The sequence below is a fragment of the Bradyrhizobium sp. MI1.4 genome (genome assembly GCF_055811315.1).
This window is the reverse complement of sequence record NZ_JBVVPP010000039.1, coordinates 1-55,332: the sequence shown is the minus strand read 5'-3', so window position 1 is coordinate 55,332 and position 55,332 is coordinate 1. Positions and strand designations below refer to the sequence as shown.

The following is a 55,332-nucleotide window of genomic DNA, read 5'->3' as shown; positions in this document are numbered from 1 at the left end:
CCCCCTCACCCACACGCCCGCCCCCCCCACCTAGTCCTCCCCGGGCCCGCGCCGGGCGGGGCCTGGCCGCCCCTCAATCGGTGCCGGGCGTGCTCGGCCCGGGGCCCGGGGGGTGACTGCTTGTGCTAGCCGGCGGCGACGGTATCGAGGTCCTTGAGCATCGTAGCGATATGACCAAGCGGCGGTGAGTGTATGCCCTGGACCATCCGCGGCACAAACAGCTGCAACGGAATGGAGTCCGCGAAGCCGCCGGCGAGGGCTTCGGGTAACCGGTTGGCATCGATTCCGGCGTTCACGGCAAGGCGTGTTGCCTCCGCAAGAACGGCCATCGCGCATCCGACGATCACCTGGTTGCACAGCTTTGTGGTCTGGCCGGCGCCGGTCGGGCCCATGTGGGTAAACCTGCGTGCCATGGCGAGCACGTAGGGGCGGACCCGCTCGATATCGCTGGCTTTTCCGCCGGCCATGATGGCAAGCGTGCCTTCCTCGGCGCCCTTGGTACCACCTGACACCGGCGCATCGATCCAGCCCGCGCCATTCGCAGCTAACAATCGCGTTGCAAGGTCTCGTGCGGCGTCAGGATGGATCGACGAGAAGTCGACCACGAGCTTGCCCGCGCCGGGCGCAGTTGAGATACTCTCGGGCCCGAAGATCACCTCTTCCACGGCAGCCGCATCCGTCACGCACATGAAGACGATGTCGGAGCTCTCCATCAAGTCACGGGGCGTGGCTGCGCGCCTGGCACCGGCTTCGACGAGCGCGGCCATCTTCCCTTCCGACCGGTTCCAGACAGTGATCTGATGGCCGGTGTTGAGCAGGCGCCGGCTCATCGGTGTCCCCATCAGTCCAAGGCCGAGATAGCCGAGCCGCTCGACGCCTTGCGGGTTTGTCTTGCTCGCTTCAGCCATAGGTTGCCTCCATCTGCCGCCGCGCGACGCTGCACTACCATACATGGCGTAACTCACGACGAAACCGCCCCGCCTGCATGGCTTGCTTGATTGTTTGAACCATGAAACATTTGCCGCGGTCGGGTTGGATGGCGCCGGTCGGCGCCTGGGCAGCGGAGTGGGCACGATGCGAACCGTTTCGAAGTGGATCCTGGCTTTGGGGGCGGCAGCGGCCGTGAGCGCGAGCGCAGGCTCGTCATCGGCACAGCAGACAATTCGAGTCGGCTGGACGATTCCGGCCGAGGAATCCAAATACTGGATGATGCGCCGCCCGGCTGAGTTTCCCAACATCGGCAAGGCCTACAACATCGAATGGACCCAGTTTCAGGGCACCGCTCCGATGACGCAGGCGTTGGCGGCGGGCGCGCTGGATTGCGCGACCCAGGCGCCGCTGTCGCTCGCCAACGGCGTGGTTGGCGGCAACCTCAAGGCCTACATCGTGGCGCAGCATGTCTTCGAGAAGGCCGGTGGTTTCTCGGTCTACTGGGCTGTCATGGAAGACTCGCCGATCAAGACGATCGCCGATCTCAAAGGCAAGACGGTCGGTATCTCCGTGATCGGCGGCGGCACCCAAGGCCCGTTCAATCTGTTGCTGAAGCAGAATGGCATCGATCCGGCCAAGGACATCAAGCTGGTCGAGGTCGGCTTTGCCGTCTCCGAAGATGCGTTGCGGCAGGGCCGCGTCGATGCGGTCAACATGAACCAGCCATTTGCCGCGCGCGCGGAGGCAAAGGGCGGCACGCGCAAACTGTTCTCGCTGTCGCAGGCGATGCCGAACATCGTGCACATTCTGGAAGCCTGCCGTGCCGATTTCGTCGACAAGAACCCGGAACTCGTCAAGGCTTACGTGCGTGACATTACCTCCGGCATGAAGAAAGCGCTGGCGAACCGGGAAGAGACGTTGAAGGTCGTCAACGAAGTTCTGAAGGCACCTATTCCGGTTCTCGAGACCTATCTGCTTAAGGACAACGATTTCGGCCGCGATCCGGGCGCGGCACCGAATTTTCCCGCGATCCAGAAGATGCTGGACATCTACGCGGAGACAGGGATGCTGCCAAAATTGGATGTCGCGCAATTCAAGCATTCGACGATTGTCGCTCCGCTGCAATAGGCGATCGGGCGAATGAACCGAGCGAGAACGTCGCCGCGTCCAGGATGATCCGGGACGTTGCATGAAGAAGATGCACGTATGAAGAAGCTCCGATCTCGGATCACGACGGATGGCCTCGACCGGGCTCCGCACCGCGCGTTCATGCGCGCCATGGGGCTCGACGACGCTGCGATTGCCAAGCCGATGGTCGGCGTCGTCAGCATGAAGGGCGAACAGACGCCCTGCAACATGACGCACGACTTTCAGGTCGCAGCGGCCAAGACCGGTATCGAAGAGGCCGGCGGCACGCCGCGCGAGTTTTCGACCGTGTCGGTTTCCGACGGTATCAGCATGAATCACGAAGGGATGAAGTTCTCCCTTTTTTCGCGGGAGCTGATCGCCGACTCGATCGAAGCCGTGGTCCATGGTCTCGCCTACGATGCACTGATCGGATACGGCGGATGCGACAAGACGCTTCCCGGCGTGATGATGGGCATGGTCCGTTGCAACGTCCCGTCCATTTTCATCTATGGCGGCAGCGCGCTGCCGGGCCGCATGGACGGGCAGACCCTCACCGTGCTCGACTCCTACGAGGCTGTCGGCAGCTTCATGACTGGAGAGATCGACGGCGCCACGCTCGAGCGGATCGAGCGGGCCTGCCTGCCGACCATCGGCGCGTGCGCCGGCCAATTCACTGCCAACACCATGGGGATGGTGTCGGAGGCGATGGGCCTCACCATTCCCAATGTGTCGATGGTGCCGGGTGTCTATGCCGAGCGCGCGCAGATATCCAGGCGGGCCGGCCGCCTCATCATGGAGATGCTGGAGCGCGGCGGGCCGTTGCCGCGCGACGTCGTGACGCGGAGATCCCTGCAAAACGGTGCGGCGATCGTGGCTGCCACGGGCGGTTCGACCAATGCTGCGCTGCATCTGCCGGCGATCGCGAACGAGGCCGGGATCGCATTCACGATCGACGATGTCGGCGAGGTTTTTGCCAGGACGCCGCTGATCGGAAACCTGCGGCCTGGAGGCAAATATACGGCGAAGGATGTCTACGACGTCGGCGGCGCTGCCGTGGTGATCCGGGAGCTGATCCAGAGCGGGCATATTGATGGCAGTTGCCTGTCGATCACGGGCCGTACACTTGCCGAAGAGTATGGCGCCGCCAACCCTCCTGACGGAGAGGTCGTTTACGCGGCTCGCGCGCCGATCATGCCAGATGGCGGTGTGGCAGTGCTGAAGGGAAACCTCTGCCCTGATGGTGCGGTGATCAAGGTCGCGGGGCTGAAGAGCCAGTTGTTCGAAGGCGTGGCGCGCATCTTCGAAGACGAAGAAGCTTGTGTCGCAGCGGTTCGCGACCGCAGCTACAAGGCGGGCGATGTGCTTGTGATCCGCAATGAAGGGCCGGTGGGTGGCCCCGGCATGCGCGAAATGCTCGGCGTCACCGCGCTGATCTATGGCCAGGGCATGGGCGAGAAGGTGGCCCTGATCACGGATGGACGGTTCTCCGGCGCCACGCGCGGAATGTGCATCGGCTATGTGTCTCCCGAGGCCTTCGTCGGCGGTCCGCTGGCGCTGGTACGCGATGGCGACAGGATTCGGATTGATGCCGCGAACCGGCGGATGGACATGCTGATCGACGAGCAGGAACTCGCTGCTCGCCGACACGATTGGAAGCCGCGTCCGCCTCGTCACCGTGCCGGTGCCCTCGCCAAATATGCGCGATTGGTTGGCCAGGCACCGGGCGGAGCCGTCACGCATGAGGGCCCGGCAGAATGGCCCTGGTTCGGATGACGCCGCGAAGCTGGCCCCAAAAAGCCGTTGGTCTGGCAAGTTTCTTGCTAAGCTCGCGTCGCTGACGGAGGATGTTCAGCAAGCCTGTTGCGCAGGGTTCGCGCGAATGAAGTGAGACGGGATGAAGGTAGTGCCTTCGAGATCGAGCGAATGGGTGAGACCGGTGACGCCGCAAAAACCGGCTTCTGCAATCATCGAGATCGAGAGCGTCTCGCAGGTATTTCAGACCTCGGCGCGCAAGGACCATGTGGCGCTATCGGACATCTCGCTGGCGATCGAGGAGGGAGCCTTCGTCTCGATCCTTGGTCCGTCCGGCTGCGGCAAGTCGACATTGCTTTACGTCGTCGGCGGCTTCGTCAGCCCGACCAGCGGCTCAGCGAAGATCAGGGGACGGACGATCACGGGACCAGGGCCGGATCGCGGTCCGGTATTCCAGGAGTTCGCGTTGTTTCCGTGGAAGACCGTGCTGGGCAATGTGATCTATGGCCCTCGCCAGCAGGGCGTGCGCACCACCGAGGCGGAAGCACAGAGCCGAGCCTTGATCGAAATGGTCGGGCTCAAGGGCTATGAGAACTTCTATCCCAAGGAGCTGTCCGGCGGCATGAAGCAGCGCGTGGCGCTGGCTCGGACGCTGGCTTACCATCCTGAGGTTCTGTTGATGGACGAGCCGTTCGGCGCGCTCGATGCTCACACGCGAACGCGGCTGCAGAACGATCTGTTGAACATCTGGGAGCGTGATCGCAAGACGGTGCTGTTCGTCACGCATTCTGTGGACGAAGCAGTTTTCCTGTCGGACAAAGTCGTGATGATGTCGAAATCGCCCGGCCGCATCCGCGAGGTGATCGACATCGATCTGCCGCGGCCGCGCCGCCGAAGCGAGCTGCTGCTGGACCCTCGCTACCAGAAATACGTCGTCGATATCGAGCGCATGTTCGACGAGGTCGAAGATACGGGATCGGCGTCATGACATCGCTGACGGCCCTGGCCAAGCGTGCCGCGCCGGTGTTTGCCTGCATCGGGCTTCTTGCGGCATGGCAGGTTGCGTCACTCGCGCTGAAGAACGACAGCTTCCCGACGGCGATCGAGGCAATCCGTGCAATCCCGGACATCCTCGGAGACAAGGAAGCGCTAATCAACATCCTGGCCTCGCTCCGCCGCATGGCGGTCGGGTTTGGCATAGCGGTGTCGGTTTCGATCCCACTCGGCCTGTTGATGGGCCGCAGCCGGGCCGTCGCGGCTTTCTTCAATCCGCTCCTGATGGTGATTTACCCGGTGCCGAAGGCAGCGCTGATGCCGATCATCATGCTGTGGCTCGGCGTCGGTGACATCACGAAGACGCTGGTGATCTTCCTCGGCGTCAGCCTGCCCGTGATCTATCACAGCTTCGAGGGCGCCAGGGCGGTGGAAGAGAAGATGCTGTGGTCGGGCGCAGCGATGGGACTTTCGCCTGCGCAACGGCTGGTCCGGATCGTACTGCCGGCGGCGCTGCCGGAAATCTTGGCCGGTTGCCGCACCGGACTCGTGCTGGCGCTGATCACGATGATTACCAGCGAGATGATCGCGCGTCAGTCCGGCGCCGGCAACATCTTGTTCAACGCGCTCGACATGGGCCAATACGACACCGTCTTTGCGATGATCATCATCGTCGGCGCGATGGGAATCTGCCTGGATGCAATCTTCGAGCGGGTCCGCGCAAGGCTGGTGCGCTGGTCCGAACCGCAGTTCGACTTGCCCTTGAGCTTCTCATGATGCCGCAGCTTCGCTCCACCAGCATCATCCTTGGGCTCGCGCCGATCGTGCTGGTGATCGCGCTGTGGCAGGGCCTCGTATCATTTGGCTTCGCGCCTGCGGTTTTGCTGCCGCCGCCGGGATACGTCTTCGGCAGGCTGTTCCAGCAACTCGTGACATGGACGTTTCAGCAGGAGATCGCGGCGACCCTGATCCGGTTGTTTGCCGGCTTCGCGATTGCGGTCGTGCTCGGTGTCAGCATCGGCATCGCCGCCGCCGCCAGTCCGACTATCAACGCCATGGTCCGGCCGATCGTGCGCGTGCTGGCGCCGTTGCCCAAGGTCGCGCTCTATCCAGCATTGCTGCTGCTGCTCGGCTTCGGTCATGGATCGAAGATCACCCTGGTGGCGGCGGATGCACTCTTTCCCATTTTGTTGTCTACCTATTACGGCGCTTCAACGGTGGAGCAGAAGCTGATCTGGTCGGCCATGGCGGCGGGAACGCCGCGCTATCAGATCCTGTTCAAAGTGGTGCTGCCGGCGGCGATGCCGTCAATCCTGACCGGTTGCCGGATCGGCCTTGTCATTTCCTGCATCGTGGTGTTTCTGGCGGAGATGATCACGTCGAGCGACGGGCTCGGACATGTCCTCGTCACGGCGGCTCGGACCTTTCAGGCCGTGGATATGTTCGTGCCGCTGATCACGATCTCGCTGCTGGGCCTGATCCTCAATGGCCTGCTGGGGGCCGTGCGCGCGTATCTGCTGCGGGGCTTCCCCGAAGCATGAACTGACGAAGAAGAAACAGGAAGACCGGGAGTAGACCATGCTGGCTGATCGCATCGAGGCAAAATGGATCGACGCATTTTGCGAGATTTTTGTGCGATGCGCCGTCAAGGCCGGCGATACCGCGGCGATCCTCTCGGAAACCCAGTCACGTGCGTTGAATGTTCAACTGGCGGAGCTCGCGCTGCTGCGCATGGGCGCGCGACCGTTCCACGTCGTCATGCCGACCCCGCGTAACCGGAATATCGTTCCGGTTCGCTCGACAGGGGCGAGCGAGGCGATCCAGCGGCTCGGCCCGGTGATCACCGCGCTTCAACAGGCCGGCTTTGTGGTGGATTGCACCATCGAGGGCCTGATGCACGCGGTGGAGACACCCGAGATCCTCAAGGCCGGCGCGCGCATCCTGGTAATCTCCAATGAGCATCCCGAGGCGCTGGAGCGGATGGTGCCGGATCCCGCGCTCGAGAAGCGCGTTCGCGCGGCGGCGAAGATGCTGCGCGGGACCCAGCGGATGCGGGTGACGTCAAAAGCCGGCACGGCGCTCGACGTCGATATGGTCGGAGCTTCCACGGTCGGCGTGTGGGGCTGGACGGACAAGCCCGGGACGCTGGCGCATTGGCCCGGCGGCATCGTCGTCAGCTTCCCCAAGAGCGGAACGATCAATGGCACGCTGGTGATGGCGCCCGGCGACATCAATCTGACCTTCAAGCGTTACCTGACCTCGCCGGTGAAGATGACGCTGAAGGATGATTATGTTGTCGAACTGGAAGGCGAAGGCACTGATGCCGCAATGATGCGCGCCTATCTTGCCGCCTGGGGCGATCGGGAAGCCTATGCGGTATCGCATGTCGGCTTCGGCATGAATCCGGCCGCGCGCTACGAGGCGCTGTCGATGTATGACCAGCGCGACACCAACGGCACGGAAATTCGTGCCGTCTCCGGCAACTTCCTGTTCTCGACCGGTGCCAACGAATTCGCCGGCCGTTACACGGCGGGCCATTTCGATCTGCCGATGATGGGGACGACGATCGAGCTCGATGGCATTGCCGTGGTGCGCGAAGGTGTGCTTCAGGACGTCTTCGGCTAGTTCCGATCGAGCACGGGCGGACGAGCCAGGTCAAAGTGACGGAGCAGGTCGACCATGGCCTGAAGCCGTTTTGTCCGATAGGCGTCGACGTCCATGCCTGAATAATCCAGAAAGCCTGCGCCCGTGCGCAGGCCGATCCGGCCCTCGTGCATGTTCCGCGAAATGACCTCCGGTGCACGATAGCGGTCGCTGCCGAGCGCGCCTTCGAGATAGCGGCTGGCATAGTAGAGGATGTCGCCGCCACCCCAGTCGATGAATTCGAGCAGCCCGAGCACGGCGTAGCGGAAGCCGAAGCCGAAGCGGATCGCCTTGTCGATCTCCTCGGCGCTGGCGACGCCTTCCTCGACCATGCGCGCGGCCTCGTTCATCGCCAGCGCCTGGATGCGCGGGACGATGAAGCCGGGTGTGGCTGCGCAGACCACCGGCACCTTGCCGATGCCTTCGAGCAGCGCCTTGACCTCCTCGATGATGCCTGGATCGGTGGCCTTACCGGGCGAAACCTCCACCAGCGGAATCAGGTAGGCCGGATTGAGCCAGTGCACATTGAGGAAGCGGCGGGGATTTACGATCGCGCCTGAGAGGTCGTCGACGAGAATGGTCGACGTCGTTGATGCGATGATGGTATTGGGGCCGACTTGCTTTGAGGCGGCCCCCAGCACGTCCCGCTTGAGCTCGACGATCTCGGGGACGCCTTCGAAGACTATTCCCGCATCGGACAGTGCCGCATCGCTCTGGCTGGCCGGCACCACCGAGACCCGCGCGATCAGCGGATCGACGTCCGCCTCGATCAGTAGCCCCAGCTTCGCCAGGCTGGCAAAGATCTTCCTGATTTCGCCGAGCGCATCTGCCTCCAGCCTGACGAAATCTTCCGCTGAACGGGCCTTGATGTCGATCATTGTGACCGTATGCCCGGCGTAGGCGAACGCGACGGCGATGCCGCGGCCCATGCGGCCGGCCCCGAGACAGGCGATGGTGGCTCGGCTGGTCATCGGTCAAAATCCCTTGCGAAGAAGCGTCTGCAAAGCGGCCTTGTCGAGATTGCCGAGCCCCAACGTCTCGAGGGTCCGGCCGCCTTGCGCAAAATCCTCACCGCAAACTGCGCCACCAATGGCCAGGAATGCTTTGGCCAGCGGCGTAGCCACGCCCGCCAGGGCAGCGACGGAGACCAGCAGCGACAGCCCGAGCCGCAAATCTTCTCTCATGTAGCGATGCTCGGTCAGCACGATCTGCTCGCGCCAGTCGCCGGAATCGGTCAGCCGGTCATGCGAGCCGCGGCCATACATCCACACCTCGCCTTCCCTCGCGTAATGATGGGCGAGCGGAAAATGCGGTGCGCCATATCCGAGCGCTTCACGCACGGCGATCCGTTCGGCATCGAGCGCGTCGGTGACCCGGCGAATCGCGGCTTGCGTTCCTTCCTTATGGATGTCCCACTTTTCGAAGTGCTCGATCGGGCCTGCATTCATCACGATCAGCGGCGGATGGATAATCGGGCCTGCGTTCATCAGCGCACCGGAGAGAGCATCTCCGCACGGCTCGATTGCGCCGGGGAAAGCCTGTCCAATCACCTCAAGTGCGCGCGGCGCCTGATCGAGCGGGAAAACGCCGACCGGCAGTCGCTTGGCGCGGATGGTGATCGCGACCTCGAACGGCCCGTGCTTGCGGGTGAGCCAGGGCAAGGTCCCGGTCTCGGCAAAGCACGCCTTGGCGTGGTCGCCCGGAGCCCGCGCAGCCTGGGCGAAGATCATCGAGCCGAACGTGGCCGGCGGCAAAAACACAACCTGTCCATCCCGCAGATGGGGAGCAAGCAGGCGCGCGATATCCGTCTGCGCGAAGGCGGGGGCGGGGCACAGGATCAGCTCTACGCCCTTGACGGCCTCGGCGATGCCGGTCGTCACCAGCGCCAATTTCACGTCGTGACGGCCGTTATGATCCTTCACCAGAATGCGCGAGCCGGCGGCGCGATGTGCTGCGACCTGATCCGCGTCGCGGCGCCAGAGCCGGACCTCATGTCCTGACAGCGCAAAATCGCCCGCGGCCGCGAAAGAGCCGTTTCCCCCACCCAGAACCGCAATCTTCAAGATGCTTCTCCTTGCGCGCGCGATTGCGCATCAAGCTGCTTCAGCAGGAAATGCTGGACCTTGCCCAGCGCGGTGCGCGGCAGGTCGGTGACGAAAATGATGTCGCGCGGAACCTTGTAGCGGGCGAGTTGGGCCTGAAGATGCACTTTCAACGCGTCTGCTTCGAGCCGACAGCCGGATCGCGGGATCACATAGGCGATAGGGACCTCGTCCCAGCGTGGATCGGGCCGGCCGATCACGGCGCATTCGCTGACATCGGGATGTTCGAGCAGGACGCGTTCGACCTCCGCCGGATAGACGTTCTCACCGCCGGAAATGATCATGTTCTTCTTGCGGTCGCGCACCCAGAAATAGCCGTCCGCGTCGCACAGGCCGATATCGCCGGTACGATACCAGCCGTCGTGCAGCGCATCGCGCGTGGCGTCAGCATTGCCCCAATATTCGAAGAACACGTTGGGGCCGCGCACCGCGATCTCGCCCGGTGCGCCCGCCGGCACCTCGTTGCCGGCCTGATCAATCACTTTCGCTTCGCAGCACAGGCCGGCAAGTCCGGTCGATCCCGCGCGCGAAAGATCGCCACCAAGCCGGGTGTAGACTGCGATGGGACAAGTTTCCGTCGAGCCGTAGACCTGAAGCACGGGTACGCCGCGCGCCACGAAGCGGTCGATCAGATGCGGCGGCACGATGGTCGAGCCGGTCGCGACGGCTTTAAGTGACGAAAGGTAGGTCGTGGGCCAGGCGGGATGCTCGCTCACCGCCTGGATGATCGCCGGCACCATCACAGTCAAGGTCGGCCGTTCCCGTTCGATGGCTGCAAGCGCGGTGTCCGGCGTGAAGCGCGCGTGAACCGTGACCGTCGCGCCCAGCTGGAGCGCCGCCGTCGTCTGGATGTTGAGGCCACCGACGTGGAAGAACGGCAGCAGCGTCAGCACATGGTCATCGGACGTCATGTTGTGCATGTGCTGGCTCATGACGCCGTTCCAGAACAACGCCTCCTGGCGCAGCACCGCGCCTTTCGGTCGTCCGGTCGTTCCCGATGTGTAGACAATGAGGAGCGGGCAGGAGAGATCGGTGTGCGGGTTGCGGCCGGTGCCCCGGCTTCGGGCCAACAGGTTTTCGAACGTCGTACCGCGAGGCGGCTCGAAATCGAGCCCGACAATTGCAGTGCCCTCGAGCTCGGCAAGAATTCCCTCAAATGCCTGCTCCAGCACCAGGACCTTGGCGCCGGCATCATTGAGGATGAAAAGCTGCTCGGCGACAGCCAGCCGCCAGTTCAGCGGCACCAGCATCGCGCCGAGCCGCGCGCAGGCATAGAGCAGAACCAGATAATCCGGCCGGTTCAGGCTGAGGATCGCAACGCGGTCGCCCCGACCTACGCCGAGCTCCTGCTTCAATGTCGCCGCCGTCCGCTCGATGCGTGCCGCGAACGCTGCATAGCTCAACCGTTCGCCTTCGAAGGCAATGGCCGTCTTGTCTGGCGCGAACGCCGCGTTGCGATCGATCAGACTGCAGAGATCCACCGTCAGTCGTCCGTTTCGCCGGACTCGTACAGCGCCTCGCGCCCGATCCGGTCGAGGCAGAGCTCGGCTGTCCAGGGCAGCATCAGCGAGCCGCAGCGGCTGTCGCGATAGATCCGCTCGAGCGGCAGCGAGCGGAGCATGGCCTGACCGCCACAGGTGCGGATCGCGAGCGCGGCGAGCTCATTGGCGCCCTCCATCACCGAATATTGCGCGGCATAGGCGCGCAGCACCTGCTCCTTGCTCGGGTTGGCGCGCGCCTCGGTGACCGCCTGGAACCAGATCGCCTTGATCTGCTCGAGCTTGATCTGCATCTGCGCGACCGCAATCTGCTTGGTCGGATACATCCTGCGCTTGACCGGCGGCATGCCTGGTACTTCGCCGCGCAAATATCGCACGGTGAAGTCATAGGCGGCTTGCGCAAGGCCCATATAGGTCGGCGACAGCGTCAGGAACATATGCGGCCAGCGCATCGCGGCCTGGAAATAGACGCCCCGCGGCATCAGCGCCGAATCTGCCGGCACGAACACGTCCTTGAACAGCAGCGTGCGCGAGACTGTTCCGCGCATGCCGAGCGGATCCCAGTCGCCGACGACCGAAACGCCTTCCGATTTTGCAGGAATGGCGAGGTAAAGCGTATTGCGGCGGGAAGCCTTCTCGCCTTCCTCGATCTCGGTGCAGAGAACGCCGTAATAGTCCGCATGGCCGGAGAGTGATGCAAAGATCTTCTTGCCGTTGACGATCCAGCCGCCCTCGATCGGCCGTGCTTCCGTGCCGAAAGCGACGCCGCCTGCCGCTGCCGCACCGCCCTCCGAGAAGGGCTGCGAATAGATCGCGCCATCCTCGACGATGCGCTTGTAGTGGACTGCGCGCCGCTGCTCGTGCTCGGCGCGAGTCTCTGCATCCATGTCGAGATCGTCGGCGAGCGGGCCCGACCACAGCGTCGAGCAGACATGCATGTTCCAGGTGAGCGCAGTCGCGCCGCAATAGCGGCCGATTTCGGCTGCCGCGAGGGCGTAGGTTTGATAATTCGCTCCGAGCCCGCCATGCTTCTTGGGCACGGCAATACCGAGCAGGCCGACGCGATGCAGGTCGCGATAATTCTCGGACGGGAAAATCGCCTCGCGATCGTAAGTCGCGGCGCGGTCGGCGAACACGCTCTGGCCGATCTCGCGCGCCCGGGCGATGATGCCGGCCTGCTCGTCGCTCAGTCGGAATGCGACGGGATCGAAGATCGGTGCATCCAGCGCGACCTTGTCACTCGCGCCGATGGTCTTGCTGACTTGCATGGTCATTGCGCAGTCATCCTACGTGTTGATCGCGACGGAGTTCAGGAACCGGCCGAGAGCCTCGCCAAAGGCATCGGGGCGCTCAAGGTTTGCAAGATGGCCGACACCGGCCAACTCGACATACCCGGCAGATGGAATGTAGGTCGCCGTCTTCGCCATCATTGGGGCTGGTGCGTTGTTGTCCTTGGAGCCGGACAGCAGCAGCGTCGGGATGGAAATGTCCTTGAGGGTGCTGCGTTGGTCGAAGCCAATCAACGCCAGCATCATGGCGCGATAGCTCGCCTCGGGCACGCTTGCCATGCACTCGCGTGCAAGCTCCATTCCCCTGGGATCAGGATCGTCGCCCACGAGTTCCTTCACCAGCGAGGGCGCCAGCGACTTCATCGTTTCGCCGCGATCGAGCGGCCCGAGCCGTGCGGCGATAAATGATTTCTGCCAATCGCCGTCGGCCTTGCCGAAGGCCGGGCTGGTCTGCGCCAGCACGATCGCGCGCGCCAGGTTTGGGGAGTGCACCAGCCATTTCTGGACGATCATGCCGCCGATGGAATGCCCGACCAGAATTGGCTTCCTAGCACCAAGCTGCTCGATGAATCGCTGAAGCGCATCCGCCAGGGCAGCGATGCTGACGCTGGGGAGCGATGCCGACCCACCATAGCCAGGCATGTCCCATGCAATCGCGTGGAAGCGGTCACCGAATGTGGCAAGCTGCTGCCGCCAGGCCCGTGCCGCACCGCCGATGCCATGCAGGAAAATCAGAGGTGTCCCGCCCGGATCGCCCGCGGCTTCATAGGCGAAGCGGCCGTCCTTTGTTATCATTAGCGCAGGCTGCGACACGCGACATCCTTTTGCTCGGCCCTTCGATGCTAACAGGCCTGTGAGGGATGGGAAGAGATAATTTTATACTTAAAGCAATTTTCGGGCCGGTCTTCGACGTGCGGCTGTTCGAGGGGCCGCGTCGAGCTTCGTTTGCAAAAGTTTGAAGGTTAAAATATATCGGGAAGAGCGATCAGCAGAATGCAAGGAAGCCAGCGCATGTCCGGATTACCGCATTCGCCGCACGCGCTGGTGACCGGTGGCGGTCGCGGCATCGGTCGCGCCATCGCAGCAGCGCTCGTCGAGGCCGGTGCCACGGTGACCGTCCTTGGGCGGAACGCTGCGACGCTCGAGGAGGCTGTCAGCGCAGGGGCAGCACATTTTGCGGCTGTCGCCGACGTCTCGGACGAAACCTCAATGAAAGTCGCCATCGCTCAAGCGAGTGCGCGGCAGCCGATCGATATTCTGATCGCCAATGCGGGAAGCGCCGAGTCCGCGCCGTTCGCCAAATCCGACAGCGCCCTGTTCACGCGCATGATGAACGTCAATTTCATGGGCGTGGTCCATGCTGTCAGCGCTGTGCTGCCCGGGATGAAGGATCGTCCCTATGGTCGTATCGTCGCGATCGCGTCCACGGCGGGGCTCAAGGGATACGCCTATGTCAGTGCTTACACCGCGGCCAAGCACGCTGTGGTCGGTCTCGTGCGGTCTCTCGCTCTCGAGATGGCCGGCAGCAACGTGACCGTCAACGCGGTGTGTCCCGGCTTCACCGACACAGATCTGGTCGCCGGCAGCATCGAGAACATCATGAAAAAGACAGGGCGTAACCGCGAGCAGGCCATTGCCGAGCTCGCGAAACATAATCCGCAAGGGCGATTGATCTCTCCTCGAGAGGTCGCGGATACCGTGCTCTGGCTGTGCGGCGAGGGCGCCGGCGCAATCACCGGGCAGGCAATCGCTGTTGCCGGTGGTGAGATTTAGCGCGCATGGCAAAGGCGCGGAGCAAGGAAGCCAAGGAGATCGTATGAGCAGACCAGCCAATCCCGTGAGCTTACCGCTTGCGGACTATTCGCCGCAGCACTTCCTGCTGGCCGTAATCGATGGTGTTGCAACCGTGACGCTCAATCGTCCGGAACGAAAGAATCCGTTGACCTTCGAGAGCTATCGCGAACTGACCGATTTCTTTCGCGCCTGCGCGTTCGACGATGCGGTCAAGTCCATCGTCATGACTGGCGCTGGTGCCAATTTCTCGTCCGGCGGCGATGTGTTCGAGATCATCGGACCGCTCGTGAAGATGGACACCAAGGGGCTGACGGCGTTTACGCGGATGACCGGCGATCTCGTCAAGGCGATGCGGGCCTGCCCGCAGCCGATCGTTGCCGCGGTTGAAGGCATCTGTGCCGGCGCGGGCGCGATCATCGCCATGGCATCGGACATGCGGCTTGCGGCGAGCGGGGCCAAGGTCGCGTTCCTCTTCAACAAGGTCGGCCTTGCCGGTTGTGACATGGGCGCCTGCGCGATCCTGCCGCGGATCATCGGACAGTCCCGCGCCTCCGAGTTGCTCTACACCGGCCGGTTCATGACTGCGGAGGAGGGCGAGCGCTGGGGCTTCTTCAGCCGCCTCGTCACCCCGGAGCAGGTGCTGCCCCAGGCACAAGTGCTCGCCAAGCAAATCGCGGAGGGACCGACCTTCGCCAACACCATGACCAAGCGGATGCTGGCCATGGAATGGGCGATGTCGGTGGAGGAGGCGATCGAGGCGGAGGCTATTGCTCAGGCGCTGTGCATGACGACGGCCGATTTCGAACGGGCCTTCGAGGCCTTTGCCAACAAGGTCAAGCCGGTCTTCAGGGGCGACTAAGCCGGGCTTTGCCGGCAGCCTGCCGCAATGGGGACTTGCGCGCAATTAGTTTAGGCTTAAAATAGTTTCGGCGGGTTGAATTGGCGAGGCTCCCATGAAAGTCGCGATCATCGGTGGCGGACCTGCGGGTCTCTACGCTGCAATCCTGCTCAAGAAGCAGCGACCGAGCGCCGAGATCGCGGTATACGAGCGCAACCGCGCCGACGACACCTTCGGCTTCGGCGTGGTGTTCTCGGACGCCACGCTCGATAATTTCGAGAAGCACGACCTTCCGAGCTACCGCCGCATCACCCAGGAGTTCGCCTACTGGGATGACATCGCCGTGCACTTCCGCGGAACGGTCCATCGGGTCGGCGGCAACGGCTTTTGTGGCTGCTCGCGGCAGAAGCTGCTCCTGATCCTGCAGGCGCGCGCGCGCGAACTGGGTGTCGTCCTGAATTTCGAAGTGGACGTCGAGGATGAATCCCGCTTCGCCGACGCCGATCTCATCCTGGTCGCTGACGGCATCAACAGCCGCTTCCGCGACAAATACGTCGATCATTTCGCGCCGGAAATCGACCTCCGTGCCAACAAGTTCGCCTGGATGGGCTCGACCAGGCCGCTGGATGCCTTCACCTTCATCTTCCAGGAGACGGAGTGGGGGCCGTTCATCGCCCATGCCTATCAATATGAAGCCGGCCACTCGACCTGGATTTTCGAGACCGATCCGGAGACGTTCGAACGCGCGGGGCTGACGGGGCTGAACGAGACCCAGTCGGCTACGCGAATGGCGGAGATCTTCGGCTGGTTCCTCGATGGGCACCAATTGCTCACCAACCGCTCGACGTGGCGCAACTTTCCGATGATCCGCAGCAAGCGCTGGGTCAAGGACAACATGGTTCTGCTCGGCGACGCCAAGGCGAGCGCGCATTTCTCGATTGGCTCAGGCACCAAACTCGCAATGGAAGACGCGATCGCGCTGGCCGAGGCGATGGACAAGGCGCCCAGCATCAAGGCGGCGCTGGACGTCTATGAGCACGGTCGCCGCGAGGAGGTCGAGAAGACGCAGCACGCCGCCGACGTCTCGCTGGTTTGGTTCGAGCATGTCGACCGCTTCTGGGATTTCGATCCGGTGCAGTTCGCCTTCGGCGTGATGACTCGCTCGAAGGCGATCACCTATGACAATCTGAAACTCCGCGCCCCCGACTTCGTGGCTGAAGTCGATAAGTCGTTTGCTAAGCGTGTTCGTGACAGCGGTTTCGACGTCGACACCGAGAAGCCGATGGTGCCGCTGTTCCAGCCATTCCGGCTGCGCGAGATGGAGATCGTCAATCGCGCCGTGGTGTCGCCGATGTGCATGTATTCGGCGAAGGAGGGCATGCCGACCGATTTCCACCTGGTGCATTACGGATCGCGCGCGATCGGCGGCGCCGGCCTGATTTTCACCGAGATGACCTGCGTTGCCCGCGACGCCCGCATCACGCCGGGCTGCGCAGGACTGTGGAATGACGAGCAGGAGGCGTCCTGGCGGCGCATCGTGGACTTCGTCCATGCCAATTCAGCCGCAAAAATCTGCCTGCAATTGGGGCACGCCGGGCGCAAGGGTGCGACCAGGCTGATGTGGGACGGCATGGATCGTCCGCTTGAGGAGGGCGGCTGGGAGGTGTTCTCGGCGTCGCCGCTGCCCTATTTCCCCGACAGTCAGGTTCCGCGCGAGCTCGACCGGGCCGGCATGAACGTAGTGAGAGATGCTTTCGTAGCGTCGGCCGAGCGCGGCGAACGCTGCGGCTTCGACATGCTGGAATTGCACAGCGCCCACGGCTATCTGCTTGCGAGCTTCATCTCGCCGCTGACGAACACCCGCACGGATGAGTATGGCGGCTCGCTGGCCAATCGCCTGCGCTTCCCGCTCGAAATCTTCGAGGCGCTGCGGGCCGCGTGGCCGTCGCACAAGCCGATGTCGGTGCGCATTTCCGCGACCGATTGGGCCGAGGGTGGCATCGGTGGCGACGACGCGGTGGCGATCGCGCGCGCCTTTGCCGAGGCCGGCGTCGATCTCGTCGACGTCTCGACCGGGCAGACCGTGCGCGATGCGCAGCCGATCTATGGCCGCATGTTCCAGACCCCGTTCTCCGACCAGGTCCGCAATGAGGCGCGCGTGGCCACGATGTGCGTCGGCAATATCACGACGGCGGACCAGGCCAACACCATCCTGGCTGCGGGCCGGGCGGACCTCGTTGCGCTCGGGCGGCCGCATCTAGTCGATCCCTTCTTCACCATGCGGGCGGCGGCTTGGTACGGGGCGGACGACGCGTTCTGCCCGCCGCAATATCTTCCCGGAAAAGATCAGATTTTCCGCAACAGCGTGCGCGACCGGCAGGATCTCGAGGAGCTGAGAATTAAGGCTAAGCCTAAGACCCGGGCCGAGCTCAAGGCGGAGGCGACAAAGCCGCTTGCGGCGGAGTGACCGCCCGTGCGAATTTGGCCGCGTTGCCTGGTGTGTACCGAGTGGAGTGAGGGCGATGAAGGCGATTATCGTCGGTGGCGGTATCGGTGGTCTCACCACCGCATTGATGCTGCGCTCGCGGGGCCTCGCTTGCGAGATTTTCGAGCAGTCCGACACCATCCGCGAGCTTGGCGTCGGCATCAACACGCTGCCGCATGCCATGCGCGAGCTGGCAGGCCTCGGTTTGCTCCAGCAGCTTGACGATGTCGCGATCCGCACCGACCAGCTCTATTACCTCAACCGTCACGGCCAGGAAGTCTGGCGCGAGGCTCGCGGCATCGACGCCGGCCATGACGTGCCGCAATTCTCGATCCACCGCGGTCGACTTCAGGGCGTCATCCATCGGGCTGTCGAGGAGCGGCTCGGGCCGGAGGCCATCCACACTGGCTGCCGCCTCGGTGCCTTCACGCAGGACGAGAGCGGCGTCACCGCTTACTTCTTCGACCGCTCAGGCGCGCACATCCATACCGCGCGCGGCGACATTCTAATTGGTGCCGACGGCATCCATTCGCGGGTCCGTGACACGCTCTTCCCGAGCGAGGGGCCGCCATGCTGGAACGGCCTGATGCTGTGGCGCGGTGCGCGGGATTGGCCACTGTTCCTCACCGGCAAATCGATGATCGTGGCCGGCGGGCTCAACGCTAAGGTTGTGATCTATCCAATCGCGGAGGGATCGAGCCCGGCGAGCCGTCTCACCAACTGGGCGGTGCTGGTGAAGGTCGGCGAGGGCAATGCACCGCCGCCACGAAAGGAGGACTGGTCGCGGCCGGGCCGGCGCGAGGAGCTGGTGCCGCATGTGGCGCGCTTTTCGGTGCCCTACGTCGACGTGAAGAGCCTGATTTCGGCCACGCCCGAGTTCTACGAATACCCGACCTGCGACCGCGATCCGTTGCCCTATTGGTCATCGGGCAGAGTCACGCTGCTCGGCGATGCCGCGCATCCGATGTATCCGGTCGGCTCCAATGGCGCCTCGCAGGCGATCCTCGATGCGCGCTGTCTCGCTGACGCGCTGGTGCGCGCCGAGCATCCGCGCCAGGCATTGCTTGAATACGAGAAGAAGCGCCTGCCCATGACCGCGGACATCGTCCGCTCCAACAGGCGTGGCGGTCCCGAGGGCGTCATCGACGCCGTCGAGCAGCTCGCGCCTGATGGTTTCGACAATGTCGACAACGTGCTGAGCTATTCCCAGCGCGAGGCGATCGTGCGCGGCTATGCCACCAAGGCTGGCTTCGCCGCAGTGCCGGGACTTGCGGCGGTGCGGGCTTAAGATGCCCTGCTAGCCGCCGGGAGGTGGCGGCAGGAAGTGGATGTTGAACTCGGCGGCCATCGCCACCACGTCCTCGGGCTTCTGTTCCTTCATGTTGTGGAGGCCCCAGAACAGGTCGAACAGCTTGCGGGTCGGTGACACCCAGAACAGCACCTTCGCGGTCTGCTCCGATTTGTTGAAGATGCCGTGCGGCACACCCATGCCGAGCCGGATTAGGTCGCCCGCGGTCGCCTGCGACTCGGAATTGCCGAGCATGAAATCGAGCTTGCCCTCCAGCATATAGAGATATTCATCCTGGTCGGGATGGATATGCGGCGGCACGAACGTGCCCGGCGGCAGCGTCGCATGCCAGGAGAAGCTGTGCTCCGTGTTGCTCTTCGGCACATAGGTCTGGCCGAGGATGTTCCAGGAGATGCCCTGGATTCCCTCATTGGCCCGTGTAATGCCGGTGATTTCGCTCTTCATTGTGATCCTCCCTCAACGCGCCGTGCGGCTTAGTTCGCCGCCTTGCAGTCCTTGGCGTAGCGGTCGCCGTAATTCTCAAAGACTTTCTGAACGATCTCGGTCTGGAACTTGCCGTCCGCGCGCTTGGCGACCTTGGTCAGGTAGAAATCCTGGATCGGATAACCATTGGTGTTGAACTTGAAGGCGCCGCGCAGCGAGGTGAAGTCGGCCTTTTTCAGAGCGGCCGCGACCGCATCCTTGTTGGAGAGATCGCCCTTCACGGCTTTGACGGCGCTGTCGATCAGCATCGCGGCATCATACGCCTGGAAGGCGTAGGTGCCGGGCACGCCGTTAAAGGCGGCCTCGTAGGCGGCGACGAACTTCTTGTTCTGGGGATTGTCGAGATTGGGCGCCCAGTTCGCGCCGCCGAACATGCCGACCGCCGCGTCCTGTTGCGCCGGCAAGGTCGATTCATCCACGGTGAAAGCGGAGAGCACCGGAATGCTGTCGGCGAGGCCGGCCTGCTTGTATTGCTTGACGAGATTGACCCCGAGGCCGCCGGGCATGAACGTGAAGAGCGCATCCGGCTTTTGCGATGAAATCTTGGAAAGCTCCGGCTGGAAGTCCAGCGTGTTGAGCGGCATGTAGGATTCCTCGACGATCTCACCCTTGTAGTCGAGCTTGAAGCCGGCGACCGAGTCCTTGCCGGCCTGATAATTCGGCACCATCAGATACATGCGCTTGTAGCCGCGATCCTGCGCGACCTTGCCGAGGATTTCGTGCACCTGATCGTTCTGATACGAGGTCACATAGAAGAACGGGTTGCAATCCTTGCCGGCAAAAGTGGATGGGCCGGCATTGGGGCTGATCAGGAAGGTTTTCGATTCCGTCACCGGCCGGTGGATCGCCTGAAGGATGTTGGAGAAGATCGGGCCGACCACGAAGTCGACCTTGTCGCGCTCCAGAAGCCCCTTGACCTTGGTGACCGCTGCGTCCGGCTTCAATTCGTCGTCGACCACGACGACCTCGACTTCGCGGCCGCCCATCTTGCCGCCGAGATCCTTGACCCCGAGCGCAAAGCCGTCGCGAACCTGTTGGCCGAGTGCAGCGGCGGGTCCCGACAGGGTCACGATCACCCCCAGCTTGATTTTCTCCTCGGCGAGGGAAGGGCTCACCGCGGTGCCAAGCAGCAAGGCGGCTGCGGCCAACGTCATTTGCGTCTTCATGATCTGTCCCCCGTGACAACAGGACTTGCGCTGCAAGCCGCTACTCCAATCCAAGTTTATGCCGATGATTGCTGCCGCGGCAAGCGAGCTCAAAGCGTCGTCATCCGGCGGGCAGCGGTGCATGCAAGCGGCGCGCCAATTATTTGAAGCCTAAAGAAATCGGCATGCGGTCGATTGTTGCGGCTTTACGCTTGCAGCCGGCGTCGATTTATTTGAAGCTCAAAACGTGGGGGATCCGTGCCGGGCGCCAATGCCGGCCGTGAGTGACTGCATCAACATGCTCGATTCCGAGACCAAGGCCGTCGAAACTCCGGAGGATCACGCCGAAGAGCTTCGGCTGTGGCTACGCCTCTTGACCTGCACGACCCTGATCGAGGGCGAGGTTCGTGGCCGGTTGCGGCAGCGCTTCGACGTCACATTGCCCCGTTTCGACCTGATGGCGCAGCTCGACAAGGCACCCGACGGCATGACGCTGTCCGACGTCTCCAAGCGCATGATGGTCTCGAACGGCAACGTCACCGGTCTGGTCGAGCGCCTCGTGGAATCCGGTCATCTCGACCGCCGCACGTCGGAGACGGACCGCCGCGTCCAGGTGATCCGGCTGACTAAACTCGGTCGCGCCGAGTTTCGCAGAATGGCCACGGAACACGAAACCTGGATCGCCGATCTCTTCGCCGATCTGACGCCGAAGGATGTGCGCGAATTGATGCGGCTGCTCGCCAAGACCAAGGCATCGGCGCAGAAATCGGCCGCTCGCCGCCGGGCGTAGGTCCGCGGCTGAGGCACCCACCAATCCCGTTTGCCGCCGGAAAAAGCACGGGATGCCCAAAATCCGCTATTGCGCGAAATTGCTTTAAGCCTAAAATGTTTCCGAGTGAGTGCTGCCGGGTGCTTTCCATGCTGAAAGGAGCGTGCGATGGCCAACGCCGCCAAGGTTCAAATCTCGGGTTCGCATGACGACAATGCCGCGACAGCCCATGTCGATGCGTTCGCGCGGCAGCATCTTCCGCCACGCGAGCTCTGGCCGGAATTCATCTTCACACGACCGGAACTGCAATATCCGCCCCGCCTGAACTGCGTCAGCTATTTCCTGGACCGCTGGGTCGAGCAGGGACATGGCGACGCTGCCTGCGTGATCAGCCCCGCCGTCAGCTACACCTATCGTGAGCTGCAAACGCTCGTGAACCGCATCGCCAATGTGCTGGTCGGCAAGCTTGGTCTCGTCACCGGCGGGCGCGTGCTGCTTCGCTCGGCCAACAATCCGATGATGGTCGCGACCTATCTGGCGGTGATCAAGGCCGGAGGCATTGTGGTGGCGACGATGCCGCTCTTGCGCGCCAAGGAGCTGTCCTATCCTATCCAGAAGGCGGAGATCACACTCGCGCTCTGCGATGGCAAGCTCGCCGACGAAATGGAGAAGGCGAAAGCCGCAGCCCCCGGCCTCAAGCGCGTGGTCTATTGGGGCAACGGCAGCGGCGACTCGCTCGAGGCGCTGATGGGGGATGCAAGTCCGGAGTTCAAAGCCGTCGATACTGCATCCGACGACGTCTGCCTGATCGCGTTCACGTCGGGCACGACCGGCGATCCCAAGGGCACCTTGCATTTCCACCGTGACATGCTGGCGGTCTGCGATGGTTATGCGCGCAACATCCTGCGGGCGGAGCAGAAGGATCGCTTCGTCGGCTCGGCACCGCTCGCCTTCACGTTCGGCTTCGGCGGCGTGCTGTTTCCGATGCACATCGGCGCCTCCTTTGTCGTTCTGGAGAAGACGGCGCCCGACGACATTCTGAATGCGATCGAGCAGTACAAGACCACGGTCTGCTTCACCGCGCCGACCGCGTACCGGGCGATGATTGGCAAGCTTCCGGGCCGCGATATTTCCTCGCTTCGCAAATGCGTGTCCGCCGGCGAGACGCTGCCCAAGCCGACATTCGATGCCTGGCTGAAGGCGACCGGGATCAAGCTGATGGACGGCATCGGCTCGACCGAGCTGCTGCACATCTTCATCAGCGCGACCGAGGACGAGATCCGCCCCGGTGCGACGGGCAAGCCGGTGCCGGGGTATGAAGCGAAGATCGTCGACGATTCCGGCAATGATTTGCCGCCGGGCACGATGGGACGGCTCGCGGTCCGCGGGCCGACCGGATGCCGCTATCTCGCCGACGAGCGGCAACGCAAATACGTCCAGAACGGCTGGAACATCACGGGCGACACCTATCTGATGGATAGCGACGGCTATTTCTGGTATCAGTCGCGCTCGGACGACATGATCGTGTCGGCCGGCTACAACATCGCAGGCACGGACGTCGAGGCGGCGCTGCTCACGCATCCCTCGGTCGTCGAATGCGGGGTCGTCGGCGCGCCAGACGAGGCGCGCGGCATGATCGTGAAGGCCTATGTCGTTGCCGCGCCGGGCGTAACGCCGGATGCCGAGCTCGTGGCTGCGTTGCAGGAGCATGTCAAACGCGAGATCGCGCCATACAAATATCCGCGCGCGATCGAGTTCGTGACGCAGCTACCGAAGACCGAGACCGGCAAACTAAAGCGCTTTGCCCTGCGGCAACTGGCGCAGACCGCGGTGCCGTCCTCCGGCGTCGCGGCGGAATAGAAGGATAGAAAATTGTCAGTGACCACGCCGAAAGGCCCGCACCTCGCGGTGCTGCCGACAACAGCCGAGGATAAAACCCGCTCCAGGGCGCAGGTGCTCCAGCCGTCCGGTTGGCCGGTACCGAAAGGCTATGCCAACGGCATGGCCGCCGAGGGACGCATCGTCGTCACTGGCGGCGTCATCGGCTGGGATGACGAGGAGCGTCTCGCGGAGGGTTTTGTCGCGCAAGTGCGCCAAACCCTAGGCAACATCGCGGCGATCCTCGCGGAGGCCGGCGCGCAGCCCGAGCATCTGGTGCGCCTGACCTGGTACGTCGTCGACATGGACGAGTACCTGACGAACCTGAAAGAGCTCGGCAAGGCCTACCGCGCCATCTTCGGCGCGCACTACCCGGCGATGGCGCTGGTTCAGGTCGTCCGGCTCGTCGAGAAGGCGGCGCGCGTCGAAATCGAAGCCACCGCCGTCATTCCGCGCTGAACCGACGGCTGGCCCAGCTCGTCGTTTTTAGGTTCGCCTTGGCGAGATCACCTAGTCCTCAGGCTCCGCATCCGGCGCAAGATCGGCGGAGCGGAACGGCTTGGCCTTGTCGAGTTTCCGGTAGGCGCGCGAGGCGGTCCGCAACAGTTTCTTTTCGCGCTTGCGGTTGAGGAAGCGAATGCCAGCCTCGGGGACGGCCTCGTTCAATGACGCCGCCAAGGTTTGCCCTCGCGCATCGTCATTCAATCGCCCGAGGGACTTTTGCGCCTTGCGCAATTGCTTGAGGATCGACTGTTGCTTTGTCAGCGACTCGTCTGCGAACAGGTCCTCGAGCGACTCGATCGAATAGGTCAGCCGCTTGTTGAGAAGCCGCAGCTTGTGCCGTTTCTCGACGTCGAGCTCGCGCAATTTTCGCGCTTTCTTGAGCAGCGTCTTTTCCCATTCCGTGAGTTTCGCTGTTGCGTGGTCGGCGAGCGTGCAGCGGCGTAGCCTGATAGCTTCCTTGCTGCGCCGGGTCGACCAGGGGCCGCTCTCGATCCAGGCTGACGTCTGCGCGACGAGATGGCGATACCGCGCGGATTGCAGCGCGCGCGCCAACTGGCGATGGCTCTCGGCGCGCTTCTCGTCCCAGTGCTGGAGCTCGGCAATCACGGTCAACTCGCCGCCACTTTCGGCGATGACCCGCTCGATCGCCACGTCGAGGTCCCGCACCATGCCGAGCTGGCTGTTCAGCCATTTCAGTTCGGTCCAGACCTCCGGCCGAAGGGCGTCGTCGACCATCGGCGAGAAGAAGCGGATGGCGGTGCGCAGATGCGTCAGTGCAATCCGGATCTGGTGCAGTGCCTCGGGATCGCCGCGGCAGGTGCCGTCATGCTGGGCGCGAACGGCGGCGAGGTGACGGCGGGCGATGATCCGGAACGCCGTGTCGCAGACCATGCCGGGGCTGAGGCGGCCGGGCAGGGCATTGCGCCTCGCCGCAGGCTTGACGCGCGCGGCCGTCGAACTCGTGCTGGGTCGCGCCATTTGCAGATTGCCTTACTTGCTCTCGGCGATCGCGTCCCGGCAGTTCTGGAGCGCCTGCTCTTGCGTCCCGGATGCATCGATGGTCGCCCAACCGACATGGCCGATATTATAGTGCTCTTGCAGCGCGGCAACCTCTTGCGTGGCGTCGGATGCGTCGCCCCGGCGGCCTCCGATCCGCGCCTGCCGGATCGCGAGGTCTGCAACCAGAAACAGGCCGCTCAGTGGCACGTTACGCTCGCGCGCCAGTGCGGCAACCGCGTCTCGTTCGTCCTCACGGGCGAACACGCCGTCGATGATCGCTGAATGGCCTTGCGCCAGCACCCGCCCCGCGCGCTGAGCCAATATCTCGTAAACGCGGGCCGTGACCTCCGGTGTGTATGCGGATGCCGGCAGGCGGTCCGTTTCCTCGACCCCTAACATCTGCTTGCGGACAAGGTCGCTGCGCAGCACGACGGCGCCCGGCTGCGGCGTAACGTCGGGCGCGAGCGCGCGTGCCAAAATCGTCTTTCCGGTGCCTGACAATCCGCCGATTGCAATCAGTCGGGGAGCGGGCGGCTGGATCAGGGCGCGGGCGAGGCCAAAATAGCGCCGTGCACCGTCGAGAATGCTGGGATCACCGGAATGCGGCGGCTTCAGCCGTGCCAGCGCGACCTGGGCGCGGATCGCCGCCCGGATGGACATGAACAGCGGCAGTGCGGAGAGCGCGTCGAGATTTTCGACTGAAGTCGCGGCGAGATAGCGGTTCAGCACGATATTGGCCGCGCGTGGCTGATCGTGGTGCAACAGGTCCATCAATCCGAATGCGAGATCGTAGACCACGTCGGTGGTTGCCATCCGGGCGTCGAACTCGATCGCGTCGAACAGCACCGGCCGCTCGTCGATCGACACGATGTTCGCAAGATGCAGGTCCCCATGGCACCGGCGCACGAAGCCTTGACGGCCGCGCTCTTCGACCAAAGGCCGGAGGCGGAGGAACATTGCGTGCGAGTCTCTGCCGAGTTCTGCGATCTCTTCGGTTTCGAAATGATTGCCGGTCCGCAGGCCATTGCTGTTGCCATCGATCAGGCCGGGGATGGAGGAAACCCATGCGTTGCCGTCGGCGCGAACAGCCTGCGCATGCGAAGCCGCGATCGCGTCGGCGACAGCCGAGGCAAAAGTGTCATCCAGCGCTCCGGCCTTGGCCAGATGATCCAGCGTCCGGCTTTCGTCGAAGCGCAACATGTCGACCGCATACTCGATCGGCCGGCCGCTTCCGTCCACCTTCACCGATCCATCGGGCTCTTCCGTGATCGCCACAACGCGGTGATAGATCTGCGGCGCCAGCGGCCGGTTGATCCTGATCTCCTCCTCACACGCCGCCTTGCGCTTCTCGAGCGTGGAGTAATCGAGGAATGGAAACTGCACGGCGCGCTTGATCTTCAGAGCGCGTCTGCCTTCAAGAAAGACCGAAGCTGCGTGCGTATCGATCCGCCTCACGTTCGGATGACCTACGGAATCGGTGAGCGCCGCAAAGATCCGGTCCTGGGTCGCAGAATCGTCTGTCATTCCAGCTGGTACGTCCAGATGCGTCGGAAGGCTGTTCGCCCCGCGATCAGGGTAATCCATAGAAGCAGATCGCGGCCAGTCCTTGACTTCAGTCAACGCCTGTCTCCTTCCGGCCGGTCGAAGTTCCCGGGCTTGACGAGGATCAAGCGTCCCGACCAAAGCCAGCCTATTCTGGCGCCTGAGGAGAATCCCGATGCCGATCAAGGACGTCTTTCTGCCGCTCGTCGGCCAGCCACGCGGCCCGGCCCTTGCTGCGATCGAGAAATGCGTGGCCGTTGCCACCGACCTCGGCGCCAGGATCACCGCGCTTGCACTCGAGGAGGATGTCTTCGTGCGGCCGAAGGTGATGCTCCCCGATAATTCCGATGCGGCCGAGGCAAACGGGCCGCTTGGGGCGGGCGACACGCAGCATCTCCTGGATGCGTTCACCCGTGCAACCTCCCGCACCGGCATTCGCGCTCAAAGCCGATCGGCCAAGGTGCCGGCAGACCAGATCGCGTCAGTCCTGGCCGAGCACGGACGCTTCAGCGATCTCACGCTGCTCCCCGTGACGCCACACGACAGCCGAACCGAGCACATCATCGAGACGCTGCTGTTCGAATCCGGACGGCCAGTGCTGCTCTGCCCGGAGCAGCATGTGGACGAGCTGCGCCCGGAATTCGAGAACGTCATGATTGCCTGGGACCACTCCGCGCGTGCGGCACGTGCGGTCGGCGACGCGCTGCCTATCCTTCAGGCAGCAGCCCTAGTCCGCGTGGTAACCGTGGCGGACGACAAGTCCGACGCGATCGTGCAACCCGGGACGGCTCTCGTCGATCATTTGAGGGAACACGGGGTCTACGCCTCGTTCGAAACCGCGAAGGGTAACGGCAGCTCGATTGGCAAGGTGCTCGGAAGCTGGGCGAATTCCCATGCCATCGATGCGATCGTGATGGGCGCCTACCATCATTCGCGCCTGAACGAGATCGTTTGGGGCGGTGTGACAAAGACCGTCATTGGCGAACCACCGTGCTGGGTTATGCTCTCGTACTAGGCGGATCGCCAGTTTATCGGCCTGATCGTCAACCATCGGAACCGCCACCGACCGGGCGCATTTGCTTTCATGTCAATCTATCGTCTGAAGAACCTGCTGTCGCCGCGTTCGGTTGCGCTCGTCGGTGCGAGCGCCCGCCCGGTCTCCGTTGGACGCGCCGTTCTGGAGAACATCCGTAAGGCCGGATTCACGGGACAGTTCGGCCTCGTCAATCCGCGCCATGCCGAGATCGGCGGCGTCGCGGCCGTGGACAGCCTCGATCAATTGCCGTTCTTGCCCGAGCTTGTGATCATCACCGCGCCGGCGTGCGCGGTTCCCGGCATTGTCGATCAAGCCGGGCGGCGCGGCTCGGCGGGTGCCCTGATCGTCTCGGCCGGGCTCGGCCACGGACCGGGGTCCCTGCACGAGGCCGCCGTCACTGCGGCCCGCAAATACGGCATGCGGCTGATCGGGCCGAACTGCTTGGGCATTATGATGCCCGGCGTGAGCCTCAACGCGAGTTTTGCCGCGCACATGCCGGGGCCCGGGAATCTCGCGCTGATCTCGCAATCGGGGGCGATCGCGGCCGGCATGGTCGATTGGGCCGCGCAGCGCGGCGTCGGCTTCTCCGGCATCGTCTCGATCGGCGATCAAATCGACGTCGATCTTGCCGATCTGCTCGACCATTTCGCGATGGATCACAAGACCCGCGCGATTCTGCTCTACATCGAAGCTATCAAGGACGCGCGCAAGTTCATGTCGGCCGCGCGCGCTGCGGCGCGCGTGAAGCCCGTCGTCGTGGTGAAGTCCGGGCGAATGGCGCAGGGCGCGAGGGCGGCTGCCACCCATACCGGTGCGCTTGCGGGCGCCGACGCCGTCTACGACGCGGCGTTCCGCCGCGCGGGTGTCCTGCGGGTCTCTGATCTGCGCGAGCTGTTCGATTGCGCCGAGACGCTCGGCCGCGTCGAGTCGCCGGCGGGAAAGCGCCTCGCCATCCTGACCAATGGCGGCGGCATCGGTGTTCTCGCTATTGACCGATTGGTCGAGCTCGGCGGCATTCCGGCGACCATCTCGGCGGACGCGCGCAAGAAACTCGACGAGGTGCTGCCGCCGACCTGGTCCGGCGCAAATCCCGTCGACATCGTGGGCGACGCCGATGCGTCGCGCTATGCGGCGGCGCTCGAGGTGTTGCTTGCCGATCCCGACAACGATGCGGTCCTCGTCCTCAACGTGCAGACCGCGATCGCCTCGGCTGCCGATATCGCAACGATGGTGACCGAACGAGTCAAGGCATATCGCGAGAAGCACCGCAGTTGGGCCAAGCCCGTGCTCGCCTCGTGGATCGGAGCAGACCAGAACATCATCGAAACACTGTCCGGCGCCGGCATCCCGAACTATCCGACCGAGGATGACGCCGTGCGCGGCTTCATGTACCTCGTGAGGCACCGCGAAGTCGTGGAGGAACTGAGCCAGGTCCCACCCGCAATGCCCGACACGTTCGTGCCGGACGCACGTGCCGCAAGACAGATCGTAGCTGCTGCCATCGCAGACGGCCGCCAATGGCTCGAACCCGTCGAGATCAAGCACCTGCTCGAAGCCTACGATATCGCGATGGTGCCCACATACACGGCGGCCGATGTCGAGCAGGCGGTGGCCTACGCGGAAGAAATCTTCGCGCAAGGCGCCACCGTCGTGCTGAAAATCATGTCGCGCGACATCGTCCACAAATCCGATGTCGGCGGCGTCGTGCTCAATCTCACCATGCCTGAGGCGGTGCGCACCGCTGCCACCGACATTATCGCTCGGGCGAGAAAGCTGCGTCCCGAAGCTCGCATCGAGGGCGTCATCGTGCAGGCGATGGTGGTGAAGGCTAAGGCGCGCGAGTTGATTCTGGGCCTCGCCGACGATCCGACCTTCGGCACGGTCGTTGTGTTCGGCCGCGGCGGGACCGCGGTCGAGATCATCAACGACAAGGCGCTTGCGCTTCCGCCGCTCGATCTGCAACTGGCCCGCGACCTGATCGACCGCACGCGCGCGTCCCGGCTGCTTCGCGCTTACCGGGACGTGCCGGCGGTGAAGCCCGACGCCGTCGCCATGGTCCTGGTCAAGCTGGCGCAGATGGCCGCCGACATTCCCGAGATCCGCGAATTCGACATCAATCCGCTGCTGGCGGATGAAACCGGCGTGACCGCGGTCGATGCCCGCGTCGCGGTCGGGCCGCCGCAACGGAAGTTTGCCGGCTCCGGCGCCGCCAACTTCGCGGTTCGGGCCTATCCGTCGCAATGGGAGCGCCGCCTCAAGCTCAAGGAGGGCTGGCGGATCTTCGCGCGGCCCCTGCGTCCGGAGGACGAGCCGACCATCCACGCATTCCTGCGTCATGTCACGGCGCACGATCTTCGTCTGCGTTTCTTCGCGCCGATGAAGGAGTTCACTCACGAGTTCATCGCGCGCCTGACCCAGCTCGACTATGCGCGCGCGATGGCATTTATCGCATTCGACGAGGCGACCGGCGAGATGGTCGGCGTTGTCCGACTCCATTCGGACTCGATCTACGAGAGCGGCGAATATGCGATCCTGCTGCGGTCCGATCTCAAGGGCAAAGGTCTGGGATGGGCCCTGATGCAGCTGATCATCGACTACGCGAGATCGGAAGGCCTCAAGGCGATCTCGGGTGATGTTCTCAGGGAGAACACCACCATGCTGGAGATGTGTCGCCAGCTCGGCTTCGATGTGAAGCCGGATCCGACCGAGCCGGATATCTGCGATGTCAGGCTGAAGCTCTGAGCGCGCCGCTACAGCTGGCCTTGAGACAGGTCAAGCCGGCCGCCCCATGCTGGCCTAGAACTGCCGGCTGAACGGGACCCGGTTGTCCCGATGAGGTGGAAGCGTGAACTCCGAACCGCTGTTGCTGGCGAGGCCCTCGGGCGAAGAGCTGAAATTGTGCCCAGAAGGGCCGTGGATTGCCGCGAACGTGTCGCTGCTGGAGACGTTGTCCCGGTCGGTCGGGGCGGATGTCGATCGATCCAGAGCCGTGACGCTGGACATGTCGGGCGTCAGCGCGCTTGACACGCTCGGCGCCTGGGTCCTGGAAAAGCTTTCGCGCAGGGCTTCATCATCCGGTCAAGCGGCCGAGTTTATCGGTGTCGCCGACCATTTCAGCGGCCTGATGGAGGAGGTGCGTCAGGTCAACCGCCACACGCCGCTGCCGGCGCCCGCACCCAACCCGGTTCTGCTCAGACTGAACGATCTCGGCAAGTCCACGGTCGGCGCGCGCGAAGACATCACGATCTTTCTCCAAATGCTGGGCGCGTTGTTCATGGCCGTGATCGGCGTGCTGCGCCGGCCGCGCTCGCTGCGGCTGACATCGCTGATCTATCAGCTCTACCGCATCGGCTGGCAGGCCATCCCCATCGTCGTGCTGATCACCTTCCTGATCGGCGCCATCATCGCCCAGCAGGGATTCTTCCATTTCCGCAGGTTCGGCGCGGAGTCCTACACCGTCGACATGGTCGGCATCCTGGTGCTGCGCGAGCTCGGCGTGTTGATCGTCGCCATCATGGTCGCCGGCCGTTCGGGAAGCGCCTACACCGCCGAGCTCGGCTCGATGAAGATGCGCGAGGAGATCGATGCGCTCTCGACCATGGGCCTCGATCCCGTCCACGTCCTGATTCTGCCGCGGGTTGCGGCCCTGGTGATTGCGCTGCCGATCCTTGCCTTCATCGGATCGATTGCCGCACTCTATGGTGGCGGCCTGGTCGCGCAGTTCTACGGCGGTATGGCGCCGGCGATCTACATCGCGCGGCTGCACGAGGCGATCTCGGTCACCCATTTCGAGGTGGGCATCCTGAAGGCGCCGTTCATGGCGCTGGTGATCGGGGTAGTCGCCTGCAGCGAGGGCTTGCGCGTGAAGGGCAGCGCCGAATCGCTGGGACGACAGACCACGACGTCGGTGGTCAAGTCGATCTTCCTGGTGATCGTGCTCGACGGCCTGTTCGCGATCTTCTTCGCCTCGATCGGAATGTGATCATGGGCGAATCGCAAGAGCAGTTCGCGATCCGCGTCCGCGACCTCGTGGTCGGCTTCGGCCGACAGACCGTGCTCGATCATCTGTCGCTCGACGTGCGCCGGGGTGAGATCCTCGGGCTCGTGGGGGCGTCCGGTGGCGGCAAGTCGGTGCTGATGCGAACCATCATCGGCCTCATCCCGCGCCAAGGCGGGACCATCGAGGTTACGGGACGGCCAATCGGCGGCCCCACCGAAGGCGCGGCCACGACCTGGGGCATCCTGTTCCAGCAGGGCGCGCTGTTCTCCTCGCTGACGGTCCGGCAGAATATCCAGTTTCCGCTCCGTGAAAATCTCGTCCTGTCGCAGGAGCTGATGGACGAGATCGCGATCGCCAAGCTCGAAATGGTCGGGCTGCGGCCCCAGGATGCCGATAAATATCCGGCGGAGCTATCCGGCGGCATGACCAAGCGCGTGGCGCTGGCGCGTGCGCTCGCGCTCGATCCGCCGATCCTGTTCCTGGACGAGCCGACCTCAGGCCTCGATCCGATCGCGGCGGGCGATTTCGATGCGCTGATCGGGACCCTGCAAAAGACCCTCGGCCTCACCGTGTTCATGGTCACCCATGATCTGGCGAGCCTGACCACGGTCTGCGACCGCGTCGCCGCTCTCGCCGACGGCAAGATCGTGGCGATCGGTCCGATGCGCGAACTGCTGCAATCCGAGCATCCCTGGGTGCGCGCCTATTTCCACGGCAAGCGCTCGCAGATGCTGCAACACGAGATGAGATGAGACATGGAAACCCGCGCTCCCTACGTGCTGATCGGCAGTTTTGTCCTGGCCGCGATCCTCGCGGTGTTCGGCTTCGTCTATTGGCTGAACAACACCGGCGGGATCGGGCCGCGCACCAGCTATCACGTGCAATTCCAGGGCCCGGTGCCCGGTCTTCTGGTCGGCGCCGGCGTGCTGTTCAACGGCATCCGCGTCGGCGAGGTCACCCAGCTCGGGCTTGCGCCGGACAATCCACGCTTTGTCAATGCGACGATCTCGGTTGCTTCAACCACGCCGGTGCGTGCCGACAGCAGGGTCGGGCTCGATTTCCAGGGGCTGACCGGCGTGCCGGTGGTGACGCTGGAGGGAGGCGTCATCGTCACTAAATCCGGCGAGCCCCATACCTTGATTGCCGAGGCCGGTGCGGGCCAGAGCATGACGCAGGCCGCGCGCGATGCACTGCGGCGGGTCGACACCGTGCTGGAGGACAATTCGGGCCCGCTGAAGGACACCATCGCCAATCTCAAGACCTTCTCCGACGGGCTTGCGCGCAATACTGGCAAGATTGACGGCATTTTGGCGGGCCTGGAGAAGGTGACCGGCGGCGGAACGCCGGCGCAGAAAGTCACCTATGACCTGCGCACGCCGCAGAACCTCGGTCCGGCCGGCAAGACGCTCTCGGCGTCACTGGCCATCCCCGAGCCGACAGCGGTCGCCATGCTCCAGACCCAGCGCATGCTGTTCGCGCCGGGCGGCGATAATCCGGGCTTTGCGGACTTCCTCTGGGCCGACAGCATTCCCAAGCTGATACAGGCGCGTCTGATCGACAGTTTCGAGAACTACGACATCGCCCACGCGCCGTTGCGCACGGCCGATCTCGGGCAGGCGGACTATCAGCTGCTGATCGACATCAGGCGCTTCCGCATTGCCACCGAGCGGGAGACGCGGGTCGAGATCGGGCTGTCGGCGCGGATCGTCGACAAGAACGGCAAGGTGATCGCCTTGCGTCTCGTCGAGACCAGCGAAAAACTCGACAAGATTGTGCCGGCCATGGCGGTCGCAGCGTTCGATACGGCCTTCACGCGCATCGCGAAGGAGCTGATCGGCTGGACGGTGCAGGCGGTGTGACGCCGGCTATTCCAGGGTCTTGAGGTAGGACAGGAGATCGTGGATCTGGTCCGGACTGAGCTCGAAGGCCGGCATGTCGGCGTGGCCGGTGTTGATGCCCTCGGCCAGCGCCTCCCCAAGGCTCTCGATGGGATAGCGCTGGTGCAGGGTCCGCAGCGGCGTTGCGATCTTGAGCGGACTGTTCGACGCACGGTCGATCGCGTGGCAGCGCGCGCAATTGGCTCGCGCATAGGCCTTGCCGCGTTGTTCGGCGGTCGGGGCAGCCAGGGCAGGCGTCATCAGAAGCAACCCAATCAACCCGTGACGCAGCATTCCTTGCAGCATGTAAAGTGACCCCGTTTAAGTCTGGGAGAAGAATAGGGCGGGGATTCCCTCCAAAATTGATCTGGGTCAACCGGCTTTGGCGCACTGCAGTAAAATGCAGTTGCGCGGCGGAATGGGCCTGATGGGCAGCCGGCGCTTGGAGCGGTCGATGAAGCCCGTAGTCACGATTGAGCCGAACTGGCAGCTCTGCAGCGATTGCGCCGTCCGCGCATCAGCGGTCTGTTCGTCTTTGGATGCGGTCGAGCTTCGGGAATTCGAGCATCTCGGTCGACGCGTCCATTTTTCCTCAGGCGAGACTGTGTTCTGCGAGGAGGACATCACGACCTCGTTCTACAATCTGCTCGAGGGCGTCATGCGGCTGTACAAGCTGCTGCCCGACGGCCGCCGGCAGATCGTGGGCTTTGCCTTGCCCGGCGATTTCCTGGGGATGAATATTTCGGGCAGGCACAATTTTTCGGCCGATGCGATCGGCGCGGTGACCGTATGCCAGTTCGCGAAGTCACCCTTCGGCCGTTTCATCGAGGACCGGCCGCATCTCCTCAGGCGGATCAACGAGCTGGCGATTCGCGAGCTGAGCCAGGCCCGGGACCACATGGTCCTGCTCGGTCGCCGTTCGGCGGACGAAAAGGTTGCGGCCTTTCTGCTCGGCTGGCGCGAGCGGCTGGTCTCGCTGAAGCGGGCGTTGGACACGGTTCCGCTTCCAATGAGCCGCCAGGACATCGCCGACTACCTCGGCCTGACCATCGAGACCGTCAGCCGCACCTTCACCAAGTTGGAGCGCCACGGCGTGATCGAGATCATTCATGGCGGGATCAGCCTGCTCGATCCGGCGAAGGTCGAGGCCTTGGCCGCAGCCTGATTCCGACGCAGCGCGGCTCGATTTTGATCGGGATCAATGCATTCGGCCGGGTGCCCCGAATAATGCTCAAAACCACAGGGGAGAGCATCATGCCGGCTGACGCGTTGCTTATGAGCACCATTGTCGTGGCAATCTTTGTCACATTCGCCGGGGCCCTGGCCTGGGCAGACCGGCAAACCAGTGCAGCCCGGCCCGAGTCCGACGTCAAGCGTCGAAGCTTCTGAGATCACCCTCCCATCTTGCGGCGCCGCGGGGCGGGCTATGCCGTGCGAGTTCGGGAGGCTTGGCAGCGCCTCAACGCAAGGTGGCGTGCGGCACTTGCAACTCTGCATCGACTGGGACGCATTGGCTCATCCTTCGGCTGCCGGCTTTAGGCCTGACCGCGGCATTTTCGCCGCGTTCGCCTCAGATAGGGTGCATGCTTTCCGGTTGAAAAACTGGGCTACACTGACTACGCAGGGACCCCAGTGCCTCGCAGTCTTAGGAGCCCAGTGGCGTGCCTCAGGACAAGACCGGCGACGACCCCCGACAAGCGGCGGGGAATAAATTATCGGTCCTGCGCAAGCACCCGATCTTTGCGGATCTGGAGCCGGAGGCGCTGGATCAGCTCTGCCGTTACGCCAAGCACACCACGGTGAAGCGCGGCGCGACGATCGCTGCCAAGGGCGATCCCGGCAACAATCTGTTCGCGGTGATCACAGGGACGGTGAAGATTTCCTCTTCGTCGCCCGACGGCCGTAACGCCATTCTCAATCTGATCGGTCCCGGAGAGATCTTCGGCGAGATCGCGGTGCTCGACGGCGCCCCCAGGTCGGCCGATGCGACCGCCAACACCAATTGCGAGCTCTACATCATCGATCGCCGGGACTTCCTGCCGTTCGTGAAGAGCCAGCCGGCGCTCGCGATGAAATTCATCGAGCTGCTCTGCGCGCGCCTGCGCTGGACCAGTCAGCAGGTCGAGCAGGTGATCCTGCAAAATCTGCCGGGCCGGCTTGCGAGCGCGCTGCTCGGCCTCACCGAAGAGCGCAAGTTCGACTCCGGCAGCGGCACGCTCGCCATCACGCAGCAGGAGATCAGCGAGATGGTGGGGATGACGCGCGAGAGCATCAACAAGCAATTGCGCGCCTGGGCGGGCCGCAACTGGGTTCGCCTCGAGCACGGCGCCATCGTCGTGCTCGACATTAATGCCTTGCGCGAACTCGCCGAGAGCGGGCTCGACAGCTAGCTGTCGATGATCGCGACGGCGCGGGTCCAGCCCGCGGAGGCCCGCTCGATCTTCACCGGAAAGCACGCGACGGTGAACCCGGTCGAAGGCAGCTGGTCGAGATTGTGCAGCTTCTCGAGGTGGCAATAGCCGATGTGCCGCCCCGCCTTGTGGCCCTCCCAGATCAGGCCGGCATCTTTCGTTTCGGCATATTTCTTCGCGGTGTGGACGAACGGTGCGTCCCAGCTCCAGCCGTCGGTGCCGGTCAGCCGCACGCCGCGTTCGAGCAGATACATGGTGGCCTCGTAGCCCATGCCGCAGCCTGAGCTGACATAATCGGCTTGGCCGAACCTGGCGCCGGCGCCGGTGTTGACGACGACGATCTCCAGCGGCGACAGCGCATGCCCGATCCGCCTCAACTCCTTCTCGACGTCGTCGGCGCTCGCCACGTAGCCGTCGGGCAGATGCCGGAAGTCGAGCTTCACGCCGGGCTGAAAACACCATTCCAGCGGGACCTCGTCGATCGTCCATGACCGCTCGCCGCGATTCATGGTCGGATGGAAGTGCCAGGGCGCATCGAGATGCGTGCCGTTATGGGTCGACAGCGAGACCTGCTCGACGGCCCAGCCCTGGCCGTCCGGCAGATCCTGTGCCGTGAGGCCGTCGAAGAACTGCAGCATCCGCGGCAGGCCCTGCTGGTGATCGATGTACTGGATCGTCGGGTGATTGCCCGGCGGATCCGCCGTCACGTCGTTTCTGAGCGGCACGGAGATGTCGATCAGCTTCCGCGGCATAGGCATTCCTCGGGATGTCCGTTTTGCTTCGCAGCATCTTGAGAGGACCGCACCGGCGGCGTCAAGCAACGCGCATGAACGCTTGCCGCGCCAGACGACATATGATTTCGGAAAAACTGGACGAGGAGCCGGCTGTCTGCCCAAAGCCGGTCTGATCCATCGATGCAACTCTAGCATTGATCGATGCCGGATTTGGCTTGGACAGAGAATGCCGCGCGCCCTAGGGACGACGATGGCGCTTGACTTCACACCGGAAGTGGAGCGACCCAAGGCGGCCCGCAGCATCTGCCCAACGATATAATCACCTCAGGAGGAAGCCCAGATGAAGATACTCACCGGCGTCATCGCAGCCGCTCTGCTGGCGGTCTCAGCCCCCTTGGCGACCGCACGCGATTTCCGTTCCGCCGACATCCATCCCGCCGATTATCCAACCGTCGAGGCCGTCAAGTTCATGGGCAAGCAGCTCGCCGCGGCGAGCGGCGGCAAGCTCGGCGTGAAGGTGTTCCCCAACGGTGCGCTGGGCTCCGAGAAGGACACCATCGAGCAGCTCAAGATCGGCGCCCTCGACATGATGCGGATCAACGCATCGCCCTTGAACAACTTCGTGCCGGAAACCATCGCGTTGTGCCTGCCCTTCATCTTCCGGGACACGCAGCACATGCGCACTGTCCTTGACGGCCCGATCGGCGACGAGATCCTGGCGGCCATGGCGCCCGCAGGCCTGATCGGCCTTGCCTACTACGACAGCGGCGCCCGGTCCATTTACACCGTCAAGGCACCGATCAAGTCGCTCGCGGACGTCAAGGGTCTGAAAATTCGTGTCCAGCAATCCGATCTGTGGGTCGGCATGATCCAGAGCCTCGGGGCCAATCCGACCCCGATGCCCTATGGCGAGGTCTATACCGCTCTCAAGACCGGTCTGGTGGACGCTGCCGAGAACAACTGGCCCTCTTACGAGTCCTCGCGCCACTTCGAGGCCGCCAAGTTCTACAACGTCACCGAGCACTCCCTGGCGCCCGAAGTTCTCGTGATGTCCAAGACGGTCTGGGACACGCTGAGCAAGGAGGACCAGGCGATGGTCCGCAAGGCGGCCAAGGAATCGGTGCCCGTCATGCGCAAGCTCTGGGACGAACGCGAGCAGGCCTCCCGCAAGACGGTCGAAGCGGCCGGCGTTCAGGTCGTGACGATCGCCAACAAGGCGGAATTCGTCGACGCGATGAAGCCGGTGTACGACAAGTTCGCGGGTGACGAGAAGCTGAAGAGCCTCGTCAAGCGTATCCAGGACACGAAGTAAGGCCATAGCGTCGGTCCGGCGTTGCCGACTGGCGACGCCTGACCGACGCATTGGACGCGCGCAAGGAGACTTGCAAGGAGACTTGGATGACAGACCCTCACGTCGCAGACCACGAACTGGACGTTGCCGGACGCCCGTCCACCGGCTTGCTGTCCCGGATCAATGCTCCGGTCGCCCGGCTAGGGATGTATCTGTCGGTGACCGGGCTGCTCGTCATCGTCACCATCGTCTTCTACCAGGTGTTCGGACGCTACGTGCTCAATTCCAGCCCGACCTGGACGGAGAACCTTGCGTTGGTTCTTATCCTGTATGTCACGTTGATCGGCGCCGCCGTCGGCGTCCGCGATGCCGGGCATATCGGCATGGACAGTTTGCTGGTGATGCTGCCGCATCGCGCGCGGGAGAAGATCGAGCTTGTCATCCACGTCCTGGTCGCCGGCTTCGGCGTCGCGATGGCCTATAACGGCTGGATCCTCGGAGCGTCGGTCGGAACCGTGAAGATCCCCAATCTCGGGCTGCCCGAAGTCATCCGCTACGTGCCGCTGATCGCCTCCGGCGTCCTGATCGTCTCCTTTTCAATCGAGCACATCATCGCTCTCCTGCGCGGCGAAGAGGTCGTCCCCTCATGGAACTGATCATCCTCGGCGCCACTTTCTTCGGCTTCCTGGTCCTCGGCGTCCCGGTCGCGTTCGCGATCGGCCTCTCGGCGATTTGCACCATTCTCTACGAAGGCCTGCCGGTCGCCGTCATCTTCCAGCAGATGATGTCGGGGATGAACATCTTCTCCTTCCTCGCCATCCCGTTCTTCGTCTTCAGCGGTGAGCTGATGCTGCATGGCGGCGTCGCCGACAAGATCGTGCAGCTCGCCAAGAATCTCGTCGGACACATCCGCGGCGGGCTTGGCATGTCGAACGTGGTCGCCTGCACGCTGTTCGGCGGCGTGTCCGGCTCGCCCGTGGCCGACGTGTCGGCGATGGGGGCGGTGATGATCCCCATGATGAAGAAGGAAGGTTTCGACACCGACTACGCCGTCAACGTCACCACCCATGCCTCGCTGGTCGGAGCGCTGATGCCGACCAGCCACAACATGATCATCTATGCGCTCGCCGCCGGCGGCAAGGTCTCGATCGGCGCGCTGATCGCCGCCGGGCTCCTGCCGGCCCTGGTGCTGATGGTGTGCATGCTGGTCGCCGCTTACGCGGTCGCGGTGAAGCGAGGCTATCCGGCCGGCAAGTTCCCGGGCTGGCCCGCGGTTTTTCGCTCGCTCGCAGCCGCTCTGCCCGGCCTTCTGATCGTCGGCATCATCCTGGCGGGCATCCTGTCCGGCGTGTTCACGGCCACCGAATCCGCGGCCGTCGCGGTCACCTATACGATCCTGCTGACGTTCTTCATCTACCGTACCATGACGTTGCCGAACTTCCTGCGCGCCGCGGCCAAGGCGGTGAAGACCACGGGCGTGGTGCTGCTGCTGATCGGCGTCTCCACCATGTTCCAGTATCTGATGGGACTTTACGAGGTGGCCGACTTCGCCGGCGAGATGATGAGCAAGGTCTCGACGCAGCCCTGGGTCATCTTCCTGCTCATCAACGTCATCCTGTTCGTGCTGGGCACTTTCATGGACATGGCGGCGACCATCCTGATCTGCACGCCCATCTTCCTGCCGATCGCGATGAAGGCGGGCATGGACCCGGTGCAGTTCGGCATGCTGATGCTGATCAACTGCGCGCTCGGGCTGAACACCCCGCCGGTCGGGACCACGCAGTTCGTGGGCTGCGCCATCGGCGGCATCTCGGTGGGCGCGGTGATGCGCACCATCCTGCCGTTCTACGCCGCCCTGATCGCAGCTCTGATGTTCGTGACCTACGTCCCCGCCTTCTCGCTGTGGCTGCCCCGCCTGTTGATGGGCTACAAGGGATAGCAGCAATACAGGAGAATCTATCCGTGACTGACTATCGCAAGCTCTTCGATCTCACCGGCAAGACGGCCGTGGTGCTCGGCGCGGCCTCGGGCATCGGCAAGTCGTCGGCCGAGGCGCTGGCCGGGCTCGGCGCCCGTGTCGTCTGCGCCGATCGCGCGATTGACGCCGCCGAAGCAACTGCCGCTGGCATTCGTGAGAAGGGCGGCTGGGCCGAGGCGGCTGCGTGTGACGCCGCGAGCGCTGCGGACGTCAATGCGCTGGCCAAGACCGTGATGCAGAAATTTTCGCGCCTCGACATCGCGGTGACGACGCCCGGGCTCAACATCCGCAAGACCATCCTCGATTACACCGAGGAGGATCTCGACCGCGTCCTCAACCTCAACATCAAGGGCACGGTCTGGTTCTTCCAGGCCTTCGGTCGCATCATGGTCGAGCAGAAGGGCGGCAGCATCATCGCTTGCTCCTCAGTGCGGGCGGTGACCATCGAGCCGGGCCTCGGCGTCTACGGCTCGACCAAGGCGGCCATCGGCCTGCTGGTGAAGGGCTTTGCCTCCGAGGTTGGGCGCTCCGGCGTGCGCGTTAACGCGATCGCGCCGAGCATCGCCGAGACCGCGCTGACCGGCCCGTTCAAGCAGCGTCCCGACATCTACAATCTCTACGCCGGCCACACCGTGTTCAACCGCTGGAGCAGCGCCGACGAGGTCGCGACCGCCGTCGCCTATCTCGCCTCGGACGCCGCGAGCTATGTCAGCGGCAGCACGCTGTTCGTCGATGGGGGCTGGACGGCCGTCGACGGGCCGCCGACCGGCCTCACCCAGTTACACACCTAGGGCGGGTTACCTAGCCTGTAAAGCCGGCGCGCTGGCGCAGATCCTTGCGGTCCGCGCCGGTCAGCAACGCGATCAGCGCGGCCGCCTCTTGCGGATGTGCGGCCCGCGTGGTCACGCCGGCCGTGTACATCGTCACGAGCTCGCAGCCCGGCGGCAGCGCTCCTGACAGTGCGATGCCGTCGGTCGCGATAATCTCGGTAGCCTGGGTGCAGCCGATCGGATGCGCGGCGGTGGATGCCGCAAGCTCCCGCATCGCGGTCGCGCCGTTCGGAAAGATCTTCAGGCGCGAGGCGACCTCGTAGGCGATGCCCAGCTGATCCAGCACTTTTGCGACGTGCTGTCCGGCGGTCGAGGCTTTCGTGTCCGGGACGTAGATCGCATCGGCGCTTCGCAGCACCTCGCGCAGGTCAGTTTCGGTCGTCACCGTCACCTTGGGATCGCGGCTACGGACCGCGAGCGCGGTCTCGACCCGTCCGATATCCGAAATCGAGGAGGGGACGACGAGCGTCTCTTCGGCAAGATTTGCAAGCAGCGCCTGCGTCAGGATCACCAGATCGGCCGCCGTTCCCGCGCGCAGCTTGTCGGCCATGATGCCGACCGCGCCGAACTCGCCGTCGATGCCGAAGCCGGTCTGCGTCTTGAAGGGATCGCTGAGGCCGCGCACCAGGCCTTGCGCCGCGCCTCCGCTCAAAATGCTCACTGTCGTCACGAGGCCTGTTCCATGGCTGCAATGATCTTGTCGCGGGTGATCGGCAGGTCGCGCACGCGCACGCCGAGGCAATCGTAAACGGCATTTGCGATCGCCGCCGTCACCGGGCCGTGGGCAGCCTCGCCGGCGCCGACCGGCTCGATCTCCGGCCGCTGCACGATCTCGACATCCACCATTGGCACCTCGCTGAAGGTGAGGATCGGATAGTCGGTCCAGGACGTCGATGTGACGCGCGTGCGGTCGAAGCGGACGCGCTCCTTCAGCACCCAGCTCGTCGCTTGGATTGCGCCGCCCTCGATTTGGTTGATGACGCCGTCCGGGTTGATGGCCTCGCCGACATCGACCGCCAGCGTCAGCCGCTTGACGCGGATGTCTTCAGTGCCTTCGATCTCCGCAATCGCGGCGCAATAGGCCCCCATGTTCTTGTAGCGCGCGAAGCCGACGCCATGACCGATGCCGGACTTCTTTTGCGGTTTCCACTGCGCGCGTCGTGCCGCGGCCCGGATGACGTCCTTCGCGCGTTCGTCGCGCAGATGGCGCAAGCGGAACGCGATCGGGTCTTCGCCGCGCAGGGCGGCGACCTCGTCGAGCAGGGACTCGATGGCGAACACATTGCCTTGTCCGCCGAGTGTGCGCAGCGCCGAGGTCCGCACCGGCATCGTCAGCAGCCGGTGGCTCGTGACCGTCCAGGACGGGAGGTCGTAGAGCGGAACGGAGTTGCGGTCGCCGCCGCCGCCATTGGCTGGGGGCGGATTGGTCGAGATCAAGCGCGGGTAGGGGTTCGTAATCTCGGTTGCGGCGAGCAGCGCGGGCTGCGCCGCGCGCCCCGGCCGCGCCGCGTGGCCGTTGCTCCAGATCGCATGGCGCCAACCGACGATCTCGTTGTCCGCATCGAGATCGGCCTCGATCTCGATCGCCATCGCCGCGCCAAACGGCGCCTGCGACATTTCGTCGTAGCGTGACCATTGCACCCGCACCGGACGGCCGCCGGCAGCCTTCGCCAGCAGCACGGCATCCAGCGCGACATCGTCAGCGGCATTGTGTCCGTAGCAGCCCGCGCCTTCCATGTGCTCGACCACGATGTTTTCTGCCGGCAGCTCGAGCACGATCGCAAGATCAGCGCGCAGCAGGTAGACGCCCTGGCTGTGCGTCCACACGTGGACGCGGTCACCGTCCCATCGGGCCATCGCACAGGATGGCGCGATCGAGGCATGCGCGATGTAGGGACGGATGTATTGCCGGCGGAGGGTGCGAGCAGCCTCCTTTATCGTTGCCGCAGTCGTCCGGACATCGATCACGGTGGTCTCGACCGGCTGGCTCTTCAAGAACCCGGCCAGATCATTTTCATCGGGCAGCGGCTCGCCGGCCGACCATGTCGCCCCGTTGCGCAAGGCTTTCAGCGCGGCTTCCGCCGCTACCTCGCTGTCGGCAACCACGCCGGAAAAGCCGCCGTCGCGGACGATCGCGACGAGGCCGGGAACGGCTCGCGTCGCCGTCTCGTCGAGCGCGATCAGCCTGGCGCCCGAGATGTCCGGCCGCAGCACGCGTCCGTGCAGCAAGTCCGGCAGCGGACAGTCATGGATAAAGCGCGCCCGTGCGAACACCTTGTCGGGAATGTCGATGCGCTGAACCGGATGTCCGGCCACAGTGCGCTTGGCGACAATCTTCGCCGTCGCGCTCGCATTGGCGTCGTGGTCGAGCGAAACGCCGCCGGCCAACTCCCAATAGCTGGTCCTGACATTGCCGGGGCCCGAGATCGTGCCGTCATCGATCTCGAGCAGCGATGCATCGACACCAAGACGTTCGGATGCCGCGGTGAGGAAGCGCTGGCGGACCTCCGCACAGGCGTGGCGCAGCGCGCGGCCGGACTGCTGGATCGAAAGGCTGCCCGAGGTGACGCCTTCGTTCGGGCTTGCCGCCGTGGAGGCGCGGATCATCTCGATGCGGCCAATATCGACGTCGAGTTCGTCGGCTGCGATCTGTGCCAGGGCCGTGACGATGCCCTGGCCGATCTCGACCTTGCCGGGCGAGATCGCCACACGGCCGTCGCCGACGAGCTTCACCCAGGATGACAGCTTGGGATTGGCCGCAAGGCTGACCGGCAGTATCGGGGCAGGGGACGGCGCACTCATGATGTCGCCATCTCCGCGGCCGCCCGCAGCACGGCGCGGACCATGCGGTTGTGCGATCCGCAGCGGCACAGATTGCGATCAAGCGCGGTTCTCACCTCCGCCTCCGTCGGCGACGGATTGCGCTTCAGCAGCGCCGCCGCGCTGATCAGGATTCCCGAGACGCAATAGCCGCATTGCATCGCCTGCTCGGAGATAAAGGTGCGTTGCAGCGGATGCGGTCGCTCCGCGGTGCCGAGGCCTTCCACCGTGACGACCTCCTTGTTGGCGACCGACCACATCGGCATGTCGCAGGAGGCCATCGCGCGATCACCGACCATGACATGGCAAGCGCCGCACTCGCCGGCCCCGCAGCCGAAATGCGGACTTGTGACGCCGAGCCGGCCGCGCAGCACATCGAGCAATGTCTGATCCGGATCGGCATCCACCGCTACTGCCTTGCCGTTGAGCTGGAATTGAATGGTCGGCATTGTCGCGCTACGGCCTCAGGACTTGTCGAACTTCTTGACGACGTCGGCCCATTTCTCGATGTCGCCGCGCAGGAACTTGTCGAATTGCTCCGGCGTCATCGACATGGGCACCGCGCCCTGCGCAGTCCAGAGCTTGACGATGTCGGGCCGCTTCACCATTGCGTTCACGGCGGCATTGAGCTTGTCGATCACGGGTTTCGGCGTGCCGGCCGGCGCCATCAGGCCGAGCCAGATCGTGGCTTCGTAGCCTGCGACCCCCGCCTCGATCGCGGTCGGCACGTTCGGCAGCACGGCTGAGCGTTGTTTGCCGGTGGTCGCAAGCGCGCGGACCTGGTTCTCGCCGATGTTCGGCGCCATTGCCGGCACCGCGTCGATCATCATCTGCACCTGCCCGCCGATCACGCCGCTGCGGGCCTCGCCACTGTTGCGGTAGGGGACATGGACGAGATCGATGCCGGCCATCGCTTTGAACAGCTCGCCGGCCATGTGATAGGGCGTGCCCTGGCCGGAGGAGGCGTAGTTCAGCTTGCCCGGCTGCGACTTGGCGAGGGCAACGAACTCCTGCAGCGTCTTCGCTGCGACTTGCGGGTTCACCACGATGACGAGATCGGAAGAGTTCACCGGTGCGATCGGCGCGAGGTCGCGCATCAGCTCGTATTTGCGTTTATCCGGCGTCAGCAGGGATTCGTTCGCGGTCTGGGTGTTGGACATCATCAGCAGCGTGTAGCCGTCGGCGGGCGACTTCGCCGCTTCGACCGTGCCGATGACGCCGCCCGCGCCGGTGCGGTTCTCGATCACGAAGGGCTGGCCAAAACTCTCCTGGAGCGCATTGCCAATCTGCCGGGCCGCGACATCGGCCGGCCCGCCGGCGCCGAAGGGCACGACGATCCGGACCGAATGGTTGGGATAGTCCTGCGCCAGGGACGGGGCTGCGGAGCATGCGCTGAGCAGGCCGGCGGCCAGCGCCAGCATGAATTGTCGGGCCGTCACACCCACCTCCCTGTCGTTCTTGTTGGCCGGCACTGTAGCGGCAGGGAAGGCGGACTGTCGACGCCTCACAAGGCCGATGCTGCCTGGAATATCGGGCGGTTTTCGGTGTGGCGGCGCCGCTCTTCGCGGTCGCGGCAGGAACCGGCGGCGCACGCGGTCTGAGCAAATCGCATGGGCGTTGCCGGATAAATACCCTCGGCTGACAGGTATTTTGGTGTTACCAAATTGGACATGAACCAGCACGCCAAGATCGAAATCCGCCATTCGACCTGTCCGCATGATTGCCCGTCGGCCTGTGCCCTCGACATCGAGGTGGTCGAGGGGCGCAGCATCGGTCGTGTCCGCGGTTCGAAAAAGCAGACCTATACGGCCGGCGTGGTCTGCGCCAAGGTCGCCCGTTATGCCGAGCGCATCCATCACCCCGATCGGGTGACCTATCCGATGCGCCGCACCGGGCCGAAGGGCTCCGGTCAGTTCGCGCGGATCAGCTGGGACGAGGCGCTGGACGAGATTGCGGATCGCTTCAACCAGGCCGAGCGCGAATTCGGCGCGGAGTCAATCTGGCCCTATTATTACGCCGGCACAATGGGGCTGGTGATGCGCGACGGTCTCAACCGCCTCACCCATGTGAAGAAATATTCGCGGTTCTATCAGACCATCTGCGCCAATGTCGGCCGCATCGGGTTCGCGATCGGCACCGGCAAGATCGCCGGCGTCGATCCGCGCGAGATGGCGCTGTCCGATCTGGTGGTGATCTGGGGCACCAACCCCGTCAACACGCAGGTCAACGTGATGACGCACGCCGCCCGTGCCCGGAAGGAGCGTGGCGCCAAGATCGCGGCCGTCGACATCTACGACAACGAGACCATGAAGCAGGCGGATATCAAGATCATCCTGCGGCCCGGCACCGACGGCGCGTTCGCCTGCGGCGTGATGCACGTCCTGTTCCGCGACGGCTATGCCGATCGCGCCTATATGGACAAGTACACCGACTGCCCTGATGAGCTCGAGGCGCATCTGAAGACGCGCACGGCCGAATGGGCGTCGGCGATCTCGGGCGTGCCGGTGGCGGAGATCGAGGCTTTTGCCAGATTGGTCGGCGAGACCAAGCGGACCTTCTTCCGGCTCGGCTACGGCTTCACCCGCTCGCGCAACGGCGCGGCGCAGATGCATGCTGCAAACTGCATTCCCGCGGTGACCGGCGCCTGGCAATATGAAGGCGGCGGCGCCTTCTTCAACAATTACGCGCTGTGGCACTTCAACGAATCCATCATCGAAGGCCACGACGCCATCGACCCGACCATCCGCGCGCTCGACCAGTCGCAGATCGGCCGCATCCTGACCGGCGATTCCAAGGCTCTGCACGGCAAGGGTCCGGTCAAGGCGCTGCTGATCCAGAACACAAACCCGATGACGGTGGCACCGGAACAGGCACTGGTGCGGCAGGGGTTTGCGCGCGAGGATCTGTTCGTCGCGGTGCACGAGCAGTTCATGACCGAGACGGCCGAGATGGCCGACATCGTGCTGCCGGCGACGATGTTCATGGAGCATGACGATCTCTATTACGGTGGCGGGCACCAGCACATCTCGGTCGGCCCGAAGCTGATCGACCCGCCCGGCGAGTGCCGCTCCAACCACGAGGTTTTGCAGGCGCTGGCGCCGCGGCTTGGCGCCAGGCATCCAGGGTTCGAGCTGACGCCGCGTGAGTTGATCGACGCGACGCTGAAGCTGAGCGACCACGGCGACATTGCCGGCCTCGAAGCCGATCTCTGGCGCGACCTGCAGCCGGACTTCCGCACGTCGCATTATCTCGACGGCTTCGCCCATGCCGACAGGAAATTCCATTTCAAAGCGGATTGGGCGCATCCGCCGTTCGGCCAGACGATGGGTGACTTCGACAAGATGCCGTCTCTGCCGGACCATTGGGCCGTGATCGAGCATTCCGACCAGGCCCATCCGTTCCGGCTTGCCACGAGCCCGTCGCGCAGCTTCCTCAACACCACCTTCAACGAGACGCCGTCCTCCCAGGCGCGCGAGGGCAAGGCGAGCGTGATGATCCATCCCCTGGATGCGGCCGCGCTCGACATCGCCCATGGCGACGCCGTGACGCTCGGCAACACCCGCGGCGAGACAACGCTGATCGCCACGCTGTTCGAGGGCGTGCGCCGGGGCGTGCTGATCGCGGAGTCCGTTCATCCCAACAAGAACCATATCGGTAACCGCGGCATCAACATGCTGACGGGCGCGGACACCATCGCGCCGATCGGCGGCGCCGCTTTCCACGACAACAAGGTCTGGATCAGGAAAGCGGTGGCGGCCTGATCCGCAACATGCCTTCGATCGCGTTACAGTTTGTGTCGAGACGCTAAAGCGGCGCCGCGCCGCAAATTGCCCTTGCACCTTTGGCCCGAGCTGCCGCAAATGGCTGCAAAACGGAGAGCCCAAGGAAGCGAGCGCGCCATGACCGACACCACAGCCGTGATCACCGAGAAGCGCGGGCAGGCGCTCTGGATCACCATCAACCGGCCCGAGAAACGCAATGCGCTGAATGGCGAGGTCATCGCCGGCATCACGCGCGGCTATCGCGACGCGCATGACGACAAGGATGTCCGAATCATCGTGCTGACGGGCGCTGGCGACAAGGCGTTCTGCGCCGGCGCGGATCTGCAGAACTCCGGCGCGGCCTTCGCGATGGATCATTCGAAGCCGAATGTCGACTATGCCGATCTGCTGCGTTTGTCGCAGAACGCGACCAAGCCCGCGATTGCGCGCCTCAGTGGCGTCTGCATGGCAGGCGGCATGGGCCTGCTCTGCATGACCGACATGGCCGTCGCCGCCGATCACGTCATCTTCGGCCTGCCGGAAGTGAAGGTCGGCGTGTTCCCGATGCAGGTGTTGAGCCTGTTGCAGTCGATCGCGCCACCGCGCCTCGTCAACGAATGGGCGTTGACCGGCGAGCCGTTCGACGCGAAAGCGGCATTGGCAGCAGGCCTGCTGAACTACGTCGTGCCCACGGCCGAGCTGGATGCCAAGGTCGACTGGCTGATCGGCCGCATCGTCGACAAATCCCCGACCGCGATCCGTCGCGGCAAATACGCGATGCGCGCCATCGCCTCGATGTCGTTCGACGAGAGCATCGCCTACACCGAAAGCCAGATCGCGCTGCTTGCCATGACCGAGGATGCCAAGGAAGGGCTGAAAGCGTTCAGCGAGAAGCGCAAACCAGTGTGGACAGGAAAATAGGCGATTCTTTCAGCGTATTCATCGGTTCTGCCATAGGCCGACGTGCCTTTATTCCGACGGGAGATTGGCGTTTAGCCGGATAAGGAGAGATCTTGTCCGCTCTTCGCGACGCTTTTTTGTGGCAATGATCAACTGCCTGGCCGTACGCTTGGCGTAGGTTGGCAGTTGGCGACTTGATCTATGACGACCCGCCGCGCGCAACTCTGCATCCGTGAGATCGCTGTCGGCGCCCTCGGTAAATCCTCCGTGTCGGAAAGACCTAAAAGAAAGCTCCTGACGTAGGCCAGCCTCTGTGATGATGGTTTTTACCACACTACGGAGATAGCGGAGATCCTTGCGTGGGGTAATCCATGGGAGCGGGATTGCCGACTGACGATGCGCATGATCACGACGGAATACCAGACCGGAGAGGGTGGTCCTCTTGATCTCGTCGAGTTCCTCCATGAGTTCAGGAAAGAGAGGGGTGCCGGTTTCGTCCGATAGCGGCCACCAGGCCTCCTCTCCATTCTTCGGATGCACGATTCTGACGCTATTTGGCCGCTCGCGGGGTCGATAATGCGAAACGTCGAAGGCGCCGAACACGTGCTGCTCTCGTTGCAGCCACTCCCATGACAACAAAGCAGCTGTTGCAATCGAGCGGTAATCAAGCTTTATCGCGGCGGCTCTGAAGGCGACGAGCTCATCCCAGGTTGCGGTCGGTGTGGGCCGTATCGGCTGCCCAGGCGGATGAGATTTTAATCCCATCCGGGAAAACGGGTTGGTCGTTGGTACGATCCTTTCTTGAGCACGCTGACCAACGAACCAAGCACGGCGACAGGCCCCCATAGCCATAGTTACATAGCGACGGCGCTCGCGAACGACGACCTCTCCACTGTTGTTGACTTTCGTCACGACCAATAGTTTTCCATAAACTGCGTCGACGAACGCTTTGGTGAAATCGGAAAGCTGCTTAGACCCAACGCGACTTCCATCTTTCAGCTCGTGATTGGCGAACAGTGCGAGACTTTTTGTGTAGTGCCGCTGTGTAGTGCTTTCGATTTCTGTCCACTTCTGGTGAGCTTGGAAGACGCCGACGAGCCAATCGAACGTGCCGGGTTCGATAGTCGCCGGCATGATGTCGCTTAGACCCCGTGAGTGCCAACTGTCGAACGCCGGCAGGAGGACTTTCTCTACCCGCTCGACGGCACTTGCGTAATCGCGGCCTAGAGCTTCAGGGTTTAAATCGCAGCCCTGTCGACGGGCCCAGGTTGGGGGTGCAAAATAGTAGGCTATTCTATTCTTCGCCAATATTTTGCGGCGACAATAACGGGGCAGGCGCGGTGCCGTTTCAAGCGATATCACACCAGGCATAAAAGATCCTCCTCCTCCTTAAGATCTCCCATTCCGATAGATGCTGCGAAGTGATCCATGGTCGCTTTTGACCAAACTGGCTGACGCAGGCGCCCTGTTCCGCGAAAGCCGATTGGCGGGGGGGAATCTCCTCGGCTGATCGCGCGCATGAGTTCGCTTGTGTCTCCAAAGTCAAGGTAAGCGGCAGCCATGTCCGCTCTCATCATCGTGGGCCAGGTTCCAGCGAGAGGGTAGCGGGCAGGTAGTGCGGTGTGCGACGAGACTAGGCGGTTTGATCTCACTGCTGAATGCCCGTGGTGTACATGTGCTGATTTCACTGACGAACGTGACGGGATCTGGTCGATCCAGATTGCTCTTCGCCCCTGGTTGGCGAGCGAGAGTTCGGATCGCGGACTAAGCGGAGTTTTACGGCCAAAGAGTTTCCTCCTCCACTGCGAAGCGCGGCCGGGCGGGAAAAGGCCGGATTGGCGCGCGAAAAGAAAGCCTTTGGTGTGCAGTTCTCCAAGAAAGCCCAATGTTGCTCGCGAAAGAACAAGGGAACAGTTGCGGCGCTCCGTTGGCAGGGCCGGTATCCGGCAGGCAGCTGCTGTGGATGATAGATCAATAGTCAATCCGACAGTCCGATGGGAGACTTGTATCGAAGCCTTCGGATCGCTTTCGAGCGTCGGAATTTGAACGTGCGGGTTGGACTAAGCAGGCTATGGTTGCTGGGCTGAGCACTGCTCGGCTGGCCATTGCTCGAATGGTTCAATTGCTCACGTACTGGGACTGATAGTTGCAGATATCCGTGAGCTGCAAGCCTCTCGTGATGCGCTTGAGCCGGATGGACGATGCAAGGCAGAATGCAGCCCGAACTGCGCCTGGATGGGTAAATAGGACTAAAAGACTTTTCGACGCGCCGACGAATTCAAGCGACGAAACGAGGTCCTCTGGTCAAGCCCTGGCGAGTTCTCCCGTTTGCGCGCGCGCGGCTGCGCCGCAACGGGCTCTTGTGAACCGAGCCGCGCTGCGTCTCGGCCATCCGGCTTCGATCCCTCGCGCAGGGATAGCGGAGCTCCTCGCCGGGGGCACTCGGAAAAGGGGCTCGCCTTGCGGCGATCGCTATCACTGCCCCGTTCCCGGGTGCCGCTATTGAACCGGTCTCGTCGCTGCACTCGGACCCGCGTGCCCCTTCGGGTCGCTATGCTCACGCTCTCCGGGTGCCATTTTCCATAGGGCGATACGCCCTGGCGCACGCCTCGTGGGGCCTGCGGCCCGGCAGCTCAACTCAATTCCCATGAAGATACGATGCAAGACGGGCTGCGTCACAGATTTCGCATTCTCTCAAGTAGGAGGAGAGAGTCAGAGTGTCGGCCGGGTTTTGCCATGACGGGTTACAGGCTGCGAGAGAGGCTCGCGGTCCCCGTCGCGGAGACCCGCGATGTCCAGACATTATCCTCACGCGCGCATCGGTAAGGACCGGGCCAACCTTTACGACGACATCACCAACAAGATTATCGCCGAGTTGGAGGCTGGCCGAGTCCCGTGGGTGCAGCCTTGGGGCACCGCGGCGGCGAAGGGGCCTCTGGCCTTGCCGAAGAGTGCGGCGTCCGGCCGCCAATACAGCGGCATAAACATTTTAATTCTATGGGGTGCTGTGACCGAACAGGGATTTACAGGGCAGAGCTGGCTTACCTTCCGCCAGGCGCTGTCGCTCGGTGGCCACGTCCGCAAGGGCGAGCGCGGCACGACCGTCGTCTATGCCGACCGCTTTGTGCCTGCCTGCGAAAAGCGCCGCGCACATGAGGCCGGAGAGGAAGCTCAGGCTATTCCGTTACTCAAGCAGTTCACAGTCTTCAACAGCGATCAATGCGGCGGCCTGCCTCCAGAGATCGCAACAACGGCGCCGCCTCCGCCGCCAGGCCTGATCGAGCCGCAGGTCGAATACCTGATCAAGGCGACCGGCATCGACTTCCGCATCGGCGGCAACCGTGCCTTCTATATGCCGACGGAAGATTATGTGCAGGTGCCGCCTCCGCAGGCCTATTTTGAACCAATCAATTGGCATCGAACGGCCCTCCACGAGCTGGCGCATGCCAGTGGCCATCCATCGCGTCTCAACCGTGACCTGTCAGGCAGCTACGGTACCAAGAAGTATGCCTTTGAGGAGCTGGTTGCGGAAATCTCGTCTGCGTTCAGTTGCGCCTCGCTCGGCATCGTGCCGAAGGTGCGGCATGCCGACTATATCGGCTCATGGCTTGAAGTCTTGCGCGAGGACAAACGTGCCATTGTCCGGGCTGCTTCCAAGGCCAGCAAGGTTGCCGATTATCTGCTTGGCTTTCTCCCAGAACCCGTCGGCGACATGCCGAGGGAGGACCAGCAGGCGACGTAAGGCTCTGCTCGGTGGCCGCGGGCACAAGAGTAAGAGGGGCAGGGTCGTTTCCGTGACGGGTTGGAGGCCGAGAGAGAGGCTCCCGGCTGCCCGTCGTGGAGAATCAGCATGCCAAAAGCTGTCCAAAAGATCACGTCGGCCGATGTCGGAGTGACCCGTGGAAAGCACATCGAAGTGTCGGGATCCCATGCCAAGATGCGCAAGATCTTGCGAGGTTACGGGCACTTTGGAGAGATCATCTTCTGTAATCTCCGCATGTTCGTGCGAACGGTCGCAAGTGGCATAGAGATGCTGTCGAAGGTACGCGATCGGCATCCAGCCGAAGGTGTCCTTTGGCAGGAGGCGGCCTGATGTCCCGCCAACCTTGCGAACTGGCACGCCGCCTCGCGCGAGAGGCGGAGGCGGTATGCCGACACTATCTCTCCAATGGCAAGCGGGCGGGGCGGTATTGGGTGGTCGGCGACGTCCACAACAACCCGGGCCGCTCATTGTTTGTACGGCTCCAGGAATCGCCGAAGGGAGCGGCGGGCAAGTGGACCGATGCCGCAACCGGCGCGCATGGTGATCTCCTCGACATCATCCGCGAAACGCTGGCTTTGCGAGACTTTCGTGAGGTCGCCGAGGAGGCGAGGCGCTTTTTGAACCTGCCTCGCTCTGAGCAGAAGCCGGCCCCAAGACCTATTCCCTCAGTCGTACCGCCCGGATCGCAGGAAGCCGCCCGTCGGCTCTTTGCGATATCCCGCCCGATCGAGGGGACCATTGCCGAGGCTTATTTGCAGGGCCGCGGCATAACCCGCATCCACCATGGCGGCAGTCTGCGCTTCCATCCACGCTGCTACTATCGGCCGGACGACCATCTGCCGACCGAAACCTGGCCGGCAATGATTGCCGGCGTCACGGATCTCGATGGTCGGATCACCGGCGTGCACCGCACCTGGCTCGATCCGGACGGCTTTGATCGCGTGCGGCTCGGTAAGGCTCCGATCGATACCCCACGACGCGCGATGGGCGATCTGCTCGGTAACGCCGTTCGGTTCGGCCTGGCGGATGACGTGCTCGCTGCCGGCGAAGGTATCGAGACCATGCTTTCGCTACGCTACCTGCTGCCGACTATGCCGATGGCGGCCGCGCTTTCGGCTAATCACCTTTCCGCCATGACGCTGGCGCCTAGCCTGCGCCGGCTCTACATTGCGCGCGATGCCGATGCCGCCGGTGGTGCGGTGGTGGCAACTCTCAGCCAGCGCGCAGCAGACGCCGGCATTGAAGTGGTCGTGCTGTCGCCCCGGATGGGCGACTTCAACGAAGATCTGCAAGTCTTCGGTCTCCAGGCCCTCCGAGCAGCGCTGCGGTTTCAGCTTGCGCCAGAGGATGTCGTTCGCTTCCTGCATTCGTCGATCGTGGCCGCGGAATAGCTCCCGGTCTTTGATCGACGTTGATGGGCCGGTCATAGGCGAGGCCAATACCGGAAGAGGACGCGACCTCGGCCTTCTAGAGGGCGATCGGACGGCAGCCGGCTCGGGCCGGCAATGGCTGCGTCCGGCTATTTTCCGCCGCGCGCCAGCAATGTGAAGACACATCATGCAGTTGGCCGCGCGCTTTGCATCGCGAAGCAAAATAGCCGGCCTCCGCCATCCTCCGCTGCCGCTTCGGCCCTGTCGGGTTCTGGCCCGGTCCGCCCGCCGTCAGAGGATCGCCACGAAGACCGCGATGGTCGCGGCCGATCCGGCACGGGACCTCTTCCCATGACCGACGATGACGACATCGAAATGCCGCACGCCTCTTCCCCGACCGACCACATCCTCACTGAATTACAGCTGTTCGGCTATCGACCCTTCGACGACCAACCCGATCCAAGACCGCTCCCGGAGGGCAAGATGATCGTCGGCGCCATAGCGGACATCTTTGATGCCCTGGTTGCGACCCTGAACGACACGCGACTTGAGCCGGACCTTGACGATCTGCTCTGGTCGACTGTCAACCTGTTCCATCGTGCCCTCGACCGCATCGAACGGCAGCTCGATAACAACGAACAGGCGCAGCATAAGAGCCAGCGCGAGCAGAATGGCTCGGAAGTGCGGTCGGTCGAACTCGAGCGCCTGACGGCCGAAGGGCTCACCCTGATCGAGCGCCGCAACTGCCTGGAACTGTTCCAGGATCAGGCCATCGAGCGATTTGAGGTCCACACCGGCTCAGCTTGGCGTCCTCGGTCGGGATCATTGGTCAATCACCGAACCCTCACCGCAGCAATGATCGACTCCCGCGACTTCATCGCCGCCAAGCGTCGTTCCGAGACCGAGGTCATGTTGCCACCAGGACCGAAAATTGCACTCACCGGTGGGCTCGACTTCAATGACCATCATCTGATCTGGGATCGTCTCGACAAGGTTCACGTCAAGCATCCCGACATGGTCCTGCTCCATGGCGGCTCGCCCAAGGGTGCCGAACTGATCGCCTCCAAATGGGCGACCACCCGCAAGGTACCTCAGATCGCCTTCAAGCCTGACTGGACGAAACATGCCAAGGCTGCCCCCTTCAAGCGCAACGACGCCATGCTCGAACTCCTGCCAATCGGCGTCATGCATTTCCCGGGCACGGGAATTCAGGACAATCTCGCCGACAAGGCGAAGCGGCTCGGCATTCCCGTCTGGAAGTTCGGCGGCGCATGAGCGCCGTCGCCTCGAAGACGCCAAGGTGGAGTTGCACGCTGCAACTCCGCCTCGTTTCGTTTTTACATCCAAAACTGCGCCGTGCTGGTGGTGGAAGGCGCGATTGATAAATCCATGCACATGGAGCCACCACCATGCTTGCCTTTGGGCTTGTTCTCAACACACTCGGTATCGGTTTTTTTTCCTGGGCGATCTTTGCGCTCGCGGTGTACGCTTTGCCGTTTTTCGTCGCACTCAGTATCGGGACTTTGGCATTTCGCGATGGCGCGGGCGTCTTCGGCGCACTGCTTATTGGAGTTGCTTCGGGCGCGCTGACGCTTGCCGCTGGTCGGGTCGCCGTTGCCTTTTTTCGGTCCTTGGCCTTGCGCGTCGCCATCGCAACCGTATTCGCGGTCCCTGCGGCAATCGCCGGCTATCATGTGGTGTTCGCCCTATCGCAGATCGGTGTGCCGTCGTCGGCTTGGCGCCACGTCTTCGCTTGTTTGGGCGCCGCTTGCATCAGCGACACGGCATAGGCGCGTTTGACTGTTTTCGCGAACCCGCCCGTCGGAGTGGTCGGAGTGCTGGAGAATACGGCTCGCCCAGTTCTTCCAGCAGCGACGCACGAGTGGTGAGGCTTCGTCGCCATCATCGGCCGAGCAAGACCGCACAGGGCACCACGTTGAACGAGGGGGCGTCGAGCTTGAGCGAGAGGTAACCGCACTTCTCGTCGGAGCGCTCTAAGCAAGCCGTAGCAATCTCTGTCTGATCCACATAGTTGCGTGGAGCGGCGCGCCGCGCTCGATCATTCGTTCCGAGACGATACCGTCCTTTGCGGCAGATTGTTTCTCTTTGTGCGGCGAACCGTACCGACCTCTTGTTCTGCACAATCGAGATTCGCCAAATCTTCTCCCAAGGTTGCGGTTCAGCACGCGGACGCACGTGGCCTCTTTGATGGCTTGATCTGGCCGAAGACCGGCTGCGCCTCGATCGTCTGAGCCGCAACGCCGTTGATGCGACTTTCTTCCCCTGGGCTTGCGCCCATTCCTCGCGAGGCAAGAAAGTCGCAACAACGGCGTCCTCCGCTGCGCTCCGGCCCGCGAGCGGGTGCGTCGCCGATCGTCCTCGGCCTCTCGATCGCCATCGACGCCGCGGTGGTCGCGGGCTCGAAACACAACAGGAGAAGTGACATGGCTAACATCGGTTCTTTCAAGAAGGTCGGCAA

Annotated in this window: 49 protein-coding genes; 31 read left to right on the top strand and 18 right to left on the bottom strand. The window is 63.5% G+C overall.

All coding sequences use genetic code 11. From position 1 onward, the window contains the following. Positions 1 to 125: 125 nt before the first annotated feature. Positions 126 to 953 carry an NAD(P)-dependent oxidoreductase gene (locus tag AC0L23_RS29555; protein ID WP_473357656.1) on the bottom strand — a complete coding sequence of 276 codons (828 nt, stop codon included), beginning with the start codon at positions 951 to 953 and terminating at the stop codon, positions 126 to 128. A 121-nt stretch (positions 954 to 1,074) separates the two neighbouring features. Between AC0L23_RS29555 and AC0L23_RS29550 the strand changes: the two genes are divergently transcribed. The 6 genes from AC0L23_RS29550 to AC0L23_RS29525 all read left to right on the top strand — a co-directional run bounded on the left by AC0L23_RS29550 (position 1,075) and on the right by AC0L23_RS29525 (position 7,428). After that, on the top strand, positions 1,075 to 2,058 hold the full coding sequence (locus tag AC0L23_RS29550) for an ABC transporter substrate-binding protein (protein WP_473357655.1): 984 nt from the start codon (positions 1,075 to 1,077) through the stop codon (positions 2,056 to 2,058). A 78-nt stretch (positions 2,059 to 2,136) separates the two neighbouring features. Continuing rightward, positions 2,137 to 3,831 (top strand): dihydroxy-acid dehydratase, encoded by a 1,695-nt coding sequence (gene ilvD / locus AC0L23_RS29545; protein WP_377791763.1) that lies wholly within the window; start codon positions 2,137 to 2,139, stop codon positions 3,829 to 3,831. Positions 3,832 to 3,952: 121 nt separating this feature from the next. Next, complete coding sequence (locus AC0L23_RS29540) at positions 3,953 to 4,798, top strand: ABC transporter ATP-binding protein (RefSeq protein ID WP_473357654.1); 846 nt, start codon at positions 3,953 to 3,955, stop codon at positions 4,796 to 4,798. Beyond that, on the top strand, positions 4,795 to 5,580 hold the full coding sequence (locus AC0L23_RS29535; protein WP_473357653.1) for an ABC transporter permease: 786 nt from the start codon (positions 4,795 to 4,797) through the stop codon (positions 5,578 to 5,580). Before AC0L23_RS29540 ends, AC0L23_RS29535 begins: the two co-directional genes overlap by 4 nt. Beyond that, positions 5,577 to 6,344 carry an ABC transporter permease gene (locus tag AC0L23_RS29530; RefSeq protein WP_473357652.1) on the top strand — a complete coding sequence of 256 codons (768 nt, stop codon included), beginning with the start codon at positions 5,577 to 5,579 and terminating at the stop codon, positions 6,342 to 6,344. The genes AC0L23_RS29535 and AC0L23_RS29530 overlap by 4 nt, the downstream gene beginning before the upstream one ends. A gap of 37 nt (positions 6,345 to 6,381) precedes the next feature. Beyond that, positions 6,382 to 7,428, top strand: a complete 1,047-nt coding sequence (locus tag AC0L23_RS29525; RefSeq protein WP_473357651.1) for a 2,5-dihydroxypyridine 5,6-dioxygenase NicX family protein — start codon at positions 6,382 to 6,384, stop codon at positions 7,426 to 7,428. Here the strand turns inward: AC0L23_RS29525 and AC0L23_RS29520 are convergent. From AC0L23_RS29520 to AC0L23_RS29500, 5 genes are read right to left on the bottom strand one after another with little or no spacing between them, the layout of a single operon-like run. After that, positions 7,425 to 8,417, bottom strand: a complete 993-nt coding sequence (locus AC0L23_RS29520) for a 3-hydroxybutyryl-CoA dehydrogenase (RefSeq protein ID WP_473357650.1) — start codon at positions 8,415 to 8,417, stop codon at positions 7,425 to 7,427. The genes AC0L23_RS29525 and AC0L23_RS29520 overlap by 4 nt on opposite strands. Positions 8,418 to 8,420: 3 nt before the next feature. Next, a complete protein-coding gene (locus AC0L23_RS29515) occupies positions 8,421 to 9,509 on the bottom strand; it encodes an NAD/NADP octopine/nopaline dehydrogenase family protein (RefSeq protein ID WP_473357649.1) in 1,089 nt (362 codons plus the stop codon). Next, a complete protein-coding gene (locus AC0L23_RS29510) occupies positions 9,506 to 11,029 on the bottom strand; it encodes a class I adenylate-forming enzyme family protein (protein ID WP_473357648.1) in 1,524 nt (507 codons plus the stop codon). The genes AC0L23_RS29515 and AC0L23_RS29510 overlap by 4 nt, the downstream gene beginning before the upstream one ends. Positions 11,030 to 11,031: 2 nt before the next feature. Beyond that, positions 11,032 to 12,321: an acyl-CoA dehydrogenase family protein gene (locus AC0L23_RS29505; RefSeq protein WP_473357647.1), complete on the bottom strand. Its 1,290-nt coding sequence runs from the start codon at positions 12,319 to 12,321 to the stop codon at positions 11,032 to 11,034. A gap of 12 nt (positions 12,322 to 12,333) precedes the next feature. Next, entirely contained in the window at positions 12,334 to 13,149 is an 816-nt protein-coding gene (locus AC0L23_RS29500; RefSeq protein ID WP_473357646.1) for an alpha/beta fold hydrolase, read from the bottom strand. Between the two features lie 198 nt (positions 13,150 to 13,347). Between AC0L23_RS29500 and AC0L23_RS29495 the strand changes: the two genes are divergently transcribed. The 4 genes from AC0L23_RS29495 to AC0L23_RS29480 all read left to right on the top strand — a co-directional run bounded on the left by AC0L23_RS29495 (position 13,348) and on the right by AC0L23_RS29480 (position 18,741). Then, positions 13,348 to 14,109, top strand: coding sequence for an SDR family NAD(P)-dependent oxidoreductase (locus AC0L23_RS29495; protein WP_473357645.1), 762 nt, complete (start codon positions 13,348 to 13,350; stop codon positions 14,107 to 14,109). Between the two features lie 43 nt (positions 14,110 to 14,152). Next, the gene (locus tag AC0L23_RS29490) at positions 14,153 to 14,989 is read left to right on the top strand and encodes an enoyl-CoA hydratase family protein (RefSeq protein ID WP_473357644.1); all 837 of its coding nucleotides are present in this window, start codon (positions 14,153 to 14,155) and stop codon (positions 14,987 to 14,989) included. Positions 14,990 to 15,083: 94 nt separating this feature from the next. Beyond that, positions 15,084 to 17,435 (top strand): bifunctional salicylyl-CoA 5-hydroxylase/oxidoreductase, encoded by a 2,352-nt coding sequence (locus tag AC0L23_RS29485; protein ID WP_473357643.1) that lies wholly within the window; start codon positions 15,084 to 15,086, stop codon positions 17,433 to 17,435. Between the two features lie 55 nt (positions 17,436 to 17,490). Further along, the gene (locus tag AC0L23_RS29480; protein ID WP_473357642.1) at positions 17,491 to 18,741 is read left to right on the top strand and encodes a flavin-dependent oxidoreductase; all 1,251 of its coding nucleotides are present in this window, start codon (positions 17,491 to 17,493) and stop codon (positions 18,739 to 18,741) included. Positions 18,742 to 18,750: 9 nt separating this feature from the next. On the opposite strand, the gene AC0L23_RS29475 is transcribed toward AC0L23_RS29480, so the two are convergent. Further along, complete coding sequence (locus AC0L23_RS29475; RefSeq protein WP_007601580.1) at positions 18,751 to 19,206, bottom strand: cupin domain-containing protein; 456 nt, start codon at positions 19,204 to 19,206, stop codon at positions 18,751 to 18,753. A gap of 29 nt (positions 19,207 to 19,235) precedes the next feature. Next, complete coding sequence (locus AC0L23_RS29470) at positions 19,236 to 20,411, bottom strand: ABC transporter substrate-binding protein (protein WP_473357641.1); 1,176 nt, start codon at positions 20,409 to 20,411, stop codon at positions 19,236 to 19,238. Positions 20,412 to 20,661: 250 nt separating this feature from the next. On the opposite strand from AC0L23_RS29470, the gene AC0L23_RS29465 reads away from it, so the two are divergent. The 3 genes from AC0L23_RS29465 to AC0L23_RS29455 all read left to right on the top strand — a co-directional run bounded on the left by AC0L23_RS29465 (position 20,662) and on the right by AC0L23_RS29455 (position 23,496). After that, complete coding sequence (locus AC0L23_RS29465; RefSeq protein ID WP_377791776.1) at positions 20,662 to 21,180, top strand: MarR family winged helix-turn-helix transcriptional regulator; 519 nt, start codon at positions 20,662 to 20,664, stop codon at positions 21,178 to 21,180. Positions 21,181 to 21,327: 147 nt separating this feature from the next. Then, positions 21,328 to 23,019, top strand: coding sequence for a benzoate-CoA ligase family protein (locus AC0L23_RS29460; protein WP_473357640.1), 1,692 nt, complete (start codon positions 21,328 to 21,330; stop codon positions 23,017 to 23,019). Positions 23,020 to 23,037: 18 nt separating this feature from the next. Further along, positions 23,038 to 23,496, top strand: coding sequence for a RidA family protein (locus AC0L23_RS29455; RefSeq protein WP_371827135.1), 459 nt, complete (start codon positions 23,038 to 23,040; stop codon positions 23,494 to 23,496). Positions 23,497 to 23,547: 51 nt separating this feature from the next. On the opposite strand, the gene AC0L23_RS29450 is transcribed toward AC0L23_RS29455, so the two are convergent. Together AC0L23_RS29450 and AC0L23_RS29445 are read right to left on the bottom strand one after the other, a co-directional pair. Continuing rightward, on the bottom strand, positions 23,548 to 24,519 hold the full coding sequence (locus tag AC0L23_RS29450) for a CHAD domain-containing protein (protein WP_473357639.1): 972 nt from the start codon (positions 24,517 to 24,519) through the stop codon (positions 23,548 to 23,550). Between the two features lie 12 nt (positions 24,520 to 24,531). Further along, complete coding sequence (locus AC0L23_RS29445) at positions 24,532 to 26,064, bottom strand: bifunctional aminoglycoside phosphotransferase/ATP-binding protein (RefSeq protein WP_473357638.1); 1,533 nt, start codon at positions 26,062 to 26,064, stop codon at positions 24,532 to 24,534. Positions 26,065 to 26,257: 193 nt separating this feature from the next. Between AC0L23_RS29445 and AC0L23_RS29440 the strand changes: the two genes are divergently transcribed. From AC0L23_RS29440 to AC0L23_RS29420, 5 genes are all read left to right on the top strand, one after another. After that, positions 26,258 to 27,097, top strand: coding sequence for a universal stress protein (locus AC0L23_RS29440; protein ID WP_473357637.1), 840 nt, complete (start codon positions 26,258 to 26,260; stop codon positions 27,095 to 27,097). A gap of 69 nt (positions 27,098 to 27,166) precedes the next feature. Then, on the top strand, positions 27,167 to 29,860 hold the full coding sequence (locus AC0L23_RS29435) for a bifunctional acetate--CoA ligase family protein/GNAT family N-acetyltransferase (protein WP_473357636.1): 2,694 nt from the start codon (positions 27,167 to 27,169) through the stop codon (positions 29,858 to 29,860). A gap of 103 nt (positions 29,861 to 29,963) precedes the next feature. Continuing rightward, a complete protein-coding gene (locus AC0L23_RS29430; RefSeq protein WP_473357635.1) occupies positions 29,964 to 31,100 on the top strand; it encodes an ABC transporter permease in 1,137 nt (378 codons plus the stop codon). Positions 31,101 to 31,102: 2 nt separating this feature from the next. Then, entirely contained in the window at positions 31,103 to 31,870 is a 768-nt protein-coding gene (locus tag AC0L23_RS29425) for an ABC transporter ATP-binding protein (RefSeq protein ID WP_473357634.1), read from the top strand. Between the two features lie 3 nt (positions 31,871 to 31,873). Further along, positions 31,874 to 32,977: an ABC-type transport auxiliary lipoprotein family protein gene (locus AC0L23_RS29420; protein WP_473357633.1), complete on the top strand. Its 1,104-nt coding sequence runs from the start codon at positions 31,874 to 31,876 to the stop codon at positions 32,975 to 32,977. Positions 32,978 to 32,983: 6 nt separating this feature from the next. On the opposite strand, the gene AC0L23_RS29415 is transcribed toward AC0L23_RS29420, so the two are convergent. Next, the gene (locus tag AC0L23_RS29415; protein ID WP_473357632.1) at positions 32,984 to 33,301 is read right to left on the bottom strand and encodes a c-type cytochrome; all 318 of its coding nucleotides are present in this window, start codon (positions 33,299 to 33,301) and stop codon (positions 32,984 to 32,986) included. Between the two features lie 148 nt (positions 33,302 to 33,449). Between AC0L23_RS29415 and AC0L23_RS29410 the strand changes: the two genes are divergently transcribed. Both AC0L23_RS29410 and AC0L23_RS29405 read left to right on the top strand, forming a co-directional pair. Beyond that, positions 33,450 to 34,160, top strand: a complete 711-nt coding sequence (locus tag AC0L23_RS29410; protein WP_247369620.1) for a helix-turn-helix domain-containing protein — start codon at positions 33,450 to 33,452, stop codon at positions 34,158 to 34,160. A 496-nt stretch (positions 34,161 to 34,656) separates the two neighbouring features. After that, positions 34,657 to 35,385 (top strand): Crp/Fnr family transcriptional regulator, encoded by a 729-nt coding sequence (locus tag AC0L23_RS29405; protein ID WP_018454810.1) that lies wholly within the window; start codon positions 34,657 to 34,659, stop codon positions 35,383 to 35,385. Here the strand turns inward: AC0L23_RS29405 and AC0L23_RS29400 are convergent. Then, positions 35,382 to 36,158: a cyclase family protein gene (locus AC0L23_RS29400; protein ID WP_162496280.1), complete on the bottom strand. Its 777-nt coding sequence runs from the start codon at positions 36,156 to 36,158 to the stop codon at positions 35,382 to 35,384. The two genes, AC0L23_RS29405 and AC0L23_RS29400, sit on opposite strands and share 4 nt — an antisense overlap. Before the next feature lie 322 nt (positions 36,159 to 36,480). Here AC0L23_RS29400 and AC0L23_RS29395 point away from each other — a divergent pair, with 322 nt between their 5' ends. The 4 genes from AC0L23_RS29395 (at position 36,481) to AC0L23_RS29380 (ending at position 40,200) form a co-directional block, all read left to right on the top strand. Continuing rightward, positions 36,481 to 37,452, top strand: a complete 972-nt coding sequence (locus AC0L23_RS29395) for a TRAP transporter substrate-binding protein (RefSeq protein ID WP_085349491.1) — start codon at positions 36,481 to 36,483, stop codon at positions 37,450 to 37,452. 86 nt (positions 37,453 to 37,538) lie between these two features. Further along, on the top strand, positions 37,539 to 38,087 hold the full coding sequence (locus tag AC0L23_RS29390) for a TRAP transporter small permease (protein ID WP_473357631.1): 549 nt from the start codon (positions 37,539 to 37,541) through the stop codon (positions 38,085 to 38,087). Further along, entirely contained in the window at positions 38,078 to 39,370 is a 1,293-nt protein-coding gene (locus AC0L23_RS29385; RefSeq protein ID WP_247297019.1) for a TRAP transporter large permease, read from the top strand. Before AC0L23_RS29390 ends, AC0L23_RS29385 begins: the two co-directional genes overlap by 10 nt. A gap of 23 nt (positions 39,371 to 39,393) precedes the next feature. Next, complete coding sequence (locus tag AC0L23_RS29380; RefSeq protein ID WP_085360076.1) at positions 39,394 to 40,200, top strand: SDR family NAD(P)-dependent oxidoreductase; 807 nt, start codon at positions 39,394 to 39,396, stop codon at positions 40,198 to 40,200. A 10-nt stretch (positions 40,201 to 40,210) separates the two neighbouring features. Here AC0L23_RS29380 and AC0L23_RS29375 read toward each other — a convergent pair whose 3' ends face one another. The 4 genes from AC0L23_RS29375 to AC0L23_RS29360 are packed head-to-tail and all read right to left on the bottom strand — an operon-like array spanning position 40,211 to position 44,480. After that, entirely contained in the window at positions 40,211 to 40,909 is a 699-nt protein-coding gene (locus AC0L23_RS29375; RefSeq protein WP_204511862.1) for a molybdate ABC transporter substrate-binding protein, read from the bottom strand. After that, positions 40,906 to 43,041, bottom strand: a complete 2,136-nt coding sequence (locus AC0L23_RS29370) for a xanthine dehydrogenase family protein molybdopterin-binding subunit (RefSeq protein WP_473357630.1) — start codon at positions 43,039 to 43,041, stop codon at positions 40,906 to 40,908. Before AC0L23_RS29370 ends, AC0L23_RS29375 begins: the two co-directional genes overlap by 4 nt. Then, positions 43,038 to 43,508, bottom strand: a complete 471-nt coding sequence (locus tag AC0L23_RS29365) for a (2Fe-2S)-binding protein (protein WP_317245969.1) — start codon at positions 43,506 to 43,508, stop codon at positions 43,038 to 43,040. The genes AC0L23_RS29370 and AC0L23_RS29365 overlap by 4 nt, the downstream gene beginning before the upstream one ends. 15 nt (positions 43,509 to 43,523) lie before the next feature. Further along, a complete protein-coding gene (locus AC0L23_RS29360; protein ID WP_473333925.1) occupies positions 43,524 to 44,480 on the bottom strand; it encodes a tripartite tricarboxylate transporter substrate binding protein in 957 nt (318 codons plus the stop codon). Between the two features lie 249 nt (positions 44,481 to 44,729). On the opposite strand from AC0L23_RS29360, the gene AC0L23_RS29355 reads away from it, so the two are divergent. Continuing rightward, positions 44,730 to 46,820 carry a molybdopterin-dependent oxidoreductase gene (locus AC0L23_RS29355; protein WP_473297862.1) on the top strand — a complete coding sequence of 697 codons (2,091 nt, stop codon included), beginning with the start codon at positions 44,730 to 44,732 and terminating at the stop codon, positions 46,818 to 46,820. Positions 46,821 to 46,958: 138 nt separating this feature from the next. Then, positions 46,959 to 47,741: an enoyl-CoA hydratase/isomerase family protein gene (locus AC0L23_RS29350; RefSeq protein WP_247441450.1), complete on the top strand. Its 783-nt coding sequence runs from the start codon at positions 46,959 to 46,961 to the stop codon at positions 47,739 to 47,741. A 48-nt stretch (positions 47,742 to 47,789) separates the two neighbouring features. On the opposite strand, the gene AC0L23_RS29345 is transcribed toward AC0L23_RS29350, so the two are convergent. Next, positions 47,790 to 49,091 (bottom strand): hypothetical protein, encoded by a 1,302-nt coding sequence (locus tag AC0L23_RS29345; protein WP_473357629.1) that lies wholly within the window; start codon positions 49,089 to 49,091, stop codon positions 47,790 to 47,792. Between the two features lie 1,420 nt (positions 49,092 to 50,511). Between AC0L23_RS29345 and AC0L23_RS29340 the strand changes: the two genes are divergently transcribed. The 5 genes from AC0L23_RS29340 to AC0L23_RS29320 all read left to right on the top strand — a co-directional run bounded on the left by AC0L23_RS29340 (position 50,512) and on the right by AC0L23_RS29320 (position 54,643). Continuing rightward, the gene (locus AC0L23_RS29340; RefSeq protein ID WP_473357628.1) at positions 50,512 to 51,462 is read left to right on the top strand and encodes an ArdC family protein; all 951 of its coding nucleotides are present in this window, start codon (positions 50,512 to 50,514) and stop codon (positions 51,460 to 51,462) included. A 108-nt stretch (positions 51,463 to 51,570) separates the two neighbouring features. Next, complete coding sequence (locus AC0L23_RS29335; RefSeq protein ID WP_085394633.1) at positions 51,571 to 51,813, top strand: hypothetical protein; 243 nt, start codon at positions 51,571 to 51,573, stop codon at positions 51,811 to 51,813. Then, on the top strand, positions 51,813 to 52,874 hold the full coding sequence (locus tag AC0L23_RS29330; RefSeq protein WP_446482334.1) for a DUF7146 domain-containing protein: 1,062 nt from the start codon (positions 51,813 to 51,815) through the stop codon (positions 52,872 to 52,874). Before AC0L23_RS29335 ends, AC0L23_RS29330 begins: the two co-directional genes overlap by 1 nt. A 330-nt stretch (positions 52,875 to 53,204) precedes the next feature. After that, entirely contained in the window at positions 53,205 to 54,128 is a 924-nt protein-coding gene (locus AC0L23_RS29325; protein ID WP_446482335.1) for a DUF2493 domain-containing protein, read from the top strand. Between the two features lie 134 nt (positions 54,129 to 54,262). Beyond that, complete coding sequence (locus AC0L23_RS29320) at positions 54,263 to 54,643, top strand: hypothetical protein (protein WP_473357627.1); 381 nt, start codon at positions 54,263 to 54,265, stop codon at positions 54,641 to 54,643. A gap of 389 nt (positions 54,644 to 55,032) precedes the next feature. Here the strand turns inward: AC0L23_RS29320 and AC0L23_RS29315 are convergent. Next, positions 55,033 to 55,332 (bottom strand): hypothetical protein (locus AC0L23_RS29315; protein WP_473357626.1); only part of this gene is annotated, 300 nt, incomplete at its 5' end.

Bases quoted from the DNA above. Each gene is read 5' to 3' on its own strand.
- AC0L23_RS29450 (WP_473357639.1), bottom strand. From the start codon at position 24,519: ATGGCGCGACCCAGCACGAGTTCGACGGCCGCGCGCGTCAAGCCTGCG.
- ilvD (WP_377791763.1), top strand. From the start codon at position 2,137: ATGAAGAAGCTCCGATCTCGGATCACGACGGATGGCCTCGACCGGGCT.
- AC0L23_RS29435 (WP_473357636.1), top strand. From the start codon at position 27,167: ATGTCAATCTATCGTCTGAAGAACCTGCTGTCGCCGCGTTCGGTTGCG.
- AC0L23_RS29505 (WP_473357647.1), bottom strand. From the start codon at position 12,321: ATGACCATGCAAGTCAGCAAGACCATCGGCGCGAGTGACAAGGTCGCG.
- AC0L23_RS29470 (WP_473357641.1), bottom strand. From the start codon at position 20,411: ATGAAGACGCAAATGACGTTGGCCGCAGCCGCCTTGCTGCTTGGCACC.
- AC0L23_RS29540 (WP_473357654.1), top strand. From the start codon at position 3,953: ATGAAGGTAGTGCCTTCGAGATCGAGCGAATGGGTGAGACCGGTGACG.
- AC0L23_RS29415 (WP_473357632.1), bottom strand. From the start codon at position 33,301: ATGCTGCAAGGAATGCTGCGTCACGGGTTGATTGGGTTGCTTCTGATG.
- AC0L23_RS29550 (WP_473357655.1), top strand. From the start codon at position 1,075: ATGCGAACCGTTTCGAAGTGGATCCTGGCTTTGGGGGCGGCAGCGGCC.
- AC0L23_RS29440 (WP_473357637.1), top strand. From the start codon at position 26,258: ATGCCGATCAAGGACGTCTTTCTGCCGCTCGTCGGCCAGCCACGCGGC.
- AC0L23_RS29425 (WP_473357634.1), top strand. From the start codon at position 31,103: ATGGGCGAATCGCAAGAGCAGTTCGCGATCCGCGTCCGCGACCTCGTG.
- AC0L23_RS29460 (WP_473357640.1), top strand. From the start codon at position 21,328: ATGGCCAACGCCGCCAAGGTTCAAATCTCGGGTTCGCATGACGACAAT.
- AC0L23_RS29360 (WP_473333925.1), bottom strand. From the start codon at position 44,480: ATGCTGGCGCTGGCCGCCGGCCTGCTCAGCGCATGCTCCGCAGCCCCG.
- AC0L23_RS29395 (WP_085349491.1), top strand. From the start codon at position 36,481: ATGAAGATACTCACCGGCGTCATCGCAGCCGCTCTGCTGGCGGTCTCA.
- AC0L23_RS29385 (WP_247297019.1), top strand. From the start codon at position 38,078: ATGGAACTGATCATCCTCGGCGCCACTTTCTTCGGCTTCCTGGTCCTC.
- AC0L23_RS29520 (WP_473357650.1), bottom strand. From the start codon at position 8,417: ATGACCAGCCGAGCCACCATCGCCTGTCTCGGGGCCGGCCGCATGGGC.
- AC0L23_RS29480 (WP_473357642.1), top strand. From the start codon at position 17,491: ATGAAGGCGATTATCGTCGGTGGCGGTATCGGTGGTCTCACCACCGCA.
- AC0L23_RS29365 (WP_317245969.1), bottom strand. From the start codon at position 43,508: ATGCCGACCATTCAATTCCAGCTCAACGGCAAGGCAGTAGCGGTGGAT.
- AC0L23_RS29555 (WP_473357656.1), bottom strand. From the start codon at position 953: ATGTATGGTAGTGCAGCGTCGCGCGGCGGCAGATGGAGGCAACCTATG.
- AC0L23_RS29410 (WP_247369620.1), top strand. From the start codon at position 33,450: ATGAAGCCCGTAGTCACGATTGAGCCGAACTGGCAGCTCTGCAGCGAT.
- AC0L23_RS29390 (WP_473357631.1), top strand. From the start codon at position 37,539: ATGACAGACCCTCACGTCGCAGACCACGAACTGGACGTTGCCGGACGC.
- AC0L23_RS29445 (WP_473357638.1), bottom strand. From the start codon at position 26,064: ATGACAGACGATTCTGCGACCCAGGACCGGATCTTTGCGGCGCTCACC.
- AC0L23_RS29345 (WP_473357629.1), bottom strand. From the start codon at position 49,091: ATGCCTGGTGTGATATCGCTTGAAACGGCACCGCGCCTGCCCCGTTAT.
- AC0L23_RS29530 (WP_473357652.1), top strand. From the start codon at position 5,577: ATGATGCCGCAGCTTCGCTCCACCAGCATCATCCTTGGGCTCGCGCCG.
- AC0L23_RS29330 (WP_446482334.1), top strand. From the start codon at position 51,813: ATGTCCCGCCAACCTTGCGAACTGGCACGCCGCCTCGCGCGAGAGGCG.
- AC0L23_RS29485 (WP_473357643.1), top strand. From the start codon at position 15,084: ATGAAAGTCGCGATCATCGGTGGCGGACCTGCGGGTCTCTACGCTGCA.
- AC0L23_RS29420 (WP_473357633.1), top strand. From the start codon at position 31,874: ATGGAAACCCGCGCTCCCTACGTGCTGATCGGCAGTTTTGTCCTGGCC.
- AC0L23_RS29535 (WP_473357653.1), top strand. From the start codon at position 4,795: ATGACATCGCTGACGGCCCTGGCCAAGCGTGCCGCGCCGGTGTTTGCC.
- AC0L23_RS29465 (WP_377791776.1), top strand. From the start codon at position 20,662: ATGCCGGCCGTGAGTGACTGCATCAACATGCTCGATTCCGAGACCAAG.
- AC0L23_RS29355 (WP_473297862.1), top strand. From the start codon at position 44,730: ATGAACCAGCACGCCAAGATCGAAATCCGCCATTCGACCTGTCCGCAT.
- AC0L23_RS29325 (WP_446482335.1), top strand. From the start codon at position 53,205: ATGACCGACGATGACGACATCGAAATGCCGCACGCCTCTTCCCCGACC.
- AC0L23_RS29525 (WP_473357651.1), top strand. From the start codon at position 6,382: ATGCTGGCTGATCGCATCGAGGCAAAATGGATCGACGCATTTTGCGAG.
- AC0L23_RS29400 (WP_162496280.1), bottom strand. From the start codon at position 36,158: ATGCCGCGGAAGCTGATCGACATCTCCGTGCCGCTCAGAAACGACGTG.
- AC0L23_RS29475 (WP_007601580.1), bottom strand. From the start codon at position 19,206: ATGAAGAGCGAAATCACCGGCATTACACGGGCCAATGAGGGAATCCAG.
- AC0L23_RS29495 (WP_473357645.1), top strand. From the start codon at position 13,348: ATGTCCGGATTACCGCATTCGCCGCACGCGCTGGTGACCGGTGGCGGT.
- AC0L23_RS29320 (WP_473357627.1), top strand. From the start codon at position 54,263: ATGCTTGCCTTTGGGCTTGTTCTCAACACACTCGGTATCGGTTTTTTT.
- AC0L23_RS29370 (WP_473357630.1), bottom strand. From the start codon at position 43,041: ATGAGTGCGCCGTCCCCTGCCCCGATACTGCCGGTCAGCCTTGCGGCC.
- AC0L23_RS29335 (WP_085394633.1), top strand. From the start codon at position 51,571: ATGCCAAAAGCTGTCCAAAAGATCACGTCGGCCGATGTCGGAGTGACC.
- AC0L23_RS29340 (WP_473357628.1), top strand. From the start codon at position 50,512: ATGTCCAGACATTATCCTCACGCGCGCATCGGTAAGGACCGGGCCAAC.
- AC0L23_RS29490 (WP_473357644.1), top strand. From the start codon at position 14,153: ATGAGCAGACCAGCCAATCCCGTGAGCTTACCGCTTGCGGACTATTCG.
- AC0L23_RS29350 (WP_247441450.1), top strand. From the start codon at position 46,959: ATGACCGACACCACAGCCGTGATCACCGAGAAGCGCGGGCAGGCGCTC.